This window comes from Enterobacter sp. CP102 (assembly GCF_025152625.1).
Classification (GTDB): Bacteria; Pseudomonadota; Gammaproteobacteria; order Enterobacterales; family Enterobacteriaceae; genus Enterobacter; species Enterobacter soli.
The window spans coordinates 4,360,069-4,417,739 of the sequence record NZ_CP104014.1; the positions used below are offsets into that span (position 1 = coordinate 4,360,069).

The window sequence follows — 57,671 nt, forward strand, 5'->3', positions numbered from 1 at the left end:
CCGCAAGGCGTACGACCGTGTGCACCTTTCTTCCTACTTCTCCCACCACACCGCCGAAGAACTTTCTCTGGTACGTGAAGGATTCTACGAGAAGCATGGCGTAAAAGTGCTGGTGGGCGAGCGCGCTATCACCATCAACCGTCAGGAAAAAGTGATCCACTCCAGCGCCGGACGTACGGTTTTTTACGACAAGCTGATCATGGCGACTGGCTCATATCCGTGGATCCCGCCAATCAAAGGCTCGGAAACCCAGGATTGCTTCGTTTACCGTACCATTGAAGACCTCAAAGCCATTGAAAACTGTGCGCGTCGCAGCAAACGCGGTGCGGTTGTCGGCGGCGGCCTGCTGGGTCTGGAAGCCGCAGGCGCACTGAAAAACCTCGGCGTTGAAACCCACGTAATCGAATTTGCCCCGATGCTGATGGCAGAGCAGCTTGACCACATGGGTGGTGACCAGCTGCGTCGTAAAATCGAAAGCATGGGCGTGAAAGTTCACACCAGCAAGAACACCAAAGAGATCGTCCAGGAAGGCAGTGAAGCACGCAAAACCATGCGCTTTGCTGACGGCAGCGAGCTGGAAGTGGACTTTATCGTCTTCTCCACCGGTATTCGCCCACGCGACAAACTGGCTAACCAGTGCGGCCTGGCCGTGGCACAGCGCGGCGGGATCATGATTAACGACGCCTGCCAGACCTCTGACCCGGATATCTACGCTATCGGCGAATGTGCCAGCTGGAATAACCGCGTGTACGGGCTGGTTGCACCTGGCTATAAAATGGCCCAGGTTGCCGTTGACCACATTCTTGGCAGCGAAAACGCCTTCGAAGGCGCAGACATGAGCGCCAAGCTGAAACTGCTGGGCGTGGACGTTGGCGGTATCGGTGATGCCCATGGTCGCACCCCGAACTCCCGCAGCTACGTTTATCTCGACGAAAGCAAAGAAGTCTATAAACGCCTGATCGTGAGCCAGGACAACAAAACCCTGCTCGGCGCGGTTCTGGTGGGCGACACCAGCGATTACGGCAACCTGCTGCAACTGGTGCTGAACGCCATCGAATTGCCGGAAAACCCGGACGCCCTGATCCTGCCTGCTCACGCCTCGAGCGGCAAACCATCTATCGGCGTCGATAAACTGCCTGACAGCGCGCAGATTTGCTCCTGCTTCGACGTCACGAAAGGTATGTTGATTTCCGCTATCAACAAGGGCTGTCACACCGTTGCAGCGCTGAAAGCCGAAACCAAAGCCGGCACGGGCTGCGGCGGTTGTATTCCACTGGTGACTCAGGTGCTGAACGCCGAACTGGCGAAACAGGGCATCGAAGTGAACAACAACCTGTGCGAACACTTCTCTTACTCTCGCCAGGAGCTGTACCACCTGATCCGCGTAGAAGGTATCAAGTCCTTCGACGAACTGCTTGAGAAACATGGCCAGGGTTATGGCTGCGAAGTGTGTAAACCTACCGTCGGTTCTCTGCTGGCCTCCTGCTGGAATGAGTACGTACTCAAACCAGAACATACGCCGCTTCAGGACACCAACGACAACTTCCTGGCAAACATCCAGAAAGACGGGACCTATTCCGTTATCCCACGTTCTGCCGGTGGCGAAATCACTCCGGAAGGTCTGGTGGCGGTCGGCCGTATCGCGCGTGAATTTAACCTGTACACCAAAATCACCGGTTCCCAGCGTATCGGCCTGTTTGGTGCGCAGAAAGACGATCTGCCAGAAATCTGGCGTCAGCTGATTGAAGCGGGCTTTGAAACCGGCCACGCGTATGCCAAAGCGCTGCGTATGGCCAAAACCTGCGTGGGCAGCACCTGGTGCCGCTACGGCGTGGGCGACAGCGTGGGCTTCGGCGTTGAGCTGGAAAACCGCTACAAAGGCATCCGCACCCCGCACAAAATGAAGTTTGGCGTCTCTGGCTGTACCCGTGAATGTGCCGAAGCACAGGGTAAAGACGTGGGCATTATCGCCACCGAGAAAGGCTGGAACCTTTACGTGTGCGGTAACGGCGGGATGAAACCACGTCACGCCGATCTGCTGGCGGCGGATCTTGACCACGATACGCTGATTCAGTACCTCGACCGCTTCATGATGTTCTACATCCGTACCGCCGACAAACTGACCCGTACTGCATCCTGGCTGGACAACCTGGAAGGCGGCATCGACTACCTGAAGTCAGTCATCATCGACGACAAACTGGGCCTGAACGAGCAACTTGAAGCCGAAATGGCTCGCCTGCGCGACGCGGTAATTTGCGAGTGGACTGAAACCGTGAACACCCCGGCGGCGCAGACGCGCTTCAAACACTTTATCAACAGCACCCAGCGCGATCCGAACGTGCAGGTTGTGGCAGAGCGCGAACAACATCGTCCGGCGACACCTTATGAACGTATTCCGGTGACTCTGGTGGAGGAAAACGCATGAGCCAGTGGGTAAACATCTGCAACATTAACGACATCCTGCCCGCCACCGGCGTCTGCGCGCTGCTGGGTAAAGAGCAGGTCGCGATTTTCCGCCCTCGCCACGACGAACAGGTTTTTGCCATCAGCAACATCGACCCGTTCTTTGAGGCCAGCGTGTTGTCCCGCGGATTGATTGCGGAGCATCAGGGTGAACTGTGGGTTGCCAGCCCGTTGAAAAAGCAGCGTTTCAGCTTAACTGACGGACGCTGCATGGAAGATGAAAATGTCTCCGTGAAGCACTACGACGCCCGCGTGAAGGACGGTAAGGTGCAGCTGAAAGGCTAATCCCCCGCCTTTTCAATACGAAAAGCTTATGACCCCTTATGGGTAACGGCAGGAAAAACCGTATGTTCTGTGCGATTCCTGCTGTTATCCTGACGTCAATTATTACCCCCTCCATGAATGCTGCGAGGTAATGTCGTGGATCACCTGCCTATTTTCTGTCAATTACGCAATCGCGACTGCCTGCTCGTAGGTGGTGGCGATGTGGCTGAACGCAAAGCGCGCTTGCTGTTAGAGGCAGGTGCACGACTGACCGTCAACGCCCTCTCCTTCGCCCCGCAGTTTGAAGCCTGGGCGCAGGAAGGGATGCTCACGCTGATGCAGGGGGAGTTCAACGAATCCCTGCTCGATACCTGCTGGCTGACCATTGCCGCGACCGACAACGACGACGTTAACCAGCGCGTCAGCGATGCCTGCGAAACGCGTCGTATCTTCTGTAACGTGGTGGATGCGCCGAAAGAAGCCAGCTTTATCATGCCGTCAATTATCGACCGTTCGCCGCTGATGGTGGCGGTATCGTCCGGCGGGAGATCTCCGGTGCTGGCTCGCCTGCTGCGGGAAAAGCTGGAATCGATCCTGCCTCAGCATCTCGGCCAGGTGGCGCATTATGCGGGCCAGTTGCGCTCGCAGGTGAAGAAAACCTTCGCCACCGTCGGCGAGCGCCGTCGCTTCTGGGAAAAATTCTTTGTGAATGACAGGCTGGCGCAATCGCTGGCGAATCAGGATCAGAAAGCCGTTGAAGAGATAACCGGAAAGCTGCTCAGCGAACCGCTGGATAATCGCGGTGAAGTGGTGCTGGTGGGCGCAGGGCCAGGCGATGCCGGGTTGTTGACGCTTAAGGGTTTACAGCAGATCCAGCAGGCAGACATCGTGGTTTACGACCGTCTGGTCTCCGATGACATTATGAACCTGGTGCGCCGCGATGCTGACCGCGTATTCGTGGGTAAACGCGCGGGTTACCACTGTGTCCCGCAGGAAGAGATTAACCAGATCCTGCTGCGTGAAGCGCAAAAAGGTAAACGTGTGGTGCGCCTGAAAGGCGGCGATCCGTTTATCTTTGGTCGCGGCGGCGAGGAGCTGGAAACCCTGTGTAATGCGGGCATTCCGTTCTCTGTCGTACCCGGGATCACCGCAGCTTCCGGTTGTTCGGCCTACTCAGGCATTCCGTTAACCCATCGCGACTACGCGCAAAGCGTGCGTCTGGTGACGGGCCATCTGAAGACCGGCAGCGAGCTGGACTGGCACAACCTGGCCGCCGAAAAGCAGACGCTGGTGTTTTATATGGGGCTGAACCAGGCCGCAACCATTCAGGCGAAGCTGCTGGAGCACGGAATGCAGGACGATATGCCGGTTGCCCTGGTGGAGAATGGTACGGCGGTTACTCAGCGTGTGGTGAACGGCGTATTACCGCAGCTAGGTGAGCTGGCGCAGCAGGTAGAAAGCCCGGCTCTGATTGTGGTGGGTCGCGTGGTTGAACTGCGCGAAAAACTGAACTGGTTCTCTAACCACTAACGCATAACATCCCTTCTTCGGGTAGTCCTTAACCGGACTACTCCCCTCTTACCGCTATCGATAACATACCGCCCCGAAGTGGAACTTTTCCATTTATTCCCTCGTGTTACATAAAAATTTTCGTTTTTAGACAAGGAATGCGTATGTTCAAACTGGCAAAGGCAGCCGTACTGGTCGCCGTGTTATCGACTCTTACCGCCTGTACGGGTCACGTTGAAAACACCAAAAATAACTGTAGCTACGATTACCTGCTGCACCCGGCGATCTCCATTTCGAAGATCATCGGTGGTTGCGGCCCGGCGGCACAGCAGTAAGCGTTTTTCAGGCATAAAAAAACCGGGGTTTCCCGGTTTTTTAGTTTTGGATAGTGTGGTTTTTAATTGGGTGGCGGCTCCGCCTTACCCGACCTGCACGATCCCGTAGGCCGGGTAAGCGTCAGCGCCACCCGGCAAGCAGACTCAAGGTTTCGCGACAAAACCAATCGCTTCGTATACTGCTTTCAGGGTTTCGGACGCGCGCGCGCTGGCTTTATCTGCGCCGTCTTTCATCACTTTTTGCAGGAACGCTTCGTCGTTGCGGTAGCGGTTATAACGCTCCTGCAACTCAGTGAGCATCCCGGAAACTGCGTCCGCCACTTCGCCTTTCAGGTGGCCATACATCTTGCCTTCGAAGTGCTGCTCCAGCTCAGGGATCGTACGACCCGTCACGCCAGAGAGAATATCCAGCAGGTTAGAAACGCCCGCTTTGTTCTGCACATCGTAACGTACAACAGGCGGCTCATCAGAGTCGGTGACTGCGCGCTTCAGCTTTTTGACCACCGATTTCGGGTCTTCCAGCAGGCCGATAACGTTGTTGCGGTTATCGTCAGACTTAGACATTTTCTTGGTTGGCTCCAGCAGCGACATCACGCGCGCACCGGATTTCGGAATAAACGGCTCAGGCACTTTGAATACATCGCCATAAATGGCGTTGAAACGCTGGGCGATATCGCGGCTCAGCTCCAGGTGCTGCTTCTGGTCTTCGCCAACAGGAACCTGGTTGGTCTGGTACAGCAGAATGTCTGCCGCCATCAGTACCGGGTAATCAAACAGACCGGCGTTGATGTTTTCAGAATAGCGCGCGGATTTGTCCTTGAACTGGGTCATACGGCTCAGCTCACCGAAATAGGTGTAGCAGTTCAGCGCCCAGCCCAGCTGCGCGTGCTCTGGCACGTGAGACTGAACGAAGATGGTGCTTTTCTCTGGATCAATACCACATGCCAGATAGAGCGCCAGCGTATCAAGGGTAGCTTTACGCAGCTTCTCAGGATCCTGACGCGCGGTAATGGCATGAAGATCCACGATGCAATAGATGCAATGGTAGTCATCCTGCATGTTGACCCACTGACGCAGCGCACCCATGTAGTTACCAATGGTCAATTCACCTGACGGCTGTGCGCCACTAAAAACGATGGGCTTAGTCATTTTTCAATTCCTGATTTTCACTGTGCGAGAGCCCGAGTGCGGGCAATATATCTTTGAAGTGATCGAACACCACGTCCGGCTCACTTAGCGTGATGGCTTCACCGTAGTTGTAGCCATAGGTTAATCCCACGGAAGGACAGCCTGCCGCTCTGGCAGCCAGAATATCATTGCGTGAATCACCGACAAAGAGCAGCTGGTCAGGCGTTAAGGATAATTTTCCTGCCACCAGCAATAGCGGTTCAGGATGTGGCTTTTTGTTCTGCACATCATCGCCACCCACAATCACGGAAAAATACTTCGCGATATCCAGCGCTTCCAGCAGCGGCGCAACAAATGGCGTAGGCTTATTTGTCACCAGCCCCAGCGGAATGCCCTGCGCGTGGAGGGTGCTCAGCGTTTCAGCCACATCCGGGAACAGGAAGCTCCCTTCTTCAACCGTTTCTTCATAGAAGCGGTCGAACAGTTTACGCAGAATACGCTGCTGCTCTTCCTGCGGGATGTCCGCATGATCAACACCGGGTTTCCCCTGTGCAGCACGCTGTACCGCGCGCTCCTGGCGCGCCCAGGTCAGGGCGCGTTCCATCAGCACATCGGCGCCGTTACCAATCCACGTCACCACGCGCTCTTCGCCCGCAACGGGCAGTTCAAGCGCGTACAGCGCCTGATCGACAGCGCTACTTAAGCCCGGCGCGCTGTCTACCAGCGTGCCGTCGAGGTCAAATGCTACACCCCGGGTTGCCTGCAATTTATCCATGACTTACCTTTGCCAGTTCACGGCGCATTTCATCAATGACTTTCTTGTAATCCGGTTGGTCGAAGATTGCAGAGCCCGCGACGAACATATCTGCACCCGCAGCCGCAATCTCACCAATGTTATTCACCTTAACACCGCCATCCACTTCCAGACGAATGTCATAGCCTGACTCATCAATACGGCGGCGCACTTCACGCAGTTTATCCAGCGTATGAGGAATAAACGACTGGCCACCAAAGCCCGGGTTAACTGACATCAGTAAGATCACGTCCAGCTTATCCATAACGTAATCGAGATACGTCAGCGGTGTCGCCGGGTTAAAGACCAGCCCCGCTTTACAGCCGTTCTCTTTGATCAGTTGCAGCGTGCGGTCGACGTGCTCGGAAGCTTCAGGGTGGAAAGTGATGATGCTGGCGCCCGCAGCGGCAAAATCGGGAACAAGGCGATCGACCGGCTTAACCATCAGATGCACGTCAATCGGCGCGGTAATACCGTAATTACGCAGCGCTTTCAGGACCATCGGGCCGATGGTCAGATTGGGGACATAGTGGTTATCCATAACGTCGAAATGGACGACATCCGCACCCGCAGCAAGCGCTTTGGCGGTGTCCTCACCCAGGCGGGCAAAATCGGCCGACAGAATTGAGGGAGCAATCAAAAACTGTTTCATCCGCATCTCCTTGAAATGTGTTTACCGGCGGGCAAAACGGCTCAGGGGCGATAAAGAGCCAGGAGTTCGTCCACCTTTTTACGTGTGCCGCCGTTGCTGCTAATGCTACGCCGCACCTTGACCTGAAAATGCTTCGCGGCTTTGTACCATTCGCGCGTATCAGGGGTATCGTGATTCGAAATTAACACCGGAATTCTTTTGCTGACCAGCTTTTCCGCCATCTCCGCCAGACGCGCCTGCTCGGCAGGGCTGAAGCTGTTGGTGTGATAGGCGGTGAAATTCGCCGTCGCAGACAACGGGGCGTAAGGCGGATCGCAGTAAACGACCGAGTTTACGCCTGCCAGCTCCATGCACTCTTCATAGGAGAGGCAGTGGAATTCCGCGTTCTGGGCTTTTTCAGCAAAGTGATACAGCTCATCCTGCGGGAAATAAGGACGCTTGTAGCGCCCAAACGGCACGTTGAATTCACCACGCAGATTATACCGGCACAGGCCATTGTAGCCATGACGGTTGAGATAGAGGAATAACAGCGCTCTGCGGAACAGATCCTCGCTCTGATTAAACTCAGTGCGGAACGCATAGTAAACGTCAGGATGGTTGTTCTCTGGCGTAAACAGCTTTCGCGCCTCTTCGACATACTCGTCGGTACGCAGCTTGACGATGTTATAGAGGCTGATCAGGTCACTGTTGATATCCGCCAGGATATAACGAGAAAAATCGGTATTCAGGAATACCGATCCAGCACCCACGAAGGGCTCGATAAGACACTCGCCTTTCGGCAGGTGTTTTTTAATATCGTCGAGCAGGGGGTATTTCCCCCCTGCCCATTTCAGAAAAGCGCGATTTTTTTTCATGCTGACTAACTGATTACACCTTCTCCGGCTGTGGAGAAAGCTCCGACAGCATCCTGCGCTTTACACATTACTTAAGATCGGCCTGAACCTGATGAATCGGCTTCGCCCACGGGTTTTTCGCCTGAACATCAGCAGGCAGTGAGGCTACGGCGCGTTTTGCTTCGTCTTTAGACGAATAAACACCGCTGACCAGCACGTACCACGGTTGCCCGTTGCGGGTCGTCTGATAAACCACGTAGTTTTTCAGATTCGACTTTTTCGCCCAACCGCTGAGGTTGTCATAGTTAGACGAACTGCTCAGTTGCAGCGTGTAGTTGTTGGAAGGTGCTGACTTCAGAGAACCAACGTTACCTGCCGTTTTGCCTGTTGCTGCACTGGACGCCGTCGCTGTTGCTGCTGCGCTCGCTGCTGGTGCCTGAGTCGCTGCTGGCGCGGTTGTGGTCGCCGTTGCTTTCGGTGTTGCGGCCACAGGTGCTTTAACAGGCTCGCTGACAGCGGCTGTTTCAGTACGTTTTGGCTGTGTGACAACTTTTGATTCTGGCGCTTTTACAACAGCCTGCGGCTTGGCTTCACGCTTCGGCTCAAATACAGCCTGTTTACGTTCCTGATGCGTTGCCGTTTGCGTCTGACGCGGCTTCGTTTCCGTTGCAGCGGTTTGTGGCTGTGCGTTACCACCACGAATCGGCGCCACAGTTGCAGGTTCAGTTGGCAGCGTAGAGTTCGCCACTACGTTGTTCACCTGTTCCTGATTCTGAGGCTGTGTCAGTGCGTTGTTCAGGTCGCCCTGAACTTCTACACGCTGCTGGCCTTCTGGCGTAGCAGGTGCCTGACCCTGAGTCGGGGTAGAAGAGACTGGTGGCAGAGAAACATCCTGCGGAGTCGTTGTGTTTGCGGCGGTCTGCTCTGTAGAGGTTGCGCCCGGCGCTGGTTGCGCACCATTCGCCTGATTTGACGCATCATTATCAGACAGGTTGATGCTCTTCTCAGTCGATGCGGTCTGTGAATTTGAGTCAGTTGATGGCGCTTTTAGCGCGGAACCGATGCCGACAATCAGCAGCAACAGAACCAGAACGCCCAGGCCCATCATGATGTACTGGCGGGAAGCCGGTTTGCTTGCCGCAGCTTTTTTACGTTTACGCGGGCGACGCTCTACCGGCTCTTCGTCCATTGAATCTTCTTCGGGCTCATAATCCTCTTCTTCTCGCTCATCACGCGCGTTACGGCTGCGTGAAGGGCGACGATCGTCTGCATCCAGATCAACATCGTCAAAGTTGATCTGCGGCTCGTTATCACGTTCTGAAGATTGACGAGAACGACCAGTACGACGATCGCTGGGATCGGGTTTCAGCTCGTCTTCTGGTTTGAATTCATCCATTTAACACCCCACTCAAAGGCTTATGCCAACGACTTTGCATTTCACCTGAAGCTAAACGACCACCTTTGACAGTGGCCTGACCTTTCTAATTGTTACGCTTGCTGACAATCAGCGATAGCGCCAAGAACAACATCGTGCGGCACTCCGCCGCGCACTTCACTCTTCCCTATTGCAAGTGGGAGTACCAGACGCATCTCACCTGCCAATACTTTTTTATCGCGCATCATGTGGGGTAAATACGCTTGTGCAGACATTTCCTGCGGCCCGGTCACCGGCAAGCCGGCGCGCTCAAGCAGCGTAATAATGCGCTGAGTCTCTTCCGCCTTGAACTGACCGAGACGTTCAGAAGTGCGAGCAGCCATCACCATACCGGCTGCAACCGCTTCGCCGTGAAGCCAGTTGCCATATCCCATTTCGGCTTCAATAGCGTGACCAAACGTATGCCCCAGATTCAGTAAAGCACGTAAGCCGGTTTCACGCTCGTCTGCGGCAACAACTTCCGCTTTCAGCTCACAACAACGACGGATGCAATAGGCCAGAGCGGCCCCATCCAGACGCAGCAGGGCATCCATATTCTCTTCAAGCCAGGTGAAAAACTCGCCGTCAAGAATGATGCCATATTTGATCACTTCAGCAAGGCCAGACGCCAGCTCACGTTCGGGTAGCGTTGACAGGCAATCGAGATCCACCACGACCGATGCCGGCTGATAGAACGCGCCGATCATGTTTTTGCCGAGTGGATGGTTGACTGCCGTTTTGCCGCCAACAGAAGAGTCGACCTGTGACAACAACGTGGTTGGGATTTGAATAAAGCGTACGCCGCGTTGGTAACTTGCGGCGGCAAATCCCGTCAGATCGCCAACAACACCGCCGCCAAGAGCTAGCAGTGTCGTATCGCGACCATGAGGTTTTTGCAGCAATGCGGTAAAGACGGTATCCAGTACCGTCAGGCTCTTATACTGCTCGCCATCGGGCAGAATCACACTGTCGACCTTCACGCCTGCCTCTTCAAGCAGGTGGCGTACACGGTCGAGATAAAGCGGAGCCAGAGTCTCATTGGTGACCAGCATCGCCTGATCACCCGCTTTCAGTGGTAAGAAGGAAGCTGGGTCGTTAAACAAACCAGCCGCGATGGTGATAGGGTAACTACGTTCCCCGAGAGTAACTGTAATCCTCTCCATGACGCGACATCCACCTTAAATGCTTTTACCCGCAGGCGAGTGTATATAAAGCCAGAATCAGTTGCTTTCCAGCATATGAATAATCTGGTTTGCAACCACTTTAGCGCTCTGATCGTCAGTACGAATGGTCACATCAGCAATCTCTTCGTACAGAGGATTGCGTTCACCGGCCAGGGCTTCCAGAACTTCGCGTGGCGGCGTTTCAACTTGCAGCAACGGGCGCTTTTTATCACGCTGCGTGCGTGCCAGCTGTTTTTCAATGGTCGTCTCAAGATAGACCACAACGCCACGGGCGGAGAGACGGTTGCGGGTTTCGCGAGATTTCACAGAACCGCCGCCTGTCGCCAGAACGATGCCCTGTTTTTCCGTGAGTTCGTTGATCACTTTTTCTTCTCGGTCACGGAAACCTTCTTCGCCTTCTACGTCGAAGACCCAGCCCACATCAGCTCCGGTTCGTTTCTCAATCTCTTGATCAGAATCGTAAAATTCCATATTGAGTTGTTGAGCTAACTGACGCCCAATAGTGCTTTTGCCGGCACCCATAGGCCCAACCAGAAAGATATTGCGTTTCTCTGCCATTTTTTCGGTACTACTAAGACTATTCGTTAATGGTAATCCCCGCTTCGCAGACACCCAGCGTAGCAGGACATGAACTGAAACCTCATATGCAATAGAGCGAGAGTCAGACTAAAAATTATCTCAATACTACGGCTTGTTTGGCAACTGATTAAATCGCCGCACCAGACGCATAAGGCAACAAGACGCAAGTCAAACTCAAATCGGTACTCCTTGTATGCTAATTCATGCCCCACGTCAAACATCTGCAACAAACTGAATGCAAAATCATTGCGGGGATCGTTTCCCATTAGTGAATACCTACCAGACGTGGCGTAATAAACACCACTAACTCACGTCGTTCATTGTCCTTACCGTCATGGCGAAAAAACTGCCCAAACCAGGGGATTTTCCCAAGACCGGGCACACTATCACTCCCCGTTTTATTCTTTTGCGAGAAAATACCGCCCAGCGTCAGCGTTTCTCCGCTTTTTACCTCCACCTGCGTTTCAATCTCCTGCTTATCTATCGCCAGCGTTTCGCCATTCTCCTGCTGCAATACCTGCCCCGGCATGTTTTCACTGATATGCAACTTGAGCCGCACTCGCCCACCGGGTAACACGACGGGGGTGACTTCCATGCCTAATACCGCCTCTTTGAACTCCACGGAGGTGGCGCCGCTTTCTCCGCTGGACACCTGATAAGGGATTTCACTGCCCTGCTTAATGCTGGCCGGTTGCATATGTGATGCAAGCAATCGCGGGCTGGCGATGATCTCGACCTGTTGCTTTTGCTCCAGCGCCGACAGTTCAAGATCCAGCAACCGGCCGTTGATCCGCCCAATGTTAAAACCCACATGCGTTGTGGCCTGGGATACGGAAAGATCGGCGCTCAGCGTCGTCGCTTGCCCGACGCTGCCAGCCCCCGCGGACTCTGCAAGATTCCATTTCACCCCTAACTCGCGCAGGCTTTTTTCTGTGATTGTCACAATGTGCGCAGCCAGCTCTACCTGTTCGACGGGCATATCCATCTGTTCAGCCCAGAGCTGTAGCGATTCCAGCACGGCCTTGTTGTCACGTGCCAGCAGGCGGTTGGTGCGTTTGTCCACTGACAAACTGCCCTTTGGGCTGAGGAGTTTTTCAGCCGCCTTTTGCAGCTCCCCAGCATCTGCATACGAAAGGGAAATACTGCGCGATAACAGCGGGGCATCAAGCTGCCGCTTGAGCTGTTCCTGCTCCTTTCGCGCCTCTTGCTCGCGCTGCCAGGCCGCGGTGTGGACGTAAAAAATCCCCCGCTCTTCCCGTAAGATAAGCCCGGCACTGGCGATAACGGTGTTAAGCGCTTGCCGCCAGGGAACGCGCGTCAGATTCAGCGACAGCGTACCGCTCACATCGGGTGACACCACAAGATTACGTTCCTCCTGCGCGGCCAGGGCCTGTAGCACCTGCACCACAGGAACATCATCGACGACCAGATTGACCGGCTTTGGGCTGCCCGCCCACACCGGATGGCTGAGTATCATCAGCAAGAGCATTATCCTGATTTTCATTTTTTCCCGTTCCTTCTCGTTGCCACTGCCATTGCTTTGGCTCGCACGCATCCCCCAGCGCAATGACCAGTTCCTTTTCGTCTATGGCGATCACCCGCCATCCCACCGGCAGGCGATCATCTGCCCTGACCCGATGCCAGCGTTTTTGCCCATCCTGCAAAATGCCAATGCTGCTGATACCGCTGACTACCCCCAGATATCGCCACTGCGCTAACTGCCCCACCACGCAGCGATCTTCTGGTGGATGAAAGGGATCGCGCATCCCGGTTAACATCAGCAGGGAACACAGGAGCAGAAAATGCACGTTACTCCGCATGGTGTCGCTCCAGCTGGATGTTCAGACGAAGCTGTGCGCCTTGAGGGATCATGTCGAAGGCCGCCACATTGACGTTCCGCTGCGCCAGCCGGGAAAACACGTCGGGGATCTGCGCCCAGTCAGCATCGAGCGTCAACTCGCCCCCATTCTGCGTGGGCTTCCAGTGAACCAGTTTCGTGCCATCGTGTTGAAAATCCAGGGGGGAAAAGCCCTGCCGTATTTGCGCGCTACTCTGTTCTGCCACAGGTGAATAGCGCATGGCCGTTGTCCAGAGGGCTGCGCGGGTTCGCTGGATATCGGCAAGCTGAGCATTCAGTGCCGCCTGCCGGGAATACAACGGCTTCACCCCGGCGCCCCAGGCAACAAGCGCTAACATTACGGCCCCTGAACACACCAGGAGCACCCGAAGCCACACAGGGTACGCACACCAGCGTTCATAAAAGATGTGCACGGGCTACCCCTGGCTGACCAGCCTGAAAGTGAACATCCACCGCCCCTGGTTATCCTGTTGCAACTCGCCAGCGGCCCCCGGGCTCATTCCCTCCACCTTCTTCAGCGCCTCAGCCATCGCGCTGAGTGCCGGAAGCGATGCGGCATAGCCTGTCAGCGTCAGAGAAGGCGGCTGATAACGTAGCTGGGTTAGCCATGCCTGAGGTGGGATCTCCTGGGCCAGTGACAGCAGCACCGACTGCCACGGCTGATTTGCCGAAGGTTGCACAGACGCCTGTGGCATTTGTAAGACCTGCTTCTGACGTGCTTCGAGCACATGTTGCACAGCGGACATACCGGATATGTCCTGCTGTAGCGCGCGGATGCCGATAAGGTGATACGCCCGCAGCCAGAGCGTGGCGGCCAAAACCACCAGCAGCCAGCCCGCCAACAGGATGCTCCAGAGCCGAATGCATCGCGTCTGCCGTTGTTGTCTCCAGGGCAGGAGATTCACCCTGCTCACAGGGGCATCTCGTTCATGGCCAGCGCCAGCGCCACGGTAAATTCAGCGCCACATTCAGGCAGCGGAGGCTGGCAGCGTGATACGGCTTCCCACGGATCACGAGCCTGGGCCTCAAACAGGGCGATATCGTCGGGGGAGAGCGCCAGCAATGCGGCCAGTTCAGCCACACTTGCCGCCTCCTGGCGTAAACGTCGCCCCCACTGGTGGCGCATGGCCCACAGCCATTGATGTTCATCGCGCCAGGCAACGCACTGAGCAGGTGCGACCGAAGGAAGCAGGCTGACCAGCGCCCCGGCATCAGGCGTCACGGTCGCCACTCGCAGGCGCAGGGTGGTCGCCAGTGACAGAAGGGTTGCGACCTCTTTGGTTTGCGCCGCAGTCACCTGGAAAGTGCTGCTGAAGGTATCCTGCGCATAATCAAAGCATAACGAATCAGGGGGCATCTCAAGTTCACGCGCCAGCGCAGAGCTCACCCAGGTGGCCTGTTCACTGTCACGCAGCGCAATAACCGGACGAGGAAGCGTCTTTTGCAGGGTCCGGGCCGCAGGGAAAGCAAGATAGACTCGATGATAAAGCGGCAGCATTCTCCGCCAGCCGCGCAGTGCCGCAACCAGTTGTTCTGGCTTAATAATTTGTCCATCACGAATAATATCGTCCGCCAGCGGGATAGCCCACCAACGGCGTAAGCTCCAGCCTGATTTCTCCTTCGTCAGCGCAACAATCCGCACCTTATCTTGTTGAATATGAACGCCCGTATGCCATGTTTTGAAAGCCATATTTCACGATCTCCTTATCGGCCATCAGGTTGACGGCTATATCAATGCATCAGGCTTGCCTTTATACTACCGCGCGATTGTTTATAAACTGCCCAAGTGAAACCAAATGGGAAATCTCCGGTGAAGTTCGTAAAGTATTTATTGATCCTTGCAGTCTGTTGCATTCTGCTGGGAGCAGGCTCGATTTATGGTTTGTACAAGTACATTGAGCCGCAGCTACCTGATGTCGCCACGCTTCGCGATGTTCGACTCCAGATCCCTATGCAGGTCTATAGCGCCGATGGCGAGCTGATGGCGCAATACGGCGAAAAACGTCGTATCCCGCTGACCTTAAAACAAATCCCACCTGTTATGGTGAAAGCCTTCATTGCGACCGAGGACAGCCGTTTTTACGAGCACCACGGTGTCGATCCGGTGGGGATTTTCCGTGCGGCAAGCGTTGCGTTGTTCTCAGGCCATGCGTCTCAGGGGGCAAGTACCATCACGCAGCAGCTGGCGCGTAACTTCTTCCTCAGCCCTGAAAAGACGCTGATGCGTAAGATCAAAGAGGTGTTCCTCGCGATCCGCATTGAGCAGTTGCTGAGCAAAGATGAGATCCTTGAGCTTTACCTGAACAAGATCTATCTGGGCTACCGCGCCTATGGTGTGGGCGCTGCTGCACAGGTGTACTTCGGTAAACCAGTTGATCAGCTCACGCTGAGCGAAATGGCCACGATTGCCGGCCTGCCAAAAGCGCCGTCCACGTTCAACCCGCTCTACTCGCTTGACCGTGCCACTGCGCGCCGTAACGTCGTGCTGTCACGTATGCTGAGCGAAGGCTACATCAGCCAGAGCGAGTACGATCAGGCGCGTAACGACGTGATCGACGCCAACTACCACGCGCCGGAAATTGCGTTCTCTGCACCGTATCTCACGGAAATGGTTCGTCAGGATATGGTGAGCCGCTACGGTGAGAACGCGTATGAAGATGGTTATCGCGTTTACACCACGATCACCCGTAAAGTGCAGCAGGCGGCACAGGACGCGGTGCGCAATAACGTGATGGACTATGACATGCGCCACGGCTATCGCGGCCCGTCAAACGTGCTGTGGAAAGTGGGCGAAAGCGCATGGGACAGCAAAAAAATCACCCATTCACTGAAAGCACTGCCAACGTATGGTCCGTTGCTGCCGGCCGTAGTCACTCAGGCCGATCCGCAGGAAGCCGTGGTAATGCTGGCAGATGGTACGTCGGTATCCCTGCGCATGGACGGCGTGCGCTGGGCGCGCCCATACCGCTCTGACACCCTGCAAGGCGCAACGCCACGCAAAGTAACCGATGCCATTCAGACCGGGGAGCAAATCTGGGTTCGCAAGGTTGGCGATGCCTGGTGGCTGGCGCAGGTGCCAGACGTGAACTCCGCGCTGGTGTCCATTAACCCGCAAAACGGCGCAGTAATCGCGCTGGTCGGTGGCTTCGATTTCAACCAGAGCAAATTTAACCGCGCCACCCAGGCGCTGCGTCAGGTGGGTTCTAACATCAAGCCATTCCTGTACACCGCAGCGATGGACAAAGGACTGACGCTCGCCAGTATCCTCAACGATGTGCCAATTTCTCGCTGGGATGCAGGCGCTGGCTCTGACTGGCAGCCGAAGAACTCCCCGGCGGAATATGCAGGACCAATTCGTCTTCGTCAGGGTCTGGGGCAGTCGAAAAACGTGGTAATGGTCCGTGCGATGCGTGCGATGGGCGTTGATTATGCAGCAGAATACCTGCAACGCTTCGGCTTCCCTGCGCAGAACATCGTGCATACCGAATCGCTGGCGTTAGGCTCTGCCTCCTTTACCCCGCTTCAGGTAGCTCGCGGCTATTCAGTCATGGCAAACGGTGGGTTCCTGGTCGATCCGTATTACATCAGTAAAATCGAGAACGATCAGGGCGGCGTGGTGTTCGAAGCGAAGCCGAAAATTGCCTGTGCCGAGTGCGATATTCCGGTGATTTACGGCGACACGCCTAAATCCAATGTGCTTGAGAACAAGGACATGGAAGACGTTGCGATTTCTCAGGAGCAGCAGAATTCCACCGTGCCACAGCCTCAGCTGGAGCAGGCGAATCAGGCGCTGGTCGCGCAAAGTGGTGCGCAAGAGTACGCCCCACACGTGATCAACACGCCGCTGTCGTTCCTGATTAAGAGCGCGCTGAATACCAACATCTTTGGTGAACCAGGCTGGCAGGGTACGGGCTGGCGTGCCGGACGTGATTTGCAGCGTCACGACATTGGCGGCAAAACGGGGACCACCAACAGCTCGAAAGATGCCTGGTTCTCAGGCTTCGGCCCGGGCGTGGTGACATCGGTCTGGATCGGCTTTGACGATCACCGTCGCGATTTGGGTCGTACCACGGCATCAGGTGCCATCAAAGATCAAATCTCTGGTTATGAAGGTGGCGCGAAGAGTGCGCAACCGGCATGGGATGCTTACATGAAATCCGTGCTGGATGGCGTGCCGGAACAGCCGCTAAGCCCACCACCTGGCGTGGTAACGGTGAATATCGACCGGGGCACCGGGCAGCTCGCCAATGGCGGTAACAGCCGTGAAGAGTATTTCATCGAAGGCACGCAGCCAACCACACAGGCGGTGCATGAAGTGGGTACAGAAATGATTGATAACGGCGAAACGCACGAGTTGTTCTGACGCCAATAAAAAAAGCCGGGTGGCGGCTACGCCTTACCCGGCCTACATTTCCATGCAAAACGGCAACCTGATGGTGGCCGTTTTTACTTGTTGCGCTACAACCGCCCCTGCCCTTTCAGCCACTCACGCACCAGGAACAGCGCGCTCACGTTACGGGCTTCGGTAAAATCAGGATCTTCGAGTAAATCCAGAAGGTGTGCCAGCGGCCAACGCACCTGCGGCAGCGGCTCGGGTTCGTCACCTTCCAGTGATTCCGGATACAGGTCTTCTGCCACCACGATATTCATTTTGCTGGAAAAATAGGATGGCGCCATGCTGAGCTTTTTCAGGAACGACAGCTCCTTCGCGCCAAAACCAACCTCTTCTTTCAGCTCGCGGTTTGCCGCTTCAAACACGGTTTCGCCCGGGTCAATCAGCCCTTTAGAGAACCCAAGTTCGTAAGATTCTGTTCCCACTGCATATTCACGGATTAAAATCAGATGATCGTCGATGATGGGAATAATCATCACCGCTTCGCGCGCAGAGGGGCGCATACGTTCATAAACGCGACGCACACCGTTGCTGAACTCCAGGTCCACGCTTTCGACATTAAACAGGCGCGATTTGGCGACAGTTTCAACATTGAGAATGGTGGGTTTTTGTAATGGTTTGCTCATCTTGATGGGTCTTTGCTGTGAGAACTGGGTTTATTGTGCGATACGCCGCACGGTTTCGGCAATGTCAATCGTTCTTTATTTACATTTGTGCAACCTAACGAGAATCAATCCTTATTTCAAATCAAAAGTCAAGAGGTTGAAATAAGTCCAGGAATTTGCTGATATCGCGCCATGGCAGGCTTTGCTATCATCATCGATTACTGGGATGCGCTTCAAAATGCTCAAGTTCGACTCCATACTTGCCGATAGCCAGCCACAGACTCTCATTCATTGTTAAAGGTGCTACTGACTACACCTGTAAGAAGATAAGTAAGATGGGGAAAGCATGAGCACCATTTTGATTTTTATCGCTGCTATGCTGGCCGGCGCTTTGATTGCAGGGTGGGTATACAGGCGTCGCATCCAGCGTCGATATCGGCTGCCATTTTTAACCGCATTTGCCGGTGCGAATACGCGTAAGCTCTCGCCGGAAGAACGCAGCGCCGCTGAAAGCTATCTGGAAACGCTTAATCGCTCACAGCTGACGCCCGGGCCAACGGGGGCCAGTACCGCGCCTGTATCGCTCAGTCTAAACGGGCAGAGTGATACCGTTATCTGCGTAACGCGCTCTATCACCCGCTACGGTATCACTACCGACGATCCTAACAAATGGCGTTACTATCTCGACTCCGTTGAAGTTCATCTGCCCCCTTTCTGGGAGCAATACATCAATGATGAAAACAGCGTTGAGCTCATCCATACCGATTCTTTGCCGCTGGTTATCGCCCTTAACGGCCATACCCTGAGCGAATACGTTCAGGAAGCGCCGCGCTTTGCGCTGGAACGCGCCAGTTCAACCCAGGCGTCCATTCGCGGTGAAGAGACAGAGCAAATTGAGCTGCTCAACATTCGTCAGGAGACACATGAAGAGTTCGCCCTGAGCCGCCCGGATGGCATCCGGGAAGCGGTGCTTATCGTTGCCTCTTTCCTGCTGTTCTTCATCTGCCTGCTGACGCCGGACGTGTTCGTTCCGTGGCTGGCAGGCAGTGCGGTGTTACTGCTGGCGGCAGGTCTGTGGGGGCTGTTTGCGCCTCCGGCCAAAACCACCTTACGCGAAATTCACTGCCTGCGCGGCACGCCAAAACGCTGGGGATTGTTCGGTGAGAACGACCAGGAACACCTCAACAACATCTCGCTTGGCATTATCGACCTTATCTATCCGCGCCACTGGCAGCCGTGGATTGCCCAGGATTTAGGGCATAAAACCGATATCGATATCTATCTCGACCGCCATGTCGTGCGTCAGGGCCGGTATTTGTCCCTGCATGACGAGGTGAAGAACTTCCCGCTCCAGCACTGGCTGCGGAGTACCGTTATTGCGGGTGGAGCCGCGGCGGTGCTTATGATGCTGATTTTCTTCGTGCCGCTCGATATGCCCATCAAATTTACCCTGTCGTGGATTAAAGGGGCGCAAACCGTGGAGGCCACCAGCGTAAATCAGCTGGAAGAAGCCGGTGTGCGGGTAGGCGATACCCTGCGGCTGAAAGGCACCGGGATGTGTAATATTCATACCCCGGGCGCCTGGAATACGCGGCAAAACTCGCCGTTTACACCGTTTGATTGCTCACAAATCATCTGGAACGATGCCCCTCCACTGCCGCTGCCGGAATCCGATGTGGTAGGCAAAGCGACGGCGCTCACCCAGACGGTAAGCCGTCAGCTGCATCCGAAAGCGGATGATGATTCACGCGTCAGCCCTGCACTGCGTTCTGCCATTCAGAAATCCGGCATGGTGTTGCTGGATGACTTTGGCGAAATCGTGATGAAAACACAGGATTTATGCTCCGCACCCGATGAGTGTGTACGCCTTAAAAATGCACTGGTGAACCTCGGCAACAGTAAAGACTGGGAATCGCTGGTGAAACGTGCCGAAGCAGGCCGACTGGACGGTGTGAACGTTCTGCTGCGCCCGGTTAGCGCTGAATCACTGGATAACCTGGTGGCAACCTCTACCGCGCCGTTCGTCATTCGTGAAACGTCCCGTGCCGCACAGGCACTGAATAGCCCGGCACCAGGAGGTTTCCTGATTGTCAGCGACGAAGGCAGCGACCTGGTCGATCAGCCGTACCCGCAAATCACGCTTTATGATTATCCTGCCCAGGAGCAATGGGGTGAATTTCAGCGTCTGGCACAGATGCTGATGCAGACGCCATTCAGCGCCGAGGGGATCGTGACAGGGATCTTTACCGATGCCAATGGCACGCGCCATATCGACCTGCACCGAATGCCGGACAGCGCCGGTCTATGGCGTTATGTTGGAACATCCCTGCTGATGATAGCGATGCTGGCGTCTATTTTCTGGAACGGTTTTATGGCCGTACGCCGCTATCAGCGTTCGCGCACGCGTCTGGCGGAAATCCAGCAATACTACGAAAATTGCCTCAATCCCAAACTTATTCCTGCCCCTGAGAGCCTGATCGGATAACGTCACTGCGCGACAAGTTGTGCTACCCTGTCGCGCACGTAACTTCTGGCTGGAGAGTTCCCCTTATGCATCTTGATATCGCCTGGCAGGACGTTGATACCGTCCTGCTGGATATGGACGGCACGCTGCTCGATCTCGCCTTTGATAACTATTTCTGGCAAAAACTGGTGCCGGAAACCTATGGGCAGCAGCAGGGTATCTCCCCGGCGGAAGCGCAGGAATTCATTCGTTCGCAATATAGCGCCGTGCAGCATACGCTAAACTGGTACTGTCTGGACTACTGGAGCGAGCGCCTCGGTCTGGATATTTGTGCCATGACCACCGCCCAGGGCCCGCGTGCCGTGCTGCGTGAAGACACCGTGCCCTTCCTGGATGCGCTAAAAGCGAGCGGCAAGCGCCGTATTTTGCTGACCAATGCGCACCCTCATAATCTGGCCGTGAAGCTGGAGCATACCGGTCTTGCGTCACACCTTGATTTATTACTTTCCACCCACACATTTGGTTATCCGAAAGAGGATCAACGGTTGTGGCACGCGGTTGCAGAAGAGACAGGTTTGCAGCCTGAAAGAACCCTGTTCATTGATGACAGTGAACCGATTCTGGATTCTGCCGCTACCTTCGGCATTCGCTACTGCCTTGGCGTGACCAATCCTGATTCTGGCCTGGCTGAAAAAAGCTATCTGCGCCATCCGGGGCTGAACGACTATCGCCGGATGATCCCCTCACTGACCGTGAAGGAGTCGCCATGAAAGAAAAACCCTCTGAAGGGGTGAGACTGGATAAATGGCTGTGGGCAGCCCGTTTTTATAAAACCCGAGCACTTGCCCGAGAGATGATTGATGGCGGCAAGGTGCATTACAACGGCCAGCGCGGTAAACCGAGCAAGCTGGTTGAGCTGAATGCCACCTTAACGCTGCGTCAGGGCAACGATGAGCGAACGGTAGTGATCAAAGCCATTACCGAACAGCGCAGGCCTGCAACCGAAGCCGTTTTGCTCTATGAAGAAACGGTGGAGAGTATCGAGAAACGCGAAAAGACAGCACTGGCACGCAAAATGAATGCGCTGACCATGCCGCACCCGGATCGACGCCCGGATAAAAAAGAGCGCCGTGAACTGATGAAATTTAAACACGGTGAGAACGAGTAACCCCTCACCTGCACGAGAGACTATTATGGCCCAACACGACCAATTACACCGCTATCTGTTTGAACAATTTGCCGTTCGCGGCGAGCTGGTGACCGTATCCGAAACCTGGAAACAGATTCTGGAAAACCACAACTACCCGCTGCCGGTAAAAACCCTGTTGGGCGAACTGCTGGTTGCCACCAGCCTGCTGACCGCGACGCTGAAATTTGCTGGCGATATCACCGTGCAGTTGCAGGGCGATGGCCCAATGACGCTGGCGGTGATCAACGGCAATAACCAGCAGCAAATGCGTGGTGTTGCGCGCGTTCAGGGCGACGTACCGGAAGGTGCTGATCTGAAAACGCTGGTCGGCAACGGCTATCTGGTGATCACTATTTCCCCGGAAGAAGGTGAGCGTTATCAGGGCGTTGTTGGACTTGAAGGCGACACGCTGGCGGCATGTCTGGAAGATTACTTCATGCGCTCCGAACAGCTGCCAACCCGTCTGTTCATCCGCACCGGTGAAGTTGACGGCCAGCCTGCGGCGGGCGGGATGCTGTTGCAGGTTCTGCCAGCGCAGGACGCACAGACTAACGACTTCGAACACCTGGCAACGCTGACGGAAACCGTCAAGGCAGAAGAGCTGTTCAACCTGTCTGCCACCGATGTGCTGTGGCGCCTGTATCACGAAGAAGAAGTGACGGTTTACGATCCGCAGGCTGTAGAGTTCAAGTGCACCTGTTCCCGTGAGCGTTGCGCGGGCGCGCTGAAAACCCTGCCAGATGAAGAGATCGACAGCATCATGGCGGAAGACGGTGAAATTGATATGCACTGTGACTACTGCGGTACGCACTACGTGTTCAATTCAATGGATATCGCCGAGATCCGCAACAACGCCTCCCCGGCGGATCCGCAGGTTCACTGATCCTCTTTCCCCCTCACCCTGACCCTCAGCCCCTTTGGGGAGAGGGCTGGGGTGAGGGGCAAAAAACTCCTCCCAAGCTGAATCGTTTTCCCTATGTAACTCTTACGTAATTTTCTTACGTGTATGCGATTACATTCACATTCCTTCGGTTAAATTCACCAGCCCTTAACCTTTTAGGAACATTTTCCACAACCAAAAACCGATTCCTGCGATAATCCGCCTGCCCTGTGACTGGAGTCGCAGCGTTTTCCGTTAGCAAGGGTTTTGTCCAGATACGTAAATCTATGAGCCCCGTCGCGGTTAACAAACACAGAAAAACCCTACAATTTCAGGCAGTACATATTGGCTAAGGAGCAGTGATATGCGTGTTACTGGTTTAACCCCGCAAGATCTCAAGGCTTATGGTATTCACGACGTCCAGGAAGTCGTCTACAACCCCGATTACGATACGCTGTATCAGGAAGAGCTCAATCCAGCACTGGAAGGATACGAGCGAGGTGTGTTGACAAACCTTGGTGCTATCGCCGTCGATACCGGTATTTTTACCGGTCGTTCGCCGAAAGATAAGTATATCGTCCGCGACGAAACCACCCGCGATACGCTGTGGTGGGCAGATAAGGGCAAAGGGAAGAACGACAACAAACCGCTCTCCCCTGAAACCTGGCAGCATCTGAAAGGGCTCGTCACCCATCAACTCTCCGGCAAGCGTCTGTTTATTATCGATGCTTTCTGTGGCGCTAACGCCGACACCCGTCTTTCCGTCCGTTTTATCACCGAAGTGGCCTGGCAGGCGCATTTCGTGAAAAACATGTTTATTCGTCCAACCGACGAAGAGTTAAAGGATTTCACCCCGGATTTCATCGTGATGAACGGTGCGAAATGCACTAACCCGCAGTGGAAAGAACAAGGCCTGAATTCAGAGAACTTCATTGCCTTCAACCTGACCGAGCGTATCCAGCTGATTGGTGGTACCTGGTACGGCGGTGAGATGAAGAAAGGGATGTTCTCGGTGATGAACTACCTTCTGCCATTGCAGGGCATTGCATCCATGCACTGTTCCGCGAACGTTGGCGAGAAAGGTGATGTAGCCGTGTTCTTTGGCCTGTCAGGCACCGGGAAAACCACACTTTCCACCGACCCGAAACGCCGTCTGATTGGCGATGATGAACACGGCTGGGATGACGATGGCGTGTTTAACTTCGAAGGCGGCTGCTACGCCAAGACGATTCGCCTGTCTGAGGAAGCTGAGCCGGACATCTTCCACGCCATCCGTCGCGATGCGTTGCTGGAAAACGTCACCGTGCGTGCCGATGGCACCATCGATTTCGATGATGCATCCAAAACAGAAAATACCCGTGTATCCTACCCGATCTACCACATCGAAAACATTGTGAAGCCGGTGTCGAAAGCGGGTCATGCCACGAAGGTCATTTTCCTGACGGCAGATGCCTTCGGCGTGCTGCCTCCGGTGTCACGGCTGACAGCCAACCAGACGCAGTACCACTTCCTCTCTGGCTTTACCGCCAAACTGGCCGGTACTGAGCGCGGTGTGACTGAACCAACACCAACCTTCTCTGCCTGCTTTGGCGCGGCATTCCTGTCGCTGCACCCAACGCAGTACGCTGAAGTGCTGGTGAAACGTATGCAGGCATCCGGCGCGCAGGCGTATCTGGTCAACACCGGCTGGAACGGTACGGGCAAACGTATCTCTATCAAAGACACCCGCGCCATTATCGATGCCATTCTGGATGGTTCTCTGGATAACGCTGAAACCTTCACCCTGCCGATGTTTGATCTGGCGATCCCAACGGAACTGCCGGGCGTGGATACCCATATCCTTGACCCGCGTAATACCTACGGTTCACCGGAGCAGTGGCGTGAGAAAGCGGAATCGCTGGCGAAGCTGTTTATTGAGAACTTTGAGAAGTATACCGATACCCCGGCTGGTGTTGCGCTGGTGAGTGCGGGACCGAAGCTGTAACCCTTCTCCCTCTCCCCGTGGGAGAGGGTCGGGGTGAGGGCATCAGACCGCAGAAACCGCATTTTGTCGGGTGGCGGCTTCGCCTTACCCGACCTACAAAAAAGGGTGGCTAGTGCCACCCTTTTTTAACTCTCTTTCACCTGCCCCCGCGTGACCGGCACCGGCAACCACGCACGAATACTCAAACCGCCCCGCTCGCTGGTTCCAATCTCCAGCAAACCGTTATGGTTATCGATAATACGCTGCACAATCGCCAGTCCTAAGCCCGTTCCGCTGGTGCTGCGCGCGCTATCGCCTCGCACAAACGGCTGGAACAGATGCTTACGCTGCTCAGGCTTAATGCCCGGGCCGTCATCCTCAACCTGGAACCAGGCGCGGTTGAGCTCTGATCCACTGCTGACCTTGATCCAGCCATTCCCGTAACGCGCCGCATTGACCACCATATTGGCGACAGCACGTTTGATGGAGAGCGGATGCATTCGCACCTGGATCTCACCCACCTGAAGGTCGGTATCAATTTCACGCTCGTAGCCACTTTCCGCTGCCACCACTTCACCCAGCACCGCATTCAGATCCGCCATTTCCATCGGCATCTCCTGCCCGGTGCGCAGGTAATCAATGAACTGCTCGATGATGGCATTACACTCTTCGATGTCTTTGTTAATAGACTCCGCGAGATAACCATCCTCCTCGCCCATCATCTCTGTGGCCAGACGAATACGCGTCAGCGGGGTGCGCAGATCATGACTGACACCGGCCATCAGCAGCGTACGGTCATCCGCCAGCTGTTTCACGCCTGCCGCCATATGGTTGAAGGCCCGCGTAACCGAACGCACTTCCGACGCGCCATATTCACGCAGCGGCGGTGGAATAATCCCTTTACCGACCTGAAGCGCTGCGTGCTCCAGGTCGACCAGCGGTCGGTTCTGTATGCGGATAAACAGCCACGCGCCTCCTATCGCCAGCAGCATAATGGCGAGGGTATAGCGGAACAGCGGCGAGAAATCGCCCTGGTGGATTTCGGTCAGCGGGACTCGCACCCAGATATTGGGTGAGAGCCAGGTTTTCAGCCAGACAACCGGCGAGCTTTTGTTGACCTCAACGCGGACTTCCGTCGGGCCTCCCAGCTGCTGCGCCATCTGTTGGCTCAGGAATTCGTAGTGTTGCGCCCAGCGCAGGCCTGCATCTTCCGCCGCTTCATTGGAATAGAGCGAAATACCCAGCTCGCGGTAAATCTCACGACGAAACGCCGGAGGAACCACCAGCTGTGTGCCATCTTCCAGTTGCAGTTTATCGGTCATCAGCATACGCACTTCGTACGCCAGGACCTTGTTAAACTGCTGGAGACTGGGCAGGATCGCAAAGTTCAGCACCACCAGGTAGGTCGTCACCAGGCTGACGAACAGCAAGGTGACGATCAGTAACAGCGTGCGGGCAAACGAACTTCGCGGCGAGAAGCGCATTCGCCTCATGCTTTAGAGCCGTCCGGCACGAACACGTAGCCCAGACCCCAGACGGTCTGAATATAACGAGGATGCGCCGGATCTTCTTCCACCATGCGGCGCAGACGAGAAATCTGCACGTCGATAGAGCGTTCCATCGCGGAGTATTCACGACCACGCGCCAGGTTCATCAGCTTGTCACGGGACAGCGGTTCACGCGGGTGGCTGACCAGCGCTTTCAGCACTGCGAACTCGCCGCTGGTGAGAGGCATTGGCTCATCTTCGCGGAACATCTCACGCGTACCGAGGTTCAGCTTAAACTTACCGAACGCGATAACCGCTTCTTCCTGAGACGGCGCACCAGGCAGTTCGTTCGCCTGACGACGCAGCACAGCGCGAATACGCGCCAGCAGTTCACGCGGGTTAAACGGTTTTGGAATATAGTCGTCGGCACCGATTTCCAGGCCCACGATACGGTCAACTTCTTCACCTTTCGCCGTCACCATAATGATCGGCATTGGGTTGCTCTGGCTACGCAGACGGCGGCAGATAGAAAGCCCATCTTCGCCAGGCAGCATCAGGTCGAGAACCATCAGGTGAAAAGATTCACGGGTCAGCAGACGGTCCATCTGTTCAGCGTTCGCGACGCTACGAACCTGGAAGCCCTGCTCGGTCAGATAACGTTCCAGCAGCGCGCGCAGGCGCATGTCGTCATCCACGACCAGAATTTTGTAGTTCTCTTGCATTATGTGTACTCCCAAAGGTTCGGATAGTCTTTGTAACAGCGTATTCTAAAAAAGTGCACGTGTTCGACCAGCTAATTCTGGTATAAATTCTAGTCGAAATTGTTACAAAGCATATTTAACAGCAGCTTATCTGCACATTTCATCACATAAATCATTATTAACGCTGTCTGTTAATATATTTGATACGTAATGTGCGCAACGTCTGCAATGAAGTCGAGTCTGAAGGTCACACCATGAAAACGCCCCTGATCACCCGCGAAGGGTACGAAAAGCTCAAAAAAGAGATGGATTACCTGTGGCGAGAAGAGCGCCCGGAAGTGACCAAAAAAGTCACCTGGGCCGCAAGTCTTGGCGATCGCAGCGAAAATGCTGACTACCAGTACAACAAAAAACGCCTGCGTGAGATAGACCGTCGGGTACGTTACCTGACCAAATGCCTTGAGAACCTCAAAATCGTCGATTACTCCCCGCAGCAGGAGGGCAAAGTGTTCTTCGGCGCATGGGTTGAAATCGAAAATGATGACGGCAACACCCTGCGTTTTCGCATTGTCGGCTACGATGAAATTTTTGGTCGTAAGGATTACATCTCGATCGACTCGCCGATGGCCCGCGCGTTGCTGAAAAAGGAAGTGGGCGATTTGGCTGTCGTTCAGACACCTGCCGGGGAAGCCAGCTGGTATGTGAATGAGATTGAGTACGTTAAATAGTCCGAGAGCGCCCTCCGCGGCTGGCATTTTGCCGTGTCAGCCCGTATAACTATCCCCTGATTTTTCGACTCAACAGATGATAAAGCCATGATGAATGATTCGCTCTGCCGCATTATTGCGGGTGATATTCAGGCCAGAGCCGAACAGGTAGAAGCTGCCGTTCGCCTGCTTGATGAAGGGAACACCGTGCCGTTTATTGCACGTTATCGTAAGGAAGTCACTGGCGGTCTGGATGATACTCAGCTGCGTAATCTGGAAACCCGCCTGGGTTACCTGCGCGAGCTGGAAGACCGGCGTCAGGCGATCCTCAAATCCATCGGCGAACAGGGCAAGCTCACCAGCGACCTGGAAAAAGCCATTAACGGCACGCTGAGCAAAACCGAATTAGAAGATCTCTATCTGCCGTATAAACCGAAGCGCCGCACGCGCGGGCAGATTGCGATTGAAGCCGGTCTGGAGCCTCTGGCCGAGCTGCTGTGGAACACCCCTTCCCACGACCCGGAAACCGAAGCCGCTAAATTTATCGACGCCGACAAAGGCGTGGCGGACACCAAAGCCGCTCTTGATGGCGCGCGTTATATCCTGATGGAGCGCTTCGCCGAAGACGCTGCGCTGCTCTCTAAAGTGCGTGACTATCTGTGGAAGAACGCGCACCTGGTGTCAACCGTGGTGAGCGGCAAAGAGGAAGAAGGCGCGAAGTTCCGCGACTATTTCGATCACCACGAACCTATTTCAACCACCCCTTCTCACCGCGCGCTGGCGATGTTCCGTGGCCGTAACGAAGGTGTGTTGCAGCTTTCCCTGAATGCCGATCCGCAGTTCGATGAGCCGCCAAAAGAGAGCCACTGCGAGCAGATCATTATCGATCACCTCGGTCTGCGTCTGAACAACGCCCCGGCAGACAGCTGGCGTAAAGGCGTGGTGAGCTGGACGTGGCGTATCAAGGTGCTGATGCACCTCGAAACCGAGCTGATGGGCACCGTGCGCGAGCGCGCCGAAGACGAAGCGATTAACGTTTTTGCCCGTAACCTGCACGACCTGCTGATGGCGGCACCTGCGGGCCTGCGCGCCACCATGGGCCTCGATCCGGGCCTGCGTACCGGCGTGAAAGTGGCGGTGGTTGACGGTACCGGCAAACTGGTGGCTACCGACACCATTTACCCACACACCGGCCAGGCTGCGAAAGCGGCCGTCGCGGTTGCGGCGCTGTGCGAGAAGTACAACGTTGAGCTGGTGGCTATCGGTAACGGGACCGCATCCCGTGAAACCGAGCGTTTCTACCTCGACGTGCAGAAACAGTTCCCGAAAGTCACTGCCCAGAAGGTGATCGTCAGTGAAGCAGGGGCGTCTGTTTACTCCGCATCTGAACTGGCAGCTCAGGAATTCCCGGATCTGGACGTTTCTTTGCGCGGCGCAGTGTCTATTGCCCGCCGTCTGCAAGATCCGCTGGCGGAGCTGGTGAAGATCGACCCGAAATCCATCGGTGTGGGTCAGTACCAGCACGACGTCAGCCAGACTCAGCTGGCGCGTAAGCTGGATGCGGTCGTGGAAGACTGCGTTAACGCCGTCGGCGTAGACCTGAACACCGCCTCCGTTCCCCTGCTGACCCGCGTGGCAGGTTTAACCCGCATGATGGCGCAAAACATCGTGGCCTGGCGTGACGAGAACGGTCAGTTCCAGAACCGTCAGCAGCTGCTGAAGGTGAGCCGTCTGGGGCCGAAAGCGTTTGAGCAGTGCGCAGGCTTCCTGCGTATCAACCACGGCGATAACCCGCTCGATGCCTCTACCGTTCACCCGGAAGCCTACCCTGTGGTGGAGCGCATTCTGGCCGCGACCCAGCAGGCGCTGAAAGACCTGATGGGCGACAACAGCGCCCTGCGTAACCTGAAAGCGGCTGACTTCACCGATGAACAGTTCGGTGTACCGACGGTGACCGACATCATCAAAGAGCTGGAGAAACCTGGCCGCGATCCGCGTCCTGAGTTTAAAACTGCGACCTTTGCTGAAGGCGTCGAAACCATGAACGACCTGCTGCCGGGTATGGTACTGGAAGGTGCCGTCACTAACGTCACCAACTTTGGTGCGTTTGTTGATATCGGCGTGCATCAGGATGGCCTGGTCCATATCTCTTCGCTGGCCGATAAGTTCGTTGAAGATCCACACACCGTGGTCAAAGCGGGCGATATCGTGAAAGTGAAAGTGCTGGAAGTTGACCTGCAACGTAAGCGTATTGCGCTGACCATGCGTCTGGACGAGCAGCCGGGTGAAACCAATGCGCGTCGTGGCAACGGCGGTGGCGCTCGCGAGCAGCAGCGTCCTGCGGCCAAAGCCGCAAAACCGCGTGGCCGTGATGCTCAGCCTGCGGGTAACAGCGCCATGATGGATGCGCTGGCAGCCGCAATGGGTAAAAAGCGCTAAGGTTGTCAATGCCCGGTGGCGCTACGCTTACCGGGCCTACGGTTTTGTAGGCCGGGCAAACGCAGTGCCGCCCGGCAAGCAGACCGCAGCGAATTAAAGTAAATATGGTGTAGCCATATTTAAACCACTAATTATCACCCCGTTAACAAATACTCCCCTTTTCGTTTTCCCGTCATTTCAGCAAATATTGAGCAAGGTCAAACAGGCCGTAAATTAATACTGCAAACAACATTCCGTCACAGTTTTAATATTGCTGATAAAAACTATTCTCATTATCATCCCATAGTAGATAATTTAACCTTTCATGGAATCAGGCACTATGCAATTCACTCCCGACAGTGCATGGAAAATTACCGGCTTCACCCGTGAAATTAGCCCGGCTTATCGGCAAAAACTGCTGTCATTAGGCATGTTACCTGGCTCGTCATTCCAGGTCGTGCGCGTGGCACCGCTGGGTGATCCTGTTCATATCGAAACCCGGCGCGTAAACCTGGTTCTGCGTAAAAAAGACCTCGCATTAATCGAAGTCGAAGCTATTTCCCGATAACAAGCCAGCGGTTTCAGTGAGTCTAATGCAATGAAAAAATTAACTATTGGCTTAATTGGCAATCCTAATTCCGGCAAGACAACCTTATTTAACCAGTTAACGGGCGCACGTCAGCGTGTGGGAAATTGGGCGGGTGTCACCGTTGAACGAAAAGAAGGTCAGTTTTCCACAACGGACCATCAGGTCACGCTGGTTGATCTGCCCGGAACCTATTCATTAACCACTATCTCGTCGCAAACCTCGCTCGATGAGCAGATTGCCTGCCACTATATTTTGAGCGGCGATGCCGATTTATTAATTAACGTGGTGGATGCCTCCAATCTGGAGCGCAACCTGTATCTGACGCTGCAACTGCTTGAGCTGGGTATTCCGTGCATTGTGGCGCTGAATATGCTCGACATCGCGGAAAAACAACAGCTGCGCATTGATGTCGATGCGCTTTCTGCCCGTCTGGGTTGCCCGGTTGTGCCGCTGGTCTCCACCCGCGCGCGCGGCATTGATGCCCTGAAACTGGCGATCGACCGCCACGCAGGCAACACCAGCATTGAGCTGGTGCACTATGCCCAACCGCTGCTTCGCGAAGCCAGCCTGCTGGCGCAGGAAATGGAACAACACATGCCGGCCAAACAGCGCATGTGGCTCGGCCTGCAAATGCTGGAAGGGGATATCTATAGCCGCGCCTATTCCGGCAACGCCGCCGATAAACTGGATGTCGCGCTGGCGCGTCTTAGCGACGAGCTGGACGATCCCGCGCTGCACATTGCGGACGCCCGCTATCAGGCCATTGCCGCCATTTGTGATGTCGTGAGTAACGCCCTGACCGCAGAGCCAAGCAAATTCACCGCCGCCGTCGACAAAATCGTCATTAACCGCTTCCTCGGCCTGCCGGTGTTCTTGCTGGTGATGTACCTGATGTTCCTGCTGGCTATCAACATCGGGGGCGCGCTTCAGCCAATTTTCGACGCCGGTTCGGTAGCGATATTTGTCCATGGCATTCAGTGGATTGGTTACACGCTGCACTTCCCGGAATGGCTGACCATTTTCCTTGCCCAGGGGCTTGGTGGCGGTATCAACACCGTGCTGCCGCTGGTGCCGCAAATCGGCATGATGTACCTGTTCCTCTCCTTCCTTGAGGATTCCGGCTACATGGCACGTGCGGCCTTCGTGATGGACCGCCTGATGCAGGCGCTGGGTCTGCCGGGTAAATCTTTCGTTCCGCTGATTGTCGGTTTCGGCTGTAATGTGCCGTCGGTTATGGGGGCTCGCACCCTGGATGCACCGCGTGAACGCCTGATGACCATCATGATGGCGCCGTTTATGTCCTGCGGCGCGCGTCTGGCGATCTTCGCGGTCTTTGCCGCCGCCTTCTTTGGCCAGCAAGGGGCGCTGGCGGTGTTCTCGCTGTATGTGCTGGGCATCGTTATGGCTATCCTCACAGGGCTGATGCTCAAACACACCATCATGCGTGGTGAAGCTTCGCCGTTTGTGATGGAGCTGCCGGTGTATCACGTTCCTCATCTGAAAAGCCTGGTTATTCAGACCTGGCAACGTCTGAAAGGCTTTGTGCTGCGCGCCGGTAAAGTGATTGTCATCGTCAGCATCTTCCTGAGCGCGCTGAACAGCTTCACGCTGAGCGGCCAGGCGGCGGATAACATTAACGACTCTGCCCTTGCTTCTGTCAGCCGCGTCATCACACCGGTCTTCAAGCCGATTGGTGTGCATGAGGATAACTGGCAGGCGACCGTTGGCCTGTTCACCGGCGCAATGGCGAAAGAGGTGGTGGTTGGTACACTGAACACACTCTACACCGCAGAGAACATTCAGGAGCAAGAGTTCAATCCGGCTGAATTTAGCCTGGGTAACGAACTGCTCGGTGCCGCAGAAGAAACCTGGCAGAGCCTGAAAGACACCTTCAGCCTGAGCGTACTGGCAAACCCAATTGAAGCCAGCAAAGGCGATGGCGAAATGGCGACCGGTGCGATGGGTGTGATGAGCGAGAAATTTGGCAGCGCATCCGCGGCCTACAGCTACCTCATCTTCGTGCTGCTCTACATTCCGTGCATCTCCGTGATGGGCGCGATTTCCCGTGAGTCCAGCCGTGGCTGGATGGGCTTCTCGATTCTGTGGGGGCTGAACATTGCTTACTCGCTGGCCACACTCTTCTATCAGGCAACGAACTTTAGCCAGCATCCACGCTACAGCCTGGTCTGTATCCTGGCGGTTATTTTGTTCAATGTGATCGTTCTGGGCCTGCTGCGCCGGGCGCGCAGTCGTGTCGACGTCAACCTGCTGGCCACACGTAAAACCGCAGCCACCTGCTGTAACAGCCCGGCGGGCGACTGTCACTAAGGAGTATCGTCATGGCATCGTTGATTCAGGTTCGTGATTTACTGGCGCTGCAAGGGCGTATGGAGGCAAAGCAGTTGAGCCTCAGCCTGCATACGCCGCAACCGATGATCGATGCCATGCTTGAAAGACTGGAGGCGATGGGGAAAACCATGCGTATACAGGAAGATGCGGACGGGTGTTTATCCGGCAGTTGTAAAAGCTGCCCGGAAGGCAAGGCCTGTCTCAGGGAGTGGTGGACACTTCGTTAAAAATGCCGGGCAAGCAGAGCGCTTCCCGGCGTTTTTATTACTTATACACGTCCGCGGTGGCGCGCACGTTTTTGGTTTGTTTTTCTGCACTGGTCACAACGTAGTATGTCCCGCCCAGCTCATCTGCCTTTTTCGACAACTCTTTTCTCGCGTCCATTGGCGCGGTGGTGTCAGAGGTTGTGATCTCACCAATTTTGGTCAGATTCATCCCGGCAAGCTTATCTTTTTCCAGCTCTTTAGCTGCAAAAACGCCAAATGACAGTGACCCAATAACCAGAGAAGTGACAATACCTGTAACAAGTTTCATAGCCATGACTCTCCATAGGATTGTAGTTTTGATTATCGTAGGCAGTTCGACCGCAACGATATGATGAGTATTGTTGCGGTGCGTAACTTTTGCCAGGCTGGATGGAAAATAATCAGTTTAAACGTTGACTTAACGCAATGAGAGCGGAACAAAATTCAGCGGGATGAGAGATAAACGGCGCATGCGCGGCTTTCGCCACCACATGTGATTCGCTCTGCGGCCACAGCGTATCCAGCAGCGGAACCACTTTACGTGGCACCAGCCCATCCAGATAACCGTAGATCCGCAGATGTGGCAGGGCAAGGGTTGCCAGCGGCTCACGCAGGTCGACCGTTTTTAAAATCTCAAGACCCCCGTTCAGCACCTCAACGTCCGGCATTGGCAATGACAACACGGTGTTCTTCAGCGTGCGGGCATCCTGCCGGGCCGTTTCGGTGCCCATTGTTTGCAGCGCCAGGAAGCGTTCCACCGTCCGCTGAAAATCTTCGCTCAGCTGCTGCTGGAACCCGGCCAGCACGTCAGGTTTAATGCCAGGCCACGCGTCGCGGGCGCTAAAGCATGGCGAAGAGGCCACCGTCACCAGCGCCTGCACACGTTCCGGGTGGGTCAGCGCAATCTGGCTAGCCACCAGCCCGCCAAGGCTCCAGCCGAGCCAGATGGCGTTTTGCGGCGCCGCATCCAGAACGTGTTGCGCCATCTCATCAAGCGACATCGCCTGATAGCCGTGGCTGCGGCCAAACCCAGGAAGATCCACCAGGTGCAGCGTAAAATGCGAGGCCAGTTCCTCACTTACGCAATGCCATACTTCAGCGTTCAGTCCCCATCCGTGCAGCAGCACAAGATGGCAATTTCCCGTCCCTACGGTCTGCCACCACAGAGTCTTCATCAGTTACTGTTCTCTTTTTTCACAAGGAGGTTGCACATGCTAACAGTGCCTGGCTTGTGCTGGCTATGCCGAATGCCACTTGCCCTGAGCCGATGGGGGATTTGCTCTGTGTGTACGCGCGCACTGATGCGCCCTGCCTGCGGGTGTCCACAGTGCGGTTTACCTGCCACAAACCCGAAGATCCCTTGCGGGCGTTGCCTGCAAAAGCCCCCGCCGTGGAGTGCATTAGTGGCGGTGACGGATTACGTCCCGCCGCTGAGTGGGCTGGTTCATCAGTTTAAATTTTCCTGCCAGAGCACCCTGGCCATCCCGCTTGCCCGCGTGTTGCTTCTTGCGATTTTACAGGCGCGCCGCACGCGTACCTTGCCACACATCGACTGCATCGTGAATGTGCCCCTGCACGCCCGCCGCCACTGGCGGCGCGGTTATAATCAGAGCGACCTGCTGTGCCGGCCGCTCGCGCACTGGCTGGGCTGCCGCTATCCTGCATCTGCACTCAAACGCGTCCACGCCACCGCAATACAACACCAGTTGAATGCGCGGCTTCGCAAAAAGAACCTTAAAAATGCCTTTCGCCTTGAATTCGCGGTGAAAGGCCTCCATATCGCGATCGTGGATGATGTCGTCACGACGGGCAGTACCGTTGCTGAACTTTCCCGACTGCTTTTGCGAAGCGGTGCCGCGTCTGTTCAGGTATGGTGTCTGTGCCGTACCTTGTAGCCCTTCTTCAATGGGCGTATTATTATACCCAGGTAATTTAGTCAACTATTAGGCCAAAGCTATGATCCGTATTTCCGATTCTGCACAAGCGCACTTTGCCAAACTGCTGGCAAATCAGGAAGAAGGGACGCAGATCCGCGTGTTTGTGATCAATCCAGGCACTCCGAATGCAGAATGTGGTGTCTCTTATTGTCCGCCGGACGCTGTGGAAGCAACTGACACTGCCCTTAAATTTGAACAGCTCACCGCCTACGTAGATGAGCTGAGCGCGCCGTATCTTGACGATGCGGAAATCGACTTCGTCACAGACCAGCTGGGCTCTCAGCTGACCCTGAAAGCGCCAAACGCGAAAATGCGTAAAGTGTCTGACGATGCACCACTGATGGAGCGCGTTGAGTATCTGCTGCAGTCCCAGATTAACCCTCAGCTGGCAGGCCACGGCGGCCGTGTTTCGCTGATGGAAATCACTGAAGATGGTCTGGCGATCCTTCAGTTCGGCGGCGGCTGTAACGGCTGTTCCATGGTCGATGTGACCCTGAAAGAAGGGATCGAGAAGCAGTTGCTGAACGAATTCCCTGAACTGAAAGGCGTACGCGACCTGACCGAACACCAGCGCGGCGAGCACTCTTACTACTAAGTGCCCGTCTGCTTGCCCGGTGGCGCTGCGCTTACCGGGCCTACAAAAACAGTTCATACGTACCACAGGCCGGGTAAGGCGAAGCCGCCACCCGGCTTTTGTTTTCCCACCGCTCCCCCTCTATATGTTGACCTGCGTCCCAGATTTCAAATTTTGCCTCCCAGGGTGATTCTCAATCACATCATGTTACCCGTATCATTCTCGTGGGCACTAAGCACCCTCATAACAGCCGACTAAACTTAATAGTTTCGCAGGCATCAGTATTAGTGCCGTTAACGCTCTGTTCCCAGTTGGGACAATCGGAACTTGTCGTTGAAACAATGACGTTACCCATAACAATTCAAAGGCCAGGTAAATCATGCCATTAGTCATCGTCGCTATCGGTGTTGTGTTATTACTGCTCTTGATGATCCGTTTCAAAATGAACGGATTTATCGCTCTGGTTCTGGTGGCACTTGCAGTCGGTCTGATGCAAGGGATGCCGCTGGTGAAAGTCATCAGCTCCATTAAAGCCGGTGTCGGTGGTACTCTCGGCAGCCTGGCGCTGATCATGGGCTTCGGTGCCATGCTCGGTAAAATGCTGGCGGATTGCGGTGGTGCGCAGCGTATCGCCACCACGCTTATCGCCAAATTCGGTAAGAAAAATATTCAGTGGGCAGTGGTGTTAACCGGTTTTACCGTCGGTTTCGCGCTGTTCTATGAAGTGGGCTTCGTGCTGATGCTGCCGCTGGTGTTCACCATCGCAGCTGCGGCGAACATTCCTCTGCTGTTCGTCGGTGTACCAATGGCTGCGGCACTGTCCGTAACCCACGGCTTCCTGCCGCCGCACCCGGGCCCAACTGCTATCGCGACCATTTTCCACGCCGATATGGGTAAAACCCTGCTGTTCGGTACGATTCTGGCGATCCCAACCGTGATTCTGGCAGGCCCGGTATTTGCGCGCTTCCTGAAAGGCATTGATAAGCCAATCCCGGAAGGTCTGTACAGCGCCAAAACCTTCACCGAAGAAGAGATGCCAGGCTTTGGCGTCAGCGTCTGGACCTCGCTGGTACCGGTGATTCTGATGGCAATGCGTGCTGTGGCTGAGATGATCCTGCCAAAAGGTCACGCGTTCCTGTCCGTTGCCGAATTCCTGGGTGACCCGGTTATGGCAACGCTGATTGCGGTGCTGATTGCGATGTTTACCTTCGGTCTGAACCGTGGTCGTTCAATGGATCAGATCAACGACACGCTGACCTCTTCCATCAAAATTATTGCCATGATGCTCCTGATCATTGGCGGTGGCGGTGCGTTCAAGCAGGTTCTGGTCGACAGCGGCGTGGATAAATACATCGCTGCAATGATGCATGAAACCAACGTTTCTCCACTGTTTATGGCCTGGTCTATCGCTGCGGTTCTGCGTATCGCGCTGGGCTCTGCAACCGTCGCGGCAATCACTGCCGGTGGTATCGTGGCACCGCTGATTGCAACCACAGGCGTCAGCCCGGAGCTGATGGTGATTGCGGTCGGTTCCGGTAGCGTGATTTTCTCTCACGTGAACGATCCAGGCTTCTGGCTGTTCAAGGAGTACTTCAACCTGACTATCGGTGAAACCATCAAGTCCTGGTCAATGCTGGAAACCATTATTTCCGTCTGCGGCCTGGTTGGGGTTCTGCTGTTGAATATGGTGGTCTGATGCCATAAGTCGGGTGGCGGCTTCGCCTTACCCGACCTACTCGCTCCATTTAGGCCCGGTAAGCGTAGCGCCACCGGGCAATAAAAAACCCGCCACTGGCGGGTTTTTTTCACTTCTTCGCGGCGGCTTTTCGCCGCTTATCCAAATCCTTAATCAGCTTGTTCACCCCATCATCGGCAAACATCTTCTCAAGGGTGACGGACAACTTACGCCGCCAGTTTTTGTACTGATAGCTGGTGCCCGGAATGTTCACCGGCTCAGGCATGTCTATCCAGTCTTCCGGCTGCAACCCCAGCAGAGCACTATTGCTGTCGGCAATATAACGCTGCATCCCGCGGTTAAGCGTCGGGGTCATCGCCATCAGCGATGCCTTATGCCCCGCCCGTTTTGGCAGGCAACCGTGCTTGTGCAACGCATCCAGCAGACCCTGTTTCGCCAGCTCACGATCCTGATACAGCCCGCGTAACACCTCTTCATCCGGGTACAGACCCAGCGTTTTCCCGAGCGTCAAATCACCGCTTTCCCAATAACCACGCAGCGTAGGAAGGTCATGCGTTGTCGCGACAGCCATTGACTGTTCCGGGTACGCTTTCGGCGCACGGAAGGTTTTCTCATGGTCGTTTTCAAAATAGAGCACTTTGTAGGAATAGACGCCGCTGTCACGCAGCTTGCTGACAATCTCAACCGGCACGGTACCCAGATCTTCGCCGATCACCATACATTGATGACGTTTACTCTCCAGCGCCAGGATCGACAGCAGATCGTCCACCGGATACTGAACATAGGCCCCGTGATCGGCCGTTTCGCCATAGGGGATCCACCACAGCCGCAGCACGGACATCACGTGGTCAATACGCAGCGCACCGCAGTTCTGCATGTTAGCGCGCAGCAGGTCGATAAACGGCTCGTAAGCCCGCGCGGCCATCACGTGCGGATCCATCGGCGGCAGTCCCCAGTTCTGGCCAAGCGGGCCAAGAATATCCGGTGGTGCACCCACAGAGGCTTTCAGGCAGTAAAGTTCGCGGTCACACCAGGTTTCCGCCCCGCCCTCTGCCACGCCGACCGCCAGGTCGCGGTACAGACCGATAGGCATCTTGTAGCCCTGGCTTACCTGCCAGCAGGCCGCGAACTGGCTGTACGCCAGCCATTGTAGCCACAGGTAGAAGTCCACCTCGTCAGCGTATTTTTTGCAGAAGGCTTTCACTTCAGGCGTGTCGACGGTCTGGTACGCTTCCGGCCATACCGGCCAGCCCCAGCGCATTTCGTCTTCTTTTACCTGATAAGCATGTAAGGCATCAAACGCCGCCTGCCAGTAAAGGCTCTCGCCTTCCTGGGTCACAAACTGACGGAAAGCGGCCATCTGTTCATCATCGCGCTTCGCAAAGCCTTTCCACGCCAGACGCAGTGCCGCCATCTTCAGGGCGGTGACGGTCGCATAATCCACCCAGTCAGCGTTGCGCGCCTGTTTCAGTGCCTGCTGAGTGGTGCTCAACTTCCACCAGTCCTGGGCCTCTTTACTGTTTTTAAAGTCATCTAACGCGTTAACGTCGATGTAAATCACGTTCAGCCAGCGGCGAGACGACGGGCTGTACGGGCTGGCGCTCTCCGGGTTCGCCGGATAAAGCGCATGGATTGGATTGAGGCCAATAAACGCGCCGCCGCGCTCGCCTACATCCACCAACATCTTTTTCAGGTCGCCAAAATCACCGATGCCCCAGTTGTTGTCCGAACGCAGCGTATAGAGCTGCACGCAGGCGCCCCACAGCTTTTTACCTTCGAGCAACGCCTGCGGCTCGTAGCAGCGTTTTGGCGCGACGATCACCCGGCAGTGGAAACGCAGGTCATCCTGGGTGAGCGTAAGGGTGTGATAGCCCTCCGGCAGCTTCGCCGGAAGGTTGAGCGTTTTGCCACCGGTGGCGTGGCCTTTGTGCAGATGCCCCTCTTCGGTGGTGAGCAGCCAGCTAAACTCGCCGCGCCCTTCCACCGCCAGCGGCATCTTTTTGCCTGCGGTAAAGACCTTTACATTCGGCACCGGGGCAACCGGCGCTTTCGCGTCGGTTTTGGTTTTGTGCATGGCATCCAGCAGACGTCTTTTGGTGTCCGCACCAATAGATTGCGGTTTGCCGTGAGCATTGATGTAACTGAGGCTGATCCCCGCCGCCTGCGCGGCACTGTCCAGACGTTTGCTATCCATTGCGCTTCCTTAACGTTTTGCCTGCCAGATACGGGCCTGATAATCACGGATTGAGCGGTCAGAGCTGAACATTCCACAACGGGCGGTGTTCAGAATGCACGCGCGGGTCCAGGCTTCCTGGTCGCGATACAACACGTCGACCTGTTTTTGCGCTTCCACGTAGGCCGTGAAATCAGCCATCACCAGATACGGATCACCGCCGTGTTTGTCCATGCTGTGCAGCATCTGGTCAAACGCATGTTTGTCGCCATCGCTGTACTTACCGCTCTCCAGCTCTTTCAGCACCGCGTCGAGCACCTTGTCTTTCTTACGCCATTTCACCGGGTCGTAGCCTTTGGCCTTGATGGCTTTCACCTCTTCCACGGTATGGCCGAAAATAAAGATGTTCTCTTCACCGACCTTCTCGGCGATTTCGACGTTTGCCCCGTCGAGCGTACCCACGGTCAGCGCACCGTTCAGCGCCAGCTTCATGTTGCCGGTACCGGACGCTTCTTTCCCTGCGGTAGAGATCTGCTCGGAGATATCCGCCGCCGGGATCAGCATTTCAGCCGCAGAGACGCAGTAATCCGGCAGGAACACCACCTTCAGCTTGTCGCCCACTGTTGGATCGCTGTTGATCGCCGCCGCCACTTTGTTGATGGCGAGGATAATGTTTTTCGCCAGGTAGTAGCCCGGCGCCGCTTTCGCACCGAACAGGAACACGCGCGGCACGCGGTCGGCCTGCGGGTTCTCGCGGATCTCTTTGTACAGCGCCAGAATGTGCAGCAGGTTCAGGTGCTGACGTTTGTATTCGTGCAGACGTTTAATCTGGATGTCGAAAATGGCATTCGGGTTGATCTCAATCCCGGTGCGCATTTTCACAAACGCCGCCAGGCGAACTTTGTTCTCCTGTTTGATGGCGCGGTACTGCTCGCGGAATTTCGCGTCGTCAGCCTGTTTTTCCAGATTGATGAGCTGGTCCAGGTCGTTGGCCCACTCTTTCTTCAGGGTTTTATCCAGCAGCCCTACCAGCAGCGGGTTGCACTGCTTGATCCAGCGACGCGGTGTGATGCCGTTGGTCACGTTGTGGAATTTGGTTGGCCACAGCTGGTGATATTCCGGGAACAGATCTTTCACCACCAGGTCAGAGTGCAGCGCAGCAACGCCGTTAACCGCAAAACCGCTCACCACGCACATGTTCGCCATGCGGACCTGTTTGTCGTGAACCACGGCCAGCTTCGCCCAGACCGCTTTGTTGCCCGGCCAGGTTTTATCCACCAGCGTTTTAAACTGGTCGTTAATCTTGTTGATGATCTGCATATGACGCGGCAGCAGCGTTTTCACCAGCTTCTCATCCCAGCACTCCAGCGCTTCTGGCATCAGGGTGTGGTTGGTGTAAGCGAAGGTGCGGCTGGTGATCGCCCATGCGTCATCCCAGCTCAGCTGATGCTCGTCGATCAGTACGCGCAGCAGTTCCGGGATAGCAATCGTCGGGTGCGTGTCGTTCAGCTGAATCACTTCGAAGTCCGGCAGCTGCGCCAGCTTGCGGCCCGCCAGGTGATGGCGACGCAGAATGTCCGCCACGGAGCAGGCGCACTGGAAGTACTGCTGCATCAGGCGCAGCTTTTTACCCGCCAGGTGGTTGTCGTTCGGGTAGAGCACTTTTGTCAGTTTTTCGGCGTCGATCCCCTGCTGCTCGGCACGCAAGAAATCGCCGTCGTTGAATTTGGTGAGGTTAAACGGATGCGCGTGCTTCGCCTGCCACAAACGCAGTGGCTGCGCCACGCCGTTACGGTAACCCAGCACCGGCAGATCCCATGCTTCTCCGCTAATGATAAAGCCCGGCTCCCAGTGCCCCTGTTTCGATACTTTACCGCCAATGCCCACCTGCACATCAAGCTGCGCGTTATGGCGGAACCATGGGTAAGTATTGCGATGCCAGTCGTCTGGCGCTTCCATCTGATGCCCATCCGCAAAAGACTGGCGGAACAGACCGTATTGATAGTTCAGACCATAACCGATTGCCGACTGGCCCACGGTTGCCATGGAATCCAGGAAACAGGCCGCCAGACGCCCAAGACCACCGTTACCCAGCGCCGGGTCGATCTCTTCTTCCAGCAGGTCGGTGAGGTTGATGTCGTGCTCTTTCAGAACATCACCCACTTCCTGATACCAGCCAAGGTTCAGCAGGTTGTTGCCGGTCAGACGGCCAATCAGGAATTCCATCGAAATGTAGTTCACGTGACGCTGGCCTTTAACGGGCTTCGCCACCGGCTGAGCATCCAGTTGCTCTGCGAGCGCACCGCTCACCGCCTGCCACCACTGGTGAGGCGTCATCTCGTTTGCAGCACGAAGGCCAAAACGCTGCCACTGACGCGTCAGGGCAGCCTGGAATTGAGCTTTGTTGAAGGTAGGCTGTGACATAGGGAATCGGCATCCTGTAGAGAGAAAAAACATATTGGCGCTAGTGTGCCTGGCTCATTTCACCTCTTCCTCATCCTGTCGGGGATTAGACAGGGAGGAGTAGTGGGGATGAGCATAAAAGTGTGATCAAGGCCACTTAGTGAGCATAGCCGGAGTGTGCCTGGATGGAGAAAAGATAACCTGGAAGGGTGTCAAAAAAATGAAATGCAGTTTCGTAAGAAATTAATTCACGCAGAAATGATTACTTACGTAGAATAATATTTCTGCAATTAGGGAATATCTAAGAACACTATTTAGCTTGCTCAACTTTACCGAAACTTTATTAACTCTGACGTCACTATACCTTTCTGAAACCAGTTTCAGTTTATTAGCACTAAATGCATACAAGCCAGCATCCACGCGGCATGTGAGCCATTTTAAAAAGTTCCCATGTTAATCTGAATATTTTGTGACAGAGTGCAAATTCAGAGGCACAAAACCCAGACATAACTTGCAATAGTTGCCTTTCTGGCCGACCTTATATCTATTAATTACGAAGCGCAAAAAAAATAAAATTCCTCGTTCCCACAGTGAAGTGAAAACTATGTTGATTCCGTCAAAATTAAGTCGCCCGGTTCGTCTCGACCATACAGTGGTCCGCGAACGTCTGTTGGCTAAACTTTCCGGCGCGCATAATTTCCGACTGGCGCTGGTTACGAGCCCGGCAGGCTATGGAAAAACAACGCTCATTTCGCAATGGGCCGCAGGTAAGAGCGATCTTGGCTGGTACTCCCTTGATGAGGGCGATAACCAGCAAGAGCGCTTTGCCAGCTATCTGGTTGCCGCCATCCAGCAGGCAACCAACGGACACTGTGCCGCCAGTGAAGTGATGGTGCAAAAGCGCCAGTACGCCAGCCTGTCCTCTCTTTTCTCACAGCTGTTTATCGAACTGGCCGAATGGCATCGTCCGCTGTATGTGGTGATTGATGATTACCATCTGATTACCAACCCGGTTATTCACGAGTCGATGCGCTTCTTCCTGCGCCATCAGCCGGAAAACCTGACCCTGGTGGTGCTGTCGCGCAACCTGCCGCAGCTGGGCATTGCCAACCTGCGCGTGCGTGACCAATTACTGGAAGTGGGCAGCCAACAGCTCGCCTTTACCCATCAGGAAGCCAAACAATTCTTCGACTGCCGTCTGACGTCCCCGATTGAGGCATCTGAAAGCAGCCGCCTGTGTGATGACGTGGCAGGCTGGGCGACTGCGCTACAGCTGATCGCCTTATCCGCACGCCAGAACAACAGCCCGACACATCAGTCTGCGCGCCGTCTGGCAGGGATCAACGCCAGCCATCTGTCGGATTATCTGGTGGATGAAGTGCTGGATAGCGTCGATCCCGCTACCCGTAATTTCCTGCTGAAAAGCTCCCTGCTCCGCTCCATGAACGATGCGTTGATTGTGCGCGTCACCGGTAGCGAGAACGGCCAGCTTCAGCTTGAAGAGATTGAACGTCAGGGCCTGTTCCTGACCCGCATGGACGACCCCGGCGAGTGGTTCAGCTATCACCCGCTGTTTGGCAGTTTCCTGCGTCAGCGTTGCCAGTGGGAGCTTGCCGTCGAACTGCCGGAAATCCACCGCGCCGCCGCCGAAAGCTGGATGGCGCAAGGTTTCCCGAGCGAAGCCATTCACCACGCGCTTGCCGCGGGTGATGCCAGTATGCTGCGCGATATTCTGCTCAACCACGCCTGGGGGCTGTTTAACCATAGCGAACTGACGCTGCTGGAAGAGTCCCTGAAGGCCCTGCCGTGGGAAAGCCTGCTGGAAAATCCGCGCCTGGTGTTGTTACAAGCCTGGCTGATGCAGAGCCAGCACCGCTACAGCGAAGTGAACACCTTGCTGGCACGCGCCGAGCAGGAGATGGAAAGCGACATGGATACCACCCTGCACGGCGAGTTCAACGCGCTGCGTGCACAGGTGGCGATCAACGATGGCGATCCTGATGAGGCTGAACGCCTGGCGATGGTCGCACTCGACGAGCTGCCGCTGGCAAACTTCTACAGCCGCATTGTGGCCACATCGGTTCACGGTGAAGTGCTGCACTGCAAAGGCGATCTCACCCGTTCGCTGTCACTGATGCAGCAAACCGAACAGATGGCGCGTCGTCACGATGTCTGGCACTACGCGTTATGGAGCCTGATTCAGCAAAGCGAAATCCTGTTTGCTCAGGGGTTCCTGCAAGCCGCATGGGAAAATCAGGAAAAAGCCTTCCAGCTGATCCGCGATCAGCATCTGGAACAGCTGCCGATGCATGAGTTCCTGTTGCGTATTCGCGCCCAGCTTCTGTGGGCGTGGTCGCGCCTGGATGAGGCAGAAAGTTCTGCCCGTCAGGGCGTGGATGTTCTCTCCAGCTTCCAGCCGCAACAGCAGTTGCAATGTCTGGCGCTGCTGGTGCAGTGCTCGCTGGCGCGCGGGGATCTGGACAACGCCCGCAACCACCTTAACCGCCTGGAGAACCTGCTCGGTAATGGGCAGTATCACAGCGACTGGGTATCGAACGCCGATAAGGTACGGGTGATTTACTGGCAGATGACCGGCGACAAAAAATCCGCCGCCAACTGGCTTCGTCAGACGCCAAAACCGGAATTCGCCAATAACCACTTCCTGCAAAGCCAGTGGCGCAATATTGCCCGCGTGCAGATCCTGCTCGGTGAGTTTGAACCAGCCGAGATAGTCCTGGAAGAGCTGAACGAGAACGCGCGTAGCCTGCGCCTGATGAGCGACCTGAACCGCAACCTGCTGTTGCTGAACCAGCTTTACTGGCAAGCAGGGCGTAAAAATGATGCGCAGCGTGTGCTGCTGGAAGCGTTACAGCTTGCTAACCGTACCGGCTTTATCAGCCACTTTGTGATTGAAGGCGAAGTGATGGCGCAGCAGTTGCGTCAGCTCATTCAGCTGAATACGCTGCCGGAGCTGGATCAGCATCGCGCTCAGCGCATTCTGCGTGAAATTAACCAGCACCATCGCCACAAGTTTGCGCACTTTGATGAGAACTTTGTTGAACGTCTGCTGAATCACCCAGAAGTGCCGGAGCTTATTCGCACCAGCCCGCTCACCCAGCGTGAATGGCAAGTGCTTGGGCTGATTTATTCAGGCTACAGCAATGAGCAGATTGCCGGTGAACTGGCTGTGGCGGCAACCACCATTAAGACGCATATCCGAAATCTGTATCAGAAGCTGGGTGTCGCGCATCGTCAGGATGCGGTGCAACATGCACAGCAGCTGTTGAAGATGATGGGGTACGGCGTGTAATTCATTGCCCGGCGGCGCTACGCTTGCACGGGCCTACGGGGTTTTGTAGGTCGGGTAAGCGCAGCGCCACCCGACACAACGGCTAGCACAGTTCCAGCTGCAAATTATTATCCTTAATCACCTGCATCACACCCGCTGGCGGCATGACATCGGTATACACCGCATCCACCATGCTGATGCTACCCATGTTCACCATCGCATTACGGCCAAATTTAGAGTGGTCCACCACCAGCATCACATGGCGGGAGTTTTCAATAATCGCGCGCTTGGTGCGCACTTCGTGGTAATCAAACTCCAGCAGTGAGCCGTCGGTGTCGATACCGCTGATCCCCAGAATGCCGAAATCGAGGCGGAACTGAGAGATAAAATCGAGCGTCGCTTCACCAATGATCCCACCGTCGCGGCTGCGCAACTCACCGCCTGCCAGGATGATGCGGAAATCGTCTTTCTGCATCAGCGTGTTGGCCACGTTCAGGTTGTTGGTCACCACGCGCAGGTTCTCGTGATCCAGCAGCGCATGGGCGACCGCTTCCGGCGTGGTGCCGATATCAATAAACAGCGTCGCCCCGTTCGGGATCTGGCTGGCGACTTTCCGGGCAATACGCTCTTTCTCTGCTGTTTGTGTCGCTTTACGGTCGTGCCACGAGGTATTGACGGAGCTGGACGGTAACGCTGCTCCACCGTGGTGGCGCAAAATACGGTTTTGATCGGCAAGGTCGTTCAGGTCACGGCGAATGGTCTGAGGGCTGACGGCAAACTGCTCTACCAGCTCCTCAGTGCTAACGTATCCCTGTTTTTTAACCAGTTCGATAATGGCGTCATGACGTTGTGTTTGTTTCATGAAATATCCCTGGAAATTATGTTCGTTTACGCGCATGGAGCGTGTCGGCAAAGGCCATCGCCAGCCCAACGGCCAGCCCGGTCACGTGAGCGCCGTTAGCGATAGACATGCCAAACAGATCAAACCATCCGGCAATAAGCCATATTAAGGCAAAGGTTATTAAACCGCGTTGCAGATAGATGCCGCTTTGTGGATCACGCTCACCCCGGAGCCAGACGTATCCCATCAGCGCATAAACCACACCCGATAACCCGCCAAACCACGGGCCGCTAAATTTGTGCTGCACATACCCGCTTAATAAAGCGCTAATCAGGGTGATGACAATCAGTTTTCCACTGCCAAGCCTCTTCTCCACCGCGCCGCCGAGATACCACCACCACAGCAGGTTGAAGAGGATATGCATCACCGAGAAGTGCATTAGCGCGTGGGTGAAGTAGCGCCAGACGTCAAACTCCAGAGAGGGATCGTACGGCCATGCGAGGGCTATCATCACGCTCTGGTCGCCCACCACATTCATGATGATAAACACCAGAATACAGGCAGCCATCAGCAGCAGGGTAAATGGCCCTGCGCGCTCACGCACGGTGGCAAGAAAAGGAAAGCGACGATAGTGCAACCCGCTGCCGGTCTGGCCGGATTGCCAGCTGGCGGCCAGGTAACGCGGATCGCCAGGGTTCTCAAGAAAGCGCGCCAGTTCGGCATTTACGCGTTCAGCCTGGCTTTCGTCTGCCAGCCAGACATCCGTTTGCGTATGTTGCTGAATGGTCAGGATAACGCCCTGCGTCGCCATGTAATCGACAAACGCCTGGGCAACGCGCGGGTTGGTAAAAGAGGTAATCATCAGCATTGCAACAGTCGCTTATTTCCACACAAAAGGGGACAGTATAGAGCGAATGGTTTTAGCCGCCAAACGCGTGCTCAACTTCTGCCGGGAAATGGCGATGCCAGGCATCGAAACCGCCATCAACGCTATACACCGCGTCGTAACCCTGCTGGAGCAGATACTGCGCGGCACCTTTACTGCTGTTGCCGTGGTAGCACATCACCATCACCGGCGTTTCAAAGTCGTTATCGCGCATAAACGCACCCAGCGTGTCATTGGTCAGATGGAACGCGCCTGGCGTGTGGCCCATTGCAAAACTCTGCGGATCACGGATATCCACCAGCACCGCCGTTCCCTGGTGCATCTTCTGATGGGCTTCTTCTACGTTAATACATTCAAAGTGATCCATGGTGTTCTCTTTACAGTGTTCAGATTAGGTGCGGTCTGCTGCCCTCACCCCGACCCTCTCCCACGGGAGAGGGAGAATGCGATTTTACCCCGTAGTGTACGTCCTGGCGGCGGGTAAACGCCATTATGTTATCCATATCACTCTAAATTGTTTTTTTGATGTTACCAAAAGCGCGTTCGTTTGCTATTATGAGCGATATCGAACATTTATGAGCTTTAACGAAAGTGTGTGAGGGTGACATGGAAACCAAAGATCTGATTGTGATAGGCGGTGGCATCAACGGTGCCGGTATTGCGGTCGATGCCGCAGGACGCGGTTTATCCGTACTGATGCTGGAAGCTAACGATCTCGCGTGTGCGACATCGTCCGCCAGCTCCAAACTGATCCACGGTGGCCTGCGCTACCTGGAACACTACGAATTCCGCCTGGTCAGTGAAGCACTGGCCGAACGCGAAGTGTTGCTGAAAATGGCTCCGCACCTGGCCATCCCGATGCGTTTCCGTCTCCCTCATCGTCCGCATCTTCGCCCGGCGTGGATGATTCGAATTGGTCTGTTTATGTACGATCACCTTGGGAAACGTACCAGCCTGCCAGGTTCGAGTGGTTTGCGTTTTGGCTCAGAATCGGTCCTTAAGCCAGAAATCGTGCGCGGATTCGAATATTCTGACTGTTGGGTGGATGATGCGCGTCTTGTGCTGGCGAACGCACAGATGGTGGTGAAAAAAGGTGGTGAGGTGAAAACCCGCACCCGTGCTACGTCTGCCCGCCGTGAAAACGGCCTGTGGATTGTCGAAGCCGAAGACGTGGATACCGGCGAGAAATTCAGCTGGAAAGCCCGCGGTCTGGTCAACGCTACCGGCCCATGGGTGAAACAGTTCTTCGACGAAGGAATGCAGTTGCGTTCACCGTACGGCATCCGCCTGATCAAAGGCAGCCATATCGTCGTGCCACGCGTTCATGCCCAAAAGCAGGCTTACATCCTGCAAAACGAAGATAAACGCATTGTGTTTGTGATCCCGTGGATGGACGAATTCTCCATCATCGGTACCACCGACGTAGAGTACAAAGGCGATCCGAAAAATGTCGAAATCGACGAGAGCGAGATCAACTACCTGCTGAAGGTCTATAACGCGCACTTTAAGAAACAGCTGGCACGCAACGATATCGTCTGGACGTACTCCGGCGTGCGTCCGCTGTGCGATGACGAGTCAGATTCTCCGCAGGCCATCACCCGCGACTATACGCTCGATATCCATGATGTAGACGGTCAGGCTCCGCTGCTGTCGGTGTTCGGCGGCAAGCTCACCACCTACCGCAAGCTGGCCGAGCACGCGCTGGAAAAACTGGTGCCGTACTACAAAGGCATTGGTCCGGCGTGGACGAAAGGCGCGGTATTGCCTGGCGGCGACATTGACGGTAATCGCGATGATTTTGCGGCGAAACTGCGTCGTCGCTACCCGTTCATCACTGAATTGATGGCGCGTCACTTTGCCCGTACCTACGGCAGCAACACGGAGTGGATCTTAGGCGAGGCGAAAGAGCTTGCGGACCTGGGCGAACATTTCGGACACGAGCTGTACGAAGCCGAGCTGCGCTATCTGGTTGAGCACGAATGGGTTCGCCGTCTGGACGATGCAATCTGGCGTCGTACCAAAGAAGGGATGTGGCTGAATGCAGAGCAACAGTCTCGCGTAGCGCAGTGGCTGCTGCAACATGCGGGAAAGCGTGAGCTGTCGTTAGCGTCGTAATTGAAAAAAAGCCGGGTGGCGGCTCCGCCTTACCCGGCCTACAAACACTAAAAACGGCAACCGAGGTTGCCGTTTTGCTTTTACAATCTCACCGGATCAATATGCCAAATCGCATCGGCATACTCTTTGATGGTCCTGTCCGACGAGAAGTAACCCATATTGGCGATGTTATACATCGCGGCACTGGTCCACTTCTCTTGCTGACGATACAGCTCATCCACCCTGTCCTGGCAATCCACATAGCTGCGGTAATCCGCCAGCACCTGATAGTGATCGCCAAAGTTAATCAGCGAATCCACCAGGTCACGGTAGCGGCTCGGCTCTTCCGGGTTAAACAAACCAGTCGCGATTTGCGTCAGAACCTGGCGTAGCTCTTCGTCCTGCTCGTAGTATTCACGCGGTTTGTAACCCTTCTTACGCAGCTCCTCCACCTCTTCCGTCGTATTACCGAAGATAAAGATGTTATCCGCGCCCACGTGTTCGAGCATTTCGACGTTAGCACCATCCAGCGTACCAATGGTCAGTGCGCCGTTCAGGGCAAACTTCATGTTACTGGTCCCGGAAGCTTCCGTCCCTGCCGTGGAAATCTGCTCGGAGAGATCCGCCGCCGGGATAATCAGCTGGGCCAGGCTCACGCTGTAGTTCGGGATGAACACCACCTTCAGCTTATCGCCAATATCCGGATCGTGGTTCACCACCTTCGCCACATCGTTGATGAGATGAATAATGTGTTTCGCCATGTAGTAAGCGGAAGCCGCCTTACCGGCAAAGATCTTCACGCGCGGAACCCACTCGGCTGTCGGATCGGCCTTGATGCGGTTGTAGTGCGTAATCACATGCAGCACGTTCATCAGCTGGCGCTTGTACTCGTGGATGCGTTTGATCTGCACATCGAACAGCGCTTTCGGGTTGGCGACCACATTCAGGTGCAGCGCAAGCCACACAGACAGGCGTTTTTTATTCAACAGCTTGGCTTCACGCACGGCTTTGTTCACCGTCGGGAAATCAATGTGCTGCTCCAGCTCGCTCAACTGCCCCAGATCGGTACGCCATGTGCGGCCGATATTCGTGTCCAGCACCTCAGACAACGGCTGGTTCGCCAGCGCCAGCCAGCGGCGCGGCGTGACGCCGTTGGTCACGTTGCAGAAACGCGTCGGGAAGATCTTCGCAAAGTCAGCAAACAGCGACTGCACCATCAGGTTCGAGTGCAGCTCAGATACCCCGTTCACCTTATGGCTGATTACCACCGCCAGCCAGGCCATACGCACGCGACGACCATTTGACTCATCAATTATCGATGCACGGCTCAGCAGGCCAGTATCATTCGGGTACTGCTCCTGAAGGGTTTTCAGGAAGTAGTCGTTGATCTCAAAGATAATCTGCAAGTGACGCGGCAGGATCTTACCCAGCATGTCCACCGGCCAGGTTTCCAGCGCTTCGCTCATCAGCGTGTGGTTGGTGTAAGAGAACACCTGACAGGTGACTTCAAACGCGTCATCCCAGCTGAACTTATGTTCGTCGATCAGCAGGCGCATCAGCTCAGGGATCGACAGCACCGGGTGGGTGTCGTTCAGGTGGATGGCGGTTTTTTCGGCCAGGTTGTTGTACGTTTTGTGCAGCTGGTAGTGACGGCTCAGGATATCCTGAATCGTCGAGGAGACCAGGAAATACTCCTGACGCAGACGCAGCTCACGCCCGGAGTAGGTTGAGTCATCCGGGTAAAGAACACGGGACACGTTCTCGGAGTGGTTTTTATCTTCCACCGCCGCGAAGTAGTCGCCCTGGTTAAATTTACCGAGGTTGATTTCACTACTGGCCTGCGCGCTCCACAGGCGCAGCGTGTTAGTGGCGTCGGTGTCGTAGCCCGGGATAATCTGGTCATAGGCTACGGCCAGGATCTCTTCGGTTTCAACCCAGCGGGATTTTTTACCTTCCTGCTGAATGCGTCCGCCAAAGCGCACTTTATAGCGGGTGTTGTGACGCTTGAACTCCCACGGGTTGCCGTATTCCAGCCAGTAATCCGGGGACTCTTTCTGACGTCCGTCAACGATGTTCTGTTTGAACATGCCGTAGTCATAGCGAATACCGTAGCCGCGGCCCGGCAGCGCCAGCGTTGCCAGTGAGTCCAGGAAGCACGCCGCCAGGCGCCCCAGACCACCGTTACCGAGCCCCGGGTCATTTTCTTCGTCAATCAGCTCTTCTAAATCCAGCCCCATTTCTTCCAGCGCATTTTTGACGTCGTCATAAATACCGAGCGACAACAGTGCGTTGGAAAGGGTGCGGCCAATCAAAAACTCCATCGACAGGTAATAGACCTGACGCGTTTCTTGTGAGAGCTGGGCGCGGTTGGAGCGCAGCCAGCGTTCTACCAGACGGTCACGCACCGCGAACAGCGTGGCGTTCAGCCACTCGTGCTTGTTGGCAATGACCGGATCTTTCCCAATGGTGAACATCAGCTTATAGGCGATGGAGTGCTTTAACGCCTCGACGCTGAGTGTCGGTGAAGAGTAGCTAAAAGGTGCATTCATATCTGTGACTCCGCCTCGTTACATCAAGCGTTGATAGAGATCGCGGTATGACTGCGCCGCAACGTGCCAACTAAAATCCATGGCCATCGCCTGGCGTTGAACGTAACGCCATAAAGAAGGACGGGACCACAATACGAAAGCACGCCGAATCGCCCTTAAAAGCGACCAGGCATTACTGTCTTCAAAAACAAACCCGCTGGCGATTCCGTCCGCCAGGTTTTCCAGAGAACTATCAGATACCGTATCGGCCAGCCCGCCCGTGCGTCGCACCAGCGGTAAGGTGCCGTACTTCAGGCCGTAGAGCTGAGTCAGGCCGCAAGGTTCGAAACGGCTCGGCACCAGAATGACGTCCGCGCCGCCCATGATGCGGTGCGAAAACGCCTCGTGATAACCGATTTGCACGCCTACCTGGCCCGGGTGTTCCGCTGCCGCGGCGAGGAAACCTTCCTGCAATACCGGATCGCCTGCACCCAGCAGCGCCAGTTGCCCGCCCTGCTCCAGTAATCCCGGTAACGCTTCCAGCACCAGATCCAGCCCTTTCTGGCTGGTCAGGCGGCTGACCACCGCGAACAACGGCACTTTGTCATTCACCTTCAGCCCCATCGCGATTTGCAGCTGACGTTTGTTTTCCGCTTTGTCTTCTACGGAATCACGATCATAGCGGGATGCCAGCAGGAGATCGGTTTCGGGACTCCAGATTTTCTCGTCAACGCCGTTCAAAATCCCCGACAAGCGTCCTTCACGATGACGCTGGCGCAACAGCCCTTCCAGACCGTAGCCAAACTCTGCCTCGGTGATTTCCCGGGCATAGGTTGGGCTGACCGCCGTAATATGATCGGCGTAGTACAACCCCGCCTTCAGGAAGGAAATTTGTCCGCCAAATTCCAGCCCGTGCATGTTATAGAACGACCATGGCAGGCCGATGTCATTCATATGATGGGCGTAATACATGCCCTGATACGCCAGGTTGTGCACCGTGAAGACCGATTTGGCCGGGTGGCCCATCGCGGCGAGGTACGCGGGAGCCAGCCCCGCGTGCCAGTCGTGCGCGTGAACCACGTCCGGACGCCAGAAGGGATCTAACCCGATAGCCATCTCCGCCCCCACCCAGCCAAGTAGCGCAAAGCGTTGCACGTTGTCCGGGTAAGCAAACAGATTGGTGTCGTGGTACGGACTCCCGGGTCTGTCGTATAAATGCGGTGCGTCAATCAGGTAAATTCCCACACCATTGTAATGTCCAAACAGTAGCGTGATGCGCCCGGCGAAGGTTTCACGGCGGGTCACGACCTGAGCATCAGGAATACCGCGCCGGATATCAGGAAAAGCGGGTAACAGGACCCGGGCATCCACACCACCGGCAATCTGCGCCGCAGGTAATGCACCAATAACATCCGCCAGACCGCCCGTCTTTAATAACGGGAACATCTCTGAACATACATGTAAGACCTGCATTAGCGCTCCTGTTTGACGTGCAATTTCCGCAGCATTTCCCGTGTTACTAACACGATCCCTTCTTCTGAACGGTAGAAGCGACGCGCATCTTCTTCCGCATTCTCGCCAATCACCATGCCTTCAGGGATGACGCAAGCGCGGTCGATAACGCAACGGCGCAAACGGCATGAGCGCCCTACCCAGACATCTGGCAGTAATACTGCCGAGTCGATATTACAGAAAGAGTTCACGCGCACACGCGGGAACAACACGGACTGCACCACCACAGAGCCGGAGATAATGCACCCGCCGGAAACCAGCGAGTTCAGCGTCATGCCGTGGCTGCCGGAGCGATCCTGAACGAATTTCGCCGGCGGCAGGGATTCCATATGGGTACGAATTGGCCAGTTCTGGTCGTACATATCCAGCTCAGGCGTCACCGATGCCAGATCCAGGTTCGCTTTCCAGTACGCTTCCAGCGTTCCTACATCGCGCCAGTACGGCTCCGAATTCGGGTCAGACTGGACGCAGGACAATGGGAATGGATGTGCATAAGCCATGCCAGCTTTGGTGATTTTCGGGATGATGTCTTTACCAAAGTCATGGCTTGAGTTTTCGTCTTTATCGTCCTCTTCGAGCAACTCATAAAGATAATCTGCATCAAAGACATAGATCCCCATACTGGCGAGCGATTTGGTTGGGTCGTTCGGCATGGTCGGCGGATTCGCCGGTTTTTCGACAAAGTCGATAATCTTGTCGTCTTCATCCACATCCATAACGCCAAACGCCGTCGCCTCAGCAACGGGCACAGGCAGACACGCTACGGTGCAACGCGCCCCTTTTTCGACGTGGTCGATCAGCATGTGGGAATAGTCTTGCTTGTAGATATGGTCGCCGGCGAGGATCACGATGTATTCCGCGCCGTAGCGACGAATGATGTCGAGGTTTTGCGTGACGGCATCCGCCGTGCCGCGGTACCAGTTTTCACCGTGAACGCGCTGCTGAGCAGGAAGCAAATCGACAAACTCGTTCATCTCTTCGCTGAAGAATGACCAGCCACGCTGAATGTGCTGAACCAGGGTGTGCGACTGGTACTGAGTAATGACGCCAATTCGGCGAATGCCGGAGTTAAGGCAGTTGGACAATGCGAAGTCGATAATACGGAACTTACCACCAAAGTGAACGGCCGGTTTGGCGCGTTTGATGGTCAAATCTTTTAAACGGGTACCGCGCCCGCCAGCCAGTATCAGGGCAACTGTTTTTAATGGTAGCTGGCGCGCCAACATTAAGGGATCGTTCTTCTCTAATCTAACCATGACTAACTCCTTTTTTATCATCTCTGGAACACGCACACTCCGTGCGCAGGCCCATGCCAGACTGCCATTACGACCGGGTTATCCTCTCCGGCAAAAGGGGGAATGGCGTGCCACGCCCCATCAGGTAATACAAAATTCACCACGTCTTGCGTGGCGTTTAACGTGATAAGCCAGCGCTCCGAAAGCAGGATTTGCAGGCATGGCGCGCCGCTTTGCCACTCTTGAGCACTCAGCGGTTGTGCCTCTTTGTTTAACCAGACAACATTGCCATCGCCCTCTTCCCACCACTGATTTGCCGTCAGCGCGGGGATGGTCTGGCGAAGATGGATCAGTGCCGCCGTAAAGTGCACCAGCCCGCTGTTCGCCTGTTCCCATTCCAGCCAGGTGAGATTGTTATCCTGGCAATAGGCATTGTTGTTGCCATGCTGGCTGTGACCATGTTCATCACCAGCCAGCAGCATCGGTGTGCCTTGCGACAGCAACAGCGTAGTCAGAAGCGCATGGATGCTGGCGCGGCGTCTCTCGATGATGTCCTGGCTGCCGCCTAACCCTTCTATACCATGATTAAAGCTATGGTTATTGTTAGTGCCATCGCGATTCTCTTCGCCGTTTGCCTCATTGTGTTTCTGATTGAAACAAACGCAGTCGCGCAGAGTGAAACCGTCATGCGCCGTCACCAGGTTTACGGTGGCAGAAGGTTGTTTGCCATCGCGTTTAAACAGATCGCTGGACGCCGCAAAGCGCCCGGCAAATTCGCCCAGCGACACACTTCTTTCCAGCCAGAAGCGGCGCGTGGCATCACGGTAATGATCGTTCCATTCGGCAAATAACGGCGGGAAATTCCCCACCTGATAGCCGCCTTCGCCAATGTCCCACGGCTCCGCAATCAGTTTGACCTGCGAGAGCACCGGGCAGTTTTTTATCGCCTCAAACAGTGGCGCCTGTTGGCTGAATGCCGGGGTCCGCCCCATTACCGAGGCTAAATCGAAACGAAATCCATCAACATGGAACGTTTCAACCCAATATCTCAGGCATTCATACGCATAGTGGGTCACAGCCGGATGGCTGAGATTGAGCGTGTTACCGCAACCGGTCCAGTTGTGGTAATCGCCATCTTCCCTTATCCAATAATAGCTACGGTTATCAATTCCGCGCAGGGAGAGCGTGGGGCCATCAAGATCGCTTTCAGCAGTGTGGTTAAGCACCACATCCAGAATGACCTCAATGCCCGCCTCATGCAGCGCCTTTACCGCATCGCGAAATTCATCCCGCGCTTTATCCGGGTGCACCGCATAGCGTGGCTCAAGCGCAAACATCGCCAGCGGGTTGTAACCCCAGTAGTTGCTTAGCCCCAGCCGTTGCAGGCGCGGTTCGCTGGCGAAATGCGCTACAGGCAGCAGCTCCAGCGCGGTGATCCCCAGATGCTTCAGGTACGCAATCATCACCGGATGCGCGAGCGCCTTATAGGTGCCACGGATCTCTTTAGGGATCGACGGATGCAGATACGTCAGCCCCTTGACGTGCGCCTCGTAAATCACGGTTTTGCCCCAGGGGGTACGCGGCGGTTCGTCACCTTCCCAGTCGTAGAGCTCGTTGACCACCACGCTTTTTGGCGCAACGGGCGCGCTGTCACGGTGGTCGGGTTCGCCGTAGCCAACGTGTAAAACCGGGTCGTCAATCAGATCGCCTTCCACGCGGTGTGCGCAGGGGTCGAGCAGCAGCTTCGCCGGGTTAAACCAGTGGCCTTGCGCCGGCTCCCACGGGCCATGAACGCGAAAACCGTAGTGCATTCCTGGCCGTCCTCCAGCCAGGTAGCCATGCCAGGTATCCTCTGTGCGTGCGGGCAGGTCGTAACGATGCTCGTTACCTTCCCCGTCAAAGACACACAGTTCCACCCGCTCCGCATGAGCAGAAAAGAGGGTGAAGTTCACGCCTTTTCCGTCAAAACTTGCCCCGAGCGGCTCGGGTCTACCTGCCGTGAGTTGCGTCATTCACCCTCCCGAACCAGCCAGATTGTGCTCAGCGGCGGCAACGTCAGGCTCAGTGAATTCGGGCGTCCGTGGCTTTCCTGCGCATCACTTTGCACCAGCCCGCCGTTACCCACGTTACTGCCGTGGTAGTGCATGGAATCGGTGTTCAGTATTTCGCGCCATTTGCCAGCCTGATTAATGCCGAAACGGTAATGCTGGCGAGGAACTGGGGTAAAGTTGCTGACGACGATGATTTCGTTGCCTGCTTTATCGCGACGGACAAAGGCCAGCACCGAACGTTCGTTATCGTCCACCACCAGCCACTCAAAACCGTATGCTTCGAAGTCGAGTTCGTGCAGGGCTTTATGATGGCGATAGGTCAGGTTCAGGTCGCGAACCAGACGCTGAACGCCGTGGTGCCAGTTGTCGCCGCCTTCGAGCAGATGCCAGTCAAGGCTACCGTCGTGGTTCCACTCGCGCCCCTGGGCAAACTCATTGCCCATAAACAGCAGTTTTTTACCCGGGAAGGCAAACATCCATCCGTAGTAGGCGCGCAGGTTGGCAAACTTCTGCCAGGCGTCGCCAGGCATCCGGTCGAGGATGGATTTTTTGCCATGCACCACTTCGTCATGCGACAGCGGCAGCATGAAGTTTTCGGTGTAGTTGTAGAGCATCCCGAAGGTGAGTTTGTCGTGGTGATACTGGCGATGAACCGGATCGAGCTTCATGTAGTCGAGCGTGTCGTGCATCCAGCCCAGGTTCCACTTGTACCAGAAGCCCAGGCCGCCCATTGACGGAGGGCGAGAGACACCCGCGAAGTCGGTCGACTCTTCCGCCATCGTGACGGCGCCCTCAACCTGCTCACCAATAATGCGGTTGGTGCTGCGCAGAAACTCAATGGCTTCCAGATTTTCGCGTCCGCCAAATTCGTTAGGGATCCACTCCCCTTCTTTACGGCTGTAGTCGCGATAAATCATCGACGCCACCGCATCGACACGCAGAGCATCAATGCCAAAACGTTCGATCCAGTACAGGGCATTCCCCACCAGATAGTTCGCGACTTCACGGCGACCGTAGTTGTAGATCAGCGTGTTCCAGTCCTGGTGATACCCTTCACGTGGATCACTGTGCTCATACAGAGGGGTGCCATCAAATTCGGCCAGACCAAAATCATCCGACGGGAAATGGCCAGGCACCCAGTCGAGAATGACGTTCAGCCCGGCAGCGTGTGCGGCGCTAATGAAATAGCGGAAGTCATCGCGCGTGCCGAAGCGGCGTGTTGGCGCATACAGCCCGGTGGGTTGATAACCCCAACTGCCGTCGAAAGGATGTTCGTTAACCGGCAAAAGCTCCAGATGGGTAAAGCCCATCCATTTGGCGTACGGCACCAGCTGATCGGCCAGTTCGCGGTAGCTAAGCCAGAAGTTGTTATCGGTGTGGCGACGCCATGACCCCAGATGCACTTCATACACGGAAATAGGCGCATCAAAGCGGTTCGCCTGCTTGCGCT

47 protein-coding genes (2 of these 47 only partly in view) are annotated in these 57,671 nt (G+C 55.4%); 20 read left to right on the forward strand and 27 right to left on the reverse strand.

What is annotated here, in order from left to right:
• The 4 genes from nirB to N1249_RS20690 all read left to right on the forward strand — a co-directional run.
• Positions 1-2,425, forward strand: the 3' portion of a protein-coding gene (nirB, locus tag N1249_RS20675; protein ID WP_014072092.1) for a nitrite reductase large subunit NirB. 119 nt of this gene lie to the left of the window's left edge; the window shows 2,425 of its 2,544 coding nt (coding positions 120-2,544); the start codon falls outside the window, past its left edge; it ends in the stop codon at positions 2,423-2,425.
• A complete protein-coding gene (gene nirD / locus N1249_RS20680; protein WP_259832831.1) occupies positions 2,422-2,748 on the forward strand; it encodes a nitrite reductase small subunit NirD in 327 nt (108 codons plus the stop codon). The genes nirB and nirD overlap by 4 nt, the downstream gene beginning before the upstream one ends.
• Before the next feature lie 135 nt (positions 2,749-2,883).
• Positions 2,884-4,257 (forward strand): siroheme synthase CysG, encoded by a 1,374-nt coding sequence (gene cysG / locus N1249_RS20685; RefSeq protein ID WP_259832833.1) that lies wholly within the window; start codon positions 2,884-2,886, stop codon positions 4,255-4,257.
• 143 nt (positions 4,258-4,400) lie between these two features.
• A complete protein-coding gene (locus N1249_RS20690; RefSeq protein ID WP_014072096.1) occupies positions 4,401-4,571 on the forward strand; it encodes a YhfL family protein in 171 nt (56 codons plus the stop codon).
• A gap of 144 nt (positions 4,572-4,715) precedes the next feature.
• On the opposite strand, the gene trpS is transcribed toward N1249_RS20690, so the two are convergent.
• From trpS to pilM, 12 genes are all read right to left on the reverse strand, one after another.
• Positions 4,716-5,720: a tryptophan--tRNA ligase gene (trpS, locus tag N1249_RS20695; RefSeq protein ID WP_259832836.1), complete on the reverse strand. Its 1,005-nt coding sequence runs from the start codon at positions 5,718-5,720 to the stop codon at positions 4,716-4,718.
• Positions 5,713-6,474, reverse strand: a complete 762-nt coding sequence (gene gph, locus N1249_RS20700; RefSeq protein WP_014072098.1) for a phosphoglycolate phosphatase — start codon at positions 6,472-6,474, stop codon at positions 5,713-5,715. Before gph ends, trpS begins: the two co-directional genes overlap by 8 nt.
• Positions 6,467-7,144, reverse strand: a complete 678-nt coding sequence (gene rpe, locus N1249_RS20705; RefSeq protein WP_014072099.1) for a ribulose-phosphate 3-epimerase — start codon at positions 7,142-7,144, stop codon at positions 6,467-6,469. The genes gph and rpe overlap by 8 nt, the downstream gene beginning before the upstream one ends.
• A gap of 41 nt (positions 7,145-7,185) precedes the next feature.
• On the reverse strand, positions 7,186-7,998 hold the full coding sequence (gene dam / locus N1249_RS20710) for an adenine-specific DNA-methyltransferase (protein ID WP_259832842.1): 813 nt from the start codon (positions 7,996-7,998) through the stop codon (positions 7,186-7,188).
• A 67-nt stretch (positions 7,999-8,065) separates the two neighbouring features.
• Positions 8,066-9,373 (reverse strand): cell division protein DamX, encoded by a 1,308-nt coding sequence (gene damX, locus N1249_RS20715; RefSeq protein WP_259832845.1) that lies wholly within the window; start codon positions 9,371-9,373, stop codon positions 8,066-8,068.
• Positions 9,374-9,465: 92 nt separating this feature from the next.
• Positions 9,466-10,554, reverse strand: coding sequence for a 3-dehydroquinate synthase (aroB, locus tag N1249_RS20720; RefSeq protein ID WP_259832848.1), 1,089 nt, complete (start codon positions 10,552-10,554; stop codon positions 9,466-9,468).
• 57 nt (positions 10,555-10,611) lie between these two features.
• The gene (gene aroK / locus N1249_RS20725; protein WP_010436374.1) at positions 10,612-11,133 is read right to left on the reverse strand and encodes a shikimate kinase AroK; all 522 of its coding nucleotides are present in this window, start codon (positions 11,131-11,133) and stop codon (positions 10,612-10,614) included.
• Between the two features lie 286 nt (positions 11,134-11,419).
• Positions 11,420-12,658 carry a DNA uptake porin HofQ gene (gene hofQ, locus N1249_RS20730; RefSeq protein ID WP_259832893.1) on the reverse strand — a complete coding sequence of 413 codons (1,239 nt, stop codon included), beginning with the start codon at positions 12,656-12,658 and terminating at the stop codon, positions 11,420-11,422.
• Positions 12,570-12,974 carry a DUF2531 family protein gene (locus N1249_RS20735; protein WP_259832896.1) on the reverse strand — a complete coding sequence of 135 codons (405 nt, stop codon included), beginning with the start codon at positions 12,972-12,974 and terminating at the stop codon, positions 12,570-12,572. The genes hofQ and N1249_RS20735 overlap by 89 nt, the downstream gene beginning before the upstream one ends.
• Positions 12,964-13,350 (reverse strand): hypothetical protein, encoded by a 387-nt coding sequence (locus N1249_RS20740; protein ID WP_259832910.1) that lies wholly within the window; start codon positions 13,348-13,350, stop codon positions 12,964-12,966. The genes N1249_RS20735 and N1249_RS20740 overlap by 11 nt, the downstream gene beginning before the upstream one ends.
• 78 nt (positions 13,351-13,428) lie before the next feature.
• A complete protein-coding gene (locus tag N1249_RS20745; protein WP_409193154.1) occupies positions 13,429-13,854 on the reverse strand; it encodes a PilN domain-containing protein in 426 nt (141 codons plus the stop codon).
• A gap of 68 nt (positions 13,855-13,922) precedes the next feature.
• Positions 13,923-14,702, reverse strand: coding sequence for a pilus assembly protein PilM (gene pilM, locus N1249_RS20750; protein ID WP_259832916.1), 780 nt, complete (start codon positions 14,700-14,702; stop codon positions 13,923-13,925).
• 120 nt (positions 14,703-14,822) lie between these two features.
• On the opposite strand from pilM, the gene mrcA reads away from it, so the two are divergent.
• Complete coding sequence (mrcA, locus tag N1249_RS20755) at positions 14,823-17,375, forward strand: peptidoglycan glycosyltransferase/peptidoglycan DD-transpeptidase MrcA (RefSeq protein ID WP_259832918.1); 2,553 nt, start codon at positions 14,823-14,825, stop codon at positions 17,373-17,375.
• A 95-nt stretch (positions 17,376-17,470) separates the two neighbouring features.
• Here mrcA and nudE read toward each other — a convergent pair whose 3' ends face one another.
• Positions 17,471-18,031 (reverse strand): ADP compounds hydrolase NudE, encoded by a 561-nt coding sequence (gene nudE, locus N1249_RS20760; RefSeq protein ID WP_014072109.1) that lies wholly within the window; start codon positions 18,029-18,031, stop codon positions 17,471-17,473.
• Between the two features lie 325 nt (positions 18,032-18,356).
• Here nudE and N1249_RS20765 point away from each other — a divergent pair, with 325 nt between their 5' ends.
• From N1249_RS20765 to pckA, 5 genes are all read left to right on the forward strand, one after another.
• Positions 18,357-20,495, forward strand: coding sequence for an intracellular growth attenuator family protein (locus N1249_RS20765; RefSeq protein ID WP_259832922.1), 2,139 nt, complete (start codon positions 18,357-18,359; stop codon positions 20,493-20,495).
• 65 nt (positions 20,496-20,560) lie between these two features.
• Positions 20,561-21,244 (forward strand): GMP/IMP nucleotidase, encoded by a 684-nt coding sequence (yrfG, locus tag N1249_RS20770; RefSeq protein WP_014072111.1) that lies wholly within the window; start codon positions 20,561-20,563, stop codon positions 21,242-21,244.
• Complete coding sequence (gene hslR, locus N1249_RS20775) at positions 21,241-21,642, forward strand: ribosome-associated heat shock protein Hsp15 (RefSeq protein ID WP_014072112.1); 402 nt, start codon at positions 21,241-21,243, stop codon at positions 21,640-21,642. Before yrfG ends, hslR begins: the two co-directional genes overlap by 4 nt.
• Positions 21,643-21,667: 25 nt before the next feature.
• Positions 21,668-22,546, forward strand: coding sequence for an Hsp33 family molecular chaperone HslO (hslO, locus tag N1249_RS20780; RefSeq protein WP_259832926.1), 879 nt, complete (start codon positions 21,668-21,670; stop codon positions 22,544-22,546).
• Between the two features lie 361 nt (positions 22,547-22,907).
• Entirely contained in the window at positions 22,908-24,527 is a 1,620-nt protein-coding gene (pckA, locus tag N1249_RS20785) for a phosphoenolpyruvate carboxykinase (ATP) (protein ID WP_259832929.1), read from the forward strand.
• 125 nt (positions 24,528-24,652) lie between these two features.
• Here pckA and envZ read toward each other — a convergent pair whose 3' ends face one another.
• Together envZ and ompR are read right to left on the reverse strand one after the other, a co-directional pair.
• Positions 24,653-25,999 (reverse strand): two-component system sensor histidine kinase EnvZ, encoded by a 1,347-nt coding sequence (gene envZ / locus N1249_RS20790; RefSeq protein ID WP_259832938.1) that lies wholly within the window; start codon positions 25,997-25,999, stop codon positions 24,653-24,655.
• Positions 25,996-26,715, reverse strand: coding sequence for a two-component system response regulator OmpR (gene ompR / locus N1249_RS20795; RefSeq protein WP_001157751.1), 720 nt, complete (start codon positions 26,713-26,715; stop codon positions 25,996-25,998). The genes envZ and ompR overlap by 4 nt, the downstream gene beginning before the upstream one ends.
• Positions 26,716-26,948: 233 nt before the next feature.
• Here ompR and greB point away from each other — a divergent pair, with 233 nt between their 5' ends.
• From greB to feoC, 5 genes are all read left to right on the forward strand, one after another.
• Positions 26,949-27,422, forward strand: a complete 474-nt coding sequence (gene greB, locus N1249_RS20800) for a transcription elongation factor GreB (protein ID WP_014072116.1) — start codon at positions 26,949-26,951, stop codon at positions 27,420-27,422.
• Positions 27,423-27,509: 87 nt separating this feature from the next.
• Positions 27,510-29,840, forward strand: coding sequence for a Tex family protein (locus tag N1249_RS20805; RefSeq protein WP_259832941.1), 2,331 nt, complete (start codon positions 27,510-27,512; stop codon positions 29,838-29,840).
• Between the two features lie 319 nt (positions 29,841-30,159).
• The gene (gene feoA / locus N1249_RS20810) at positions 30,160-30,387 is read left to right on the forward strand and encodes a ferrous iron transporter A (protein WP_014072118.1); all 228 of its coding nucleotides are present in this window, start codon (positions 30,160-30,162) and stop codon (positions 30,385-30,387) included.
• 30 nt (positions 30,388-30,417) lie between these two features.
• Positions 30,418-32,736 carry a Fe(2+) transporter permease subunit FeoB gene (feoB, locus tag N1249_RS20815; RefSeq protein ID WP_259832962.1) on the forward strand — a complete coding sequence of 773 codons (2,319 nt, stop codon included), beginning with the start codon at positions 30,418-30,420 and terminating at the stop codon, positions 32,734-32,736.
• Between the two features lie 11 nt (positions 32,737-32,747).
• A complete protein-coding gene (feoC, locus tag N1249_RS20820; RefSeq protein ID WP_259832965.1) occupies positions 32,748-32,984 on the forward strand; it encodes a [Fe-S]-dependent transcriptional repressor FeoC in 237 nt (78 codons plus the stop codon).
• A gap of 37 nt (positions 32,985-33,021) precedes the next feature.
• On the opposite strand, the gene N1249_RS20825 is transcribed toward feoC, so the two are convergent.
• Both N1249_RS20825 and bioH read right to left on the reverse strand, forming a co-directional pair.
• Positions 33,022-33,291 (reverse strand): YdgH/BhsA/McbA-like domain containing protein, encoded by a 270-nt coding sequence (locus N1249_RS20825; RefSeq protein WP_014072121.1) that lies wholly within the window; start codon positions 33,289-33,291, stop codon positions 33,022-33,024.
• Positions 33,292-33,403: 112 nt separating this feature from the next.
• A complete protein-coding gene (bioH, locus tag N1249_RS20830) occupies positions 33,404-34,177 on the reverse strand; it encodes a pimeloyl-ACP methyl ester esterase BioH (protein WP_259832969.1) in 774 nt (257 codons plus the stop codon).
• A gap of 36 nt (positions 34,178-34,213) precedes the next feature.
• On the opposite strand from bioH, the gene gntX reads away from it, so the two are divergent.
• The 3 genes from gntX (at position 34,214) to gntT (ending at position 37,209) form a co-directional block, all read left to right on the forward strand.
• The gene (gntX, locus tag N1249_RS20835) at positions 34,214-34,897 is read left to right on the forward strand and encodes a DNA utilization protein GntX (RefSeq protein WP_259832971.1); all 684 of its coding nucleotides are present in this window, start codon (positions 34,214-34,216) and stop codon (positions 34,895-34,897) included.
• Positions 34,898-34,958: 61 nt separating this feature from the next.
• Entirely contained in the window at positions 34,959-35,534 is a 576-nt protein-coding gene (nfuA, locus tag N1249_RS20840; protein ID WP_014072124.1) for a Fe-S biogenesis protein NfuA, read from the forward strand.
• A gap of 358 nt (positions 35,535-35,892) precedes the next feature.
• A complete protein-coding gene (gene gntT / locus N1249_RS20845; RefSeq protein ID WP_014072125.1) occupies positions 35,893-37,209 on the forward strand; it encodes a gluconate transporter in 1,317 nt (438 codons plus the stop codon).
• Positions 37,210-37,318: 109 nt separating this feature from the next.
• On the opposite strand, the gene malQ is transcribed toward gntT, so the two are convergent.
• Together malQ and malP are read right to left on the reverse strand one after the other, a co-directional pair.
• Complete coding sequence (malQ, locus tag N1249_RS20850; RefSeq protein WP_259832976.1) at positions 37,319-39,403, reverse strand: 4-alpha-glucanotransferase; 2,085 nt, start codon at positions 39,401-39,403, stop codon at positions 37,319-37,321.
• A 9-nt stretch (positions 39,404-39,412) separates the two neighbouring features.
• Positions 39,413-41,806, reverse strand: coding sequence for a maltodextrin phosphorylase (malP, locus tag N1249_RS20855; RefSeq protein WP_259832978.1), 2,394 nt, complete (start codon positions 41,804-41,806; stop codon positions 39,413-39,415).
• Between the two features lie 583 nt (positions 41,807-42,389).
• On the opposite strand from malP, the gene malT reads away from it, so the two are divergent.
• The gene (gene malT / locus N1249_RS20860) at positions 42,390-45,095 is read left to right on the forward strand and encodes an HTH-type transcriptional regulator MalT (protein ID WP_259832980.1); all 2,706 of its coding nucleotides are present in this window, start codon (positions 42,390-42,392) and stop codon (positions 45,093-45,095) included.
• A gap of 82 nt (positions 45,096-45,177) precedes the next feature.
• Here malT and N1249_RS20865 read toward each other — a convergent pair whose 3' ends face one another.
• From N1249_RS20865 to glpE, 3 genes are read right to left on the reverse strand one after another with little or no spacing between them, the layout of a single operon-like run.
• The gene (locus N1249_RS20865) at positions 45,178-45,936 is read right to left on the reverse strand and encodes a DeoR/GlpR family transcriptional regulator (protein ID WP_028014684.1); all 759 of its coding nucleotides are present in this window, start codon (positions 45,934-45,936) and stop codon (positions 45,178-45,180) included.
• 16 nt (positions 45,937-45,952) lie between these two features.
• Positions 45,953-46,783, reverse strand: a complete 831-nt coding sequence (gene glpG / locus N1249_RS20870; RefSeq protein ID WP_166718390.1) for a rhomboid family intramembrane serine protease GlpG — start codon at positions 46,781-46,783, stop codon at positions 45,953-45,955.
• A 52-nt stretch (positions 46,784-46,835) separates the two neighbouring features.
• Positions 46,836-47,168, reverse strand: coding sequence for a thiosulfate sulfurtransferase GlpE (gene glpE / locus N1249_RS20875; RefSeq protein ID WP_014072135.1), 333 nt, complete (start codon positions 47,166-47,168; stop codon positions 46,836-46,838).
• 239 nt (positions 47,169-47,407) lie between these two features.
• Between glpE and glpD the strand changes: the two genes are divergently transcribed.
• Complete coding sequence (glpD, locus tag N1249_RS20880) at positions 47,408-48,916, forward strand: glycerol-3-phosphate dehydrogenase (protein ID WP_259833004.1); 1,509 nt, start codon at positions 47,408-47,410, stop codon at positions 48,914-48,916.
• A gap of 80 nt (positions 48,917-48,996) precedes the next feature.
• Here glpD and glgP read toward each other — a convergent pair whose 3' ends face one another.
• The 5 genes in view from glgP to glgB are tightly spaced (at most 18 nt apart) and all read right to left on the reverse strand, a layout consistent with a single transcriptional unit that may run on beyond the window.
• The gene (glgP, locus tag N1249_RS20885; protein WP_259833008.1) at positions 48,997-51,444 is read right to left on the reverse strand and encodes a glycogen phosphorylase; all 2,448 of its coding nucleotides are present in this window, start codon (positions 51,442-51,444) and stop codon (positions 48,997-48,999) included.
• A gap of 18 nt (positions 51,445-51,462) precedes the next feature.
• Positions 51,463-52,896 carry a glycogen synthase GlgA gene (glgA, locus tag N1249_RS20890; protein WP_014072138.1) on the reverse strand — a complete coding sequence of 478 codons (1,434 nt, stop codon included), beginning with the start codon at positions 52,894-52,896 and terminating at the stop codon, positions 51,463-51,465.
• Complete coding sequence (glgC, locus tag N1249_RS20895) at positions 52,896-54,191, reverse strand: glucose-1-phosphate adenylyltransferase (protein WP_259833011.1); 1,296 nt, start codon at positions 54,189-54,191, stop codon at positions 52,896-52,898. The genes glgA and glgC overlap by 1 nt, the downstream gene beginning before the upstream one ends.
• Positions 54,192-54,208: 17 nt before the next feature.
• The gene (glgX, locus tag N1249_RS20900; RefSeq protein ID WP_259833014.1) at positions 54,209-56,182 is read right to left on the reverse strand and encodes a glycogen debranching protein GlgX; all 1,974 of its coding nucleotides are present in this window, start codon (positions 56,180-56,182) and stop codon (positions 54,209-54,211) included.
• A protein-coding gene (glgB, locus tag N1249_RS20905; protein ID WP_259833017.1) for a 1,4-alpha-glucan branching enzyme crosses the window boundary here: on the reverse strand, positions 56,179-57,671 show its 3' portion. The gene runs 694 nt beyond the window's last position; only the last 1,493 of its 2,187 coding nucleotides appear in the window; the start codon falls outside the window, past its right edge; it ends in the stop codon at positions 56,179-56,181. The genes glgX and glgB overlap by 4 nt, the downstream gene beginning before the upstream one ends.

Bases quoted from the DNA above. Each gene is read 5' to 3' on its own strand.
- greB (WP_014072116.1), top strand. From the start codon at position 26,949: ATGAAAACGCCCCTGATCACCCGCGAAGGGTACGAAAAGCTCAAAAAA.
- aroB (WP_259832848.1), bottom strand. From the start codon at position 10,554: ATGGAGAGGATTACAGTTACTCTCGGGGAACGTAGTTACCCTATCACC.
- glpG (WP_166718390.1), bottom strand. From the start codon at position 46,783: ATGCTGATGATTACCTCTTTTACCAACCCGCGCGTTGCCCAGGCGTTT.
- nudE (WP_014072109.1), bottom strand. From the start codon at position 18,031: ATGAGCAAACCATTACAAAAACCCACCATTCTCAATGTTGAAACTGTC.
- aroK (WP_010436374.1), bottom strand. From the start codon at position 11,133: ATGGCAGAGAAACGCAATATCTTTCTGGTTGGGCCTATGGGTGCCGGC.
- feoB (WP_259832962.1), top strand. From the start codon at position 30,418: ATGAAAAAATTAACTATTGGCTTAATTGGCAATCCTAATTCCGGCAAG.
- feoC (WP_259832965.1), top strand. From the start codon at position 32,748: ATGGCATCGTTGATTCAGGTTCGTGATTTACTGGCGCTGCAAGGGCGT.
- N1249_RS20865 (WP_028014684.1), bottom strand. From the start codon at position 45,936: ATGAAACAAACACAACGTCATGACGCCATTATCGAACTGGTTAAAAAA.
- gph (WP_014072098.1), bottom strand. From the start codon at position 6,474: ATGGATAAATTGCAGGCAACCCGGGGTGTAGCATTTGACCTCGACGGC.
- hofQ (WP_259832893.1), bottom strand. From the start codon at position 12,658: ATGAAAATCAGGATAATGCTCTTGCTGATGATACTCAGCCATCCGGTG.
- rpe (WP_014072099.1), bottom strand. From the start codon at position 7,144: ATGAAACAGTTTTTGATTGCTCCCTCAATTCTGTCGGCCGATTTTGCC.
- glpE (WP_014072135.1), bottom strand. From the start codon at position 47,168: ATGGATCACTTTGAATGTATTAACGTAGAAGAAGCCCATCAGAAGATG.
- N1249_RS20740 (WP_259832910.1), bottom strand. From the start codon at position 13,350: ATGTTAGCGCTTGTTGCCTGGGGCGCCGGGGTGAAGCCGTTGTATTCC.
- glpD (WP_259833004.1), top strand. From the start codon at position 47,408: ATGGAAACCAAAGATCTGATTGTGATAGGCGGTGGCATCAACGGTGCC.
- hslR (WP_014072112.1), top strand. From the start codon at position 21,241: ATGAAAGAAAAACCCTCTGAAGGGGTGAGACTGGATAAATGGCTGTGG.
- feoA (WP_014072118.1), top strand. From the start codon at position 30,160: ATGCAATTCACTCCCGACAGTGCATGGAAAATTACCGGCTTCACCCGT.
- N1249_RS20765 (WP_259832922.1), top strand. From the start codon at position 18,357: ATGAGCACCATTTTGATTTTTATCGCTGCTATGCTGGCCGGCGCTTTG.
- pckA (WP_259832929.1), top strand. From the start codon at position 22,908: ATGCGTGTTACTGGTTTAACCCCGCAAGATCTCAAGGCTTATGGTATT.
- glgX (WP_259833014.1), bottom strand. From the start codon at position 56,182: ATGACGCAACTCACGGCAGGTAGACCCGAGCCGCTCGGGGCAAGTTTT.
- malQ (WP_259832976.1), bottom strand. From the start codon at position 39,403: ATGGATAGCAAACGTCTGGACAGTGCCGCGCAGGCGGCGGGGATCAGC.
- glgP (WP_259833008.1), bottom strand. From the start codon at position 51,444: ATGAATGCACCTTTTAGCTACTCTTCACCGACACTCAGCGTCGAGGCG.
- N1249_RS20805 (WP_259832941.1), top strand. From the start codon at position 27,510: ATGATGAATGATTCGCTCTGCCGCATTATTGCGGGTGATATTCAGGCC.
- N1249_RS20735 (WP_259832896.1), bottom strand. From the start codon at position 12,974: ATGCGGAGTAACGTGCATTTTCTGCTCCTGTGTTCCCTGCTGATGTTA.
- nirD (WP_259832831.1), top strand. From the start codon at position 2,422: ATGAGCCAGTGGGTAAACATCTGCAACATTAACGACATCCTGCCCGCC.
- yrfG (WP_014072111.1), top strand. From the start codon at position 20,561: ATGCATCTTGATATCGCCTGGCAGGACGTTGATACCGTCCTGCTGGAT.
- malP (WP_259832978.1), bottom strand. From the start codon at position 41,806: ATGTCACAGCCTACCTTCAACAAAGCTCAATTCCAGGCTGCCCTGACG.
- damX (WP_259832845.1), bottom strand. From the start codon at position 9,373: ATGGATGAATTCAAACCAGAAGACGAGCTGAAACCCGATCCCAGCGAT.
- envZ (WP_259832938.1), bottom strand. From the start codon at position 25,999: ATGAGGCGAATGCGCTTCTCGCCGCGAAGTTCGTTTGCCCGCACGCTG.
- N1249_RS20825 (WP_014072121.1), bottom strand. From the start codon at position 33,291: ATGAAACTTGTTACAGGTATTGTCACTTCTCTGGTTATTGGGTCACTG.
- glgA (WP_014072138.1), bottom strand. From the start codon at position 52,896: ATGCAGGTCTTACATGTATGTTCAGAGATGTTCCCGTTATTAAAGACG.
- nfuA (WP_014072124.1), top strand. From the start codon at position 34,959: ATGATCCGTATTTCCGATTCTGCACAAGCGCACTTTGCCAAACTGCTG.
- gntX (WP_259832971.1), top strand. From the start codon at position 34,214: ATGCTAACAGTGCCTGGCTTGTGCTGGCTATGCCGAATGCCACTTGCC.
- glgC (WP_259833011.1), bottom strand. From the start codon at position 54,191: ATGGTTAGATTAGAGAAGAACGATCCCTTAATGTTGGCGCGCCAGCTA.
- hslO (WP_259832926.1), top strand. From the start codon at position 21,668: ATGGCCCAACACGACCAATTACACCGCTATCTGTTTGAACAATTTGCC.
- N1249_RS20690 (WP_014072096.1), top strand. From the start codon at position 4,401: ATGTTCAAACTGGCAAAGGCAGCCGTACTGGTCGCCGTGTTATCGACT.
- trpS (WP_259832836.1), bottom strand. From the start codon at position 5,720: ATGACTAAGCCCATCGTTTTTAGTGGCGCACAGCCGTCAGGTGAATTG.
- dam (WP_259832842.1), bottom strand. From the start codon at position 7,998: ATGAAAAAAAATCGCGCTTTTCTGAAATGGGCAGGGGGGAAATACCCC.
- malT (WP_259832980.1), top strand. From the start codon at position 42,390: ATGTTGATTCCGTCAAAATTAAGTCGCCCGGTTCGTCTCGACCATACA.
- ompR (WP_001157751.1), bottom strand. From the start codon at position 26,715: ATGCAAGAGAACTACAAAATTCTGGTCGTGGATGACGACATGCGCCTG.
- gntT (WP_014072125.1), top strand. From the start codon at position 35,893: ATGCCATTAGTCATCGTCGCTATCGGTGTTGTGTTATTACTGCTCTTG.
- bioH (WP_259832969.1), bottom strand. From the start codon at position 34,177: ATGAAGACTCTGTGGTGGCAGACCGTAGGGACGGGAAATTGCCATCTT.
- pilM (WP_259832916.1), bottom strand. From the start codon at position 14,702: ATGGCTTTCAAAACATGGCATACGGGCGTTCATATTCAACAAGATAAG.